This window comes from Alphaproteobacteria bacterium (assembly GCA_017308135.1).
GTDB lineage: Bacteria > Pseudomonadota > Alphaproteobacteria > CACIAM-22H2 > CACIAM-22H2 > Tagaea.
In genome coordinates, this window is the sequence record JAFKFM010000006.1 from 168731 (window position 1) to 224197 (window position 55467).

Consider the following 55467-nt stretch of genomic DNA (forward strand, 5'->3'; position numbering starts at 1 on the left):
CTTGCCGTCGAGATCGGGGCGGAAGGGATGCATGATGACGTTTGGCGCGCCATCCTGCACCCAGACATAGTCGTTGTCGCCGTAGCGCAACGCCTTCAGCGCGGCCAGCGCGCCCGCCTTCGCGGCGTCGACGGCCAAGCGGCCTTCCTTCGCGTCCGTCTCGAATTTCGCGACGATCGACACCGCCGCGTCGACGATCGCCTGGCTGCGGCGGCCCGCGTCGTCGCGCATCTGGCTGTTGAACACCGTCAGCGCCGTGCCCGCGACGATCGCCATGCCGATCAAAGCGAGTGCGGGGATGACGGCGAGTTTGGTCGAGATGCGCATTCGAGAGGAACTCCGATTGTATTTTCGAGATCGGCGAATGTGATGCCGTTACATGAGCCCAATCTGAAATGCTACGTCGGATGGCGCAGCATTTTTGCGTCGCGTCGTGACCTTATGTCGCAGCGCCGCCAGGGACGCCAATATCATCTGCGCCGCCACGGGGCGATCCATCGCCGCACGGTATCGCGCACCGCGCGGGCCGTTTCCCGCGCGACGCGCAACGCCGCCAGCGCGCCCGGCAGGGTCATCAACGCGGCATAGAGCTTCGCGCGCAACGCCAGTACCGCGTGATGCAGCCACGCATACCACGGGATCGACAGCAATTTCGGCGTTGCGATCGCGTGCAGGCGCAAGATCACCGCGAACTCGAACGCCTTGGCGGCGAGCAGCAGGGCGAGCCCCGGCCAGAACTTGCCCGTCGCCATCCACCACAGCGCGACCGCCTTGGGCGGCTCCAGCAACACGACGGGCACGGCCAGCACGAGCAAGGCGCCGTATGCCGGTAACGCGGCGATCGCCTGCTCCACGCGATGCCAGAAGGCGAGCTTCGCCAGCAGGTTGAGAATGGGCGCGATCGCCCACATGACCAGATCGGCGAGGAGGAAGTAGAGCACGGCCGGGATCGCGAATAACGCGCGCGCCAAACGCCCCAAGAAATGGCCGAGACCGGAAAACATGCGCCGCAAAACTACCATGCGAATTCGGCGAATAGGGGGCGCGATTTACCGAAGCGAAACATCTGCCATAGTATGTTCGGCGTTCCGCCGAAGACGGATGGAGACGCCTTTGCTCGCCCCCGCTTTGCCCCCCGACGACGACGAACGCCTGCGGCTTTTGGCCGATCTGGCGATCCTCGACTCGCCGCCCGAAGAGCAATTCGACCGCATCGTGCGGCTCGCCAAAAAGATGTTCGACGTGCCGATCGCGCTGGTGAGCTTGGTCGACGCGAACCGGCAATGGTTCAAGGCCTGTATCGGCCTGCCGGTGCGCGAAACCGGGCGCGACGTGTCGTTTTGCGGCCACGCGATTTTGGGCGACGAGATTTTCGTGGTCGAAGACACTTACGATGATCCGCGCTTCGCCGATAATCCGCTGGTGATCGGCGCGCCGTTCATCCGCTTCTATGCGGGCCAGCCGCTGCGCGTCGCGGGCGGCCTTAAGATCGGCACGCTTTGTATCATCGATACCGCACCGCGCGATTTCCCCGCCGAAGATCGCGCGGCGCTACGCGATCTTGCCGCCGTGCTGGAACGCGAACTGGCGGCGATGCATTTAGCGACGGTCGACGAGTTGACCGGCTTGACGAACCGGCGCGGCTTCGCGGCGCAAGGCCAAAAGGCGTTTAGCCTGGCGCGGCGCTTGAAGCTGCCGATGGCCGCAATCGCCTTCGACCTCGACAAGTTCAAAGCGATCAACGACACCTACGGTCACGCGACCGGCGATGCGGCGTTGCGCGTGTTCGCCGACGCGCTGCGCCGTTCGGTGCGCGATGCCGACGTAACGGCAAGGCTGGGCGGCGACGAGTTCGCGGCGTTGCTGATCGATTGTCCGGCCGACCGGATCGACGCGGTGATCGCGCGCATCCGGACGCTTATCGTCGCGCGCGTCACGGAAACGGGTTTCCCCGCCGCCATCGAATTCAGCGCGGGCTTCGCCGCGATCGACGCCGATGCCGCCGCGGATTTCGACGCGGCGATGGCGCAAGCCGATGCGGAAATGTACCGGCGGAAAAACGCGCGCAAAGCCGCGCGCGGCGCTTAGCCGCGCAGGCCCGGCGCTTCCTGGCCCGTGCGCGCGACGTATTCGACATAACCGCCGTCGTAGCGATGCACGCCGTCGGGCGTGATTTCGAGCACGCGGTTGGACAAAGCCGCCAGGAAATGCCGGTCGTGGGAGACGAACAGCATCGTCCCTTCGTAATCGGCCAAGGCCGCGATCAGCATTTCCTTGGTCGCGATGTCGAGATGGTTCGTCGGCTCGTCGAGCACCAGGAAATTCGGCGGATCGTAGAGCATCAACGCCATCACGAGGCGCGCCTTCTCGCCGCCCGACAACACGCGGCAGCGCTTCTCCACATCGTCGCCCGAGAAGCCGAAGCAACCGGCGAGCGTGCGCAAACTGCCTTGGCCCGCGCGCGGAAACGCGTTCGAGAGCTGTTCGAAAACCGTGTTGTCGCCGTCGAGCAATTCCATCGCGTGCTGGGCGAAATAGCCGAGCTTGACCGAACCGCCGAGCGTGACGATGCCCGCATCGGGCTCGGTCGAACCGGTGACGAGTTTCAATAGCGTCGACTTGCCGGCCCCGTTGACACCCATCACGCACCAACGCTCCTTGCGCCGGATCATCAGGTCGAAACCGTCGTAGATCTTCTTCGCGCCGTAGGCTTTGGCCACGCCCTTCAACGTCACGACATCGTCGCCCGAGCGCGGCGGGGCGGGAAAATCGAACGCGACGGTCTGGCGGCGGCGCGGCGGCTCGATCTTCTCGATCTTGTCGAGCTTCTTCACCCGGCTTTGCACCTGGGCGGCGTGGCTGGCGCGCGCCTTGAAACGCTCGATGAATTTGATTTCCTTGGCCAGCATCGCCTGCTGGCGCTCGAACTGCGCCTGCTGCTGCTTTTCGTTCTGCGCGCGCTGGGCTTCGTAGAATTCGTAGTCGCCGGAATAGGTGTTGAGAGTACCGCCGTCGATCTCGACGATCTTGCCGACGACGCGGTTCATGAAGGCGCGATCATGCGCGGTCATCATCAACGCGCCGTCATAATTCTTCAGGAACGCTTCCAGCCAGATGATGCTTTCGATGTCGAGATGGTTGCTGGGCTCGTCGAGCAGCATCACGTCGGGCCGCATCAGCAGAATGCGCGCGAGTGCCACGCGCATCTTCCAGCCACCCGACAGCATGCCCACATCGCCGTCCATCATCTCCTGGCTGAAGCCGAGCCCCGCCAGGGTTTCGCGCGCGCGCGCGTCGAGCGCGTAGCCGCCCAACTCCTCGAACCGCGCTTGGACCTCGCCGAAGCGTTCGACCAGCGTGTCGAGTTCGTCGGCGTGATCGGGATCGCCCATTTTGGCTTCGAGGCTGCGCAGCTCCGCCGCGACTTCCGACACGGGGCCCGCCCCATCCATCGTTTCGGCGACGGCGCTGCGCCCGGACATTTCGCCCACATCCTGGCTGAAATAACCGATCGTGGTGCCGCGCTCGACCATCACCTGGCCTTCGTCCGGCGGCTCTTGGCCCGCGATCAGGCGGAAGATCGTCGTCTTGCCCGCCCCGTTGGGGCCGACAAGGCCGATCTTCTCGCCGCGATTGAGGACGGCCGACGCCTCGATGAACAGAATTTGCGCGCCGTTGCGCTTGGAGATGTTGTCGAGGCGGATCATGTGTCGCGGGCGTTCCAAAAGAAACGCCGGGCGGGGCGCCCGGCGCGTCGAGGCCGCGCTTAAATCACGTTAGGGCGCTTGCGTCCAGACCGGCGGCGGGCGCCGCGACACGCGCGGATTCAATCGTTCGGCCGGCCGGTCAAGGCGAGCCGTGCGGCCAAGCCGATAAAGAACACGCCCGCGATCCCGTCGAGCCAGCTTCCGAAGCGCGTCCGGGCGAGCCAGCCCGACGCTTTGCCGGCGGCGAGCCCGACCGCGAGCAGGAACGTCAAGCCGATGGCGTTATGGATGCAGCCGAGCAGGAACACCTGAAGCCCGACATGCCCCAATTGCACGCTGACGAATTGGGGCAGCAGCGCCAAATAGAAGACGATGACTTTCGGGTTCAGAATATTCGTGAAGAACCCGCGCAAGAAAACCCGCCACACGGAGACGTCTTGGATTTTCTGCGCGAGTGCCGCCGATCGGTCGTTGCGCAAGAACGATCGGATCGCTTGAACGCCGAGCCAGGCGAGATACAAGGCGCCGGCGATTTTCATCGTCTCGAACGCGACGGGCGAAGCCGCGATCACCGCCGATACGCCGAGTGCCGCGAAGATCGCGTGAAAAAACGAACCGGCGCCGATGCCGAGCGCCGACGCGACGGCGCCCTTCGCCTTGTGCCGCATGCCGCTCGCGACGACGAACATCGTGTCCGGCCCCGGCGAAAACGCCAAAGCCGCCGCCAGGACGATGTAAGCGGCGGTCAGGCTAGGATCGAGCATCGCGCAATTTCCTTCGAGATTTACCAATGTCCTGGCTGAAATAACCCATGGCAGGGCAAGCTTCGGCCTTCGCCCGGCGCATCGAGGTCGCGCTTAAATCACGTTCGGGCGCGTGCGTCCACATCGACTGCGAATCAAACTCGTTCCAGTCCGAAACAGTCGCTGCGCGACAAATCGACGCTCTTTGGAATTACGGGACCGCCCCCTATGGTATCGCGGTTGTGGTCGAATAAATACGAAACGCAATGACCTTCTCGCGAACCACCACGAAATACGCATTTGCCGGTTTCATCGTGAGCGCGGTTCTTTCCACGTTCGCGAGCCTTATGGCGATGCGCGAATGGCAGAACGAAACCGCGAGGAACATCGATTCGTTCCACAGCATCGCGCAGACCGTGGCACGATCCGTCGGCAGCAAGGTCGCGTTGCGATTGCGCGGCTTGTCGGTGCTCCACGACGCGATACGCAACGGATCGGTTGCGATCGGCGGGAGTTTCGAAACCGCCGCAGCACTCGTCGACGGAAGTTCCGGGGGTTATTTGGCCGTCAACTGGATCGACGCGGAACGCCGGATCGTTCAAGTGTGGCCCGAAGCGCCCAATCGCAACGCCCTGGGCCGAATCGTCGGGCAAAGCCCCGCGGTTATGGCGCTGCTCGAAGACGCCGCGCGAAGCGACGCGCCGCGCGCCACGGGCGTCGTCGATTTGTTTCAGGGCGGACAAGGTGTGGCCGTCTATTACCCGATCCGGCGGGACGGCGCGTTCGACGGATATCTGAATGCTGTCTTCCGGCTCGGCGATCTCGACGCGGATCTGCTCGCGATCGTGCCCGACGGGCTGACGCTGCACTTCGCCGATCCGGGTCATCCGGCCGTCCATCCGCAAACGGTGATGCAGACCGCCGAAGGATATCTGCTGTCCTTCCACCAGCGCCTGTTGAATCAGACCTTTCACATCGACGTCGCGTTGGCCCGTAGCGAGGGACGGACGAGCGATCGCTACCTGTATCTCGGCTGGGAAATATTCCTTTGCGGTCTGATCGGCCTGACGTTGAGCGTCTATCTGATCTGGTCGCGCCGCGCCCGCGCGGAGGAAGCGCTGCTTGCGAGCATCCTGCGCTCGAGCCCGATCGCGTTCGTCTGCGTCGACCGAAGCGGCGCCATCGTGAAATTCAATCCGGCGGCCGAAGCGATGTTCGGATTGAAATCGTCGGAGATGATTTCGAGATCGATCGAAACGCTCGTCCCGAAGGAGGGCCGCGCGAAACACAAGGAGCTGGTCGCCGATTTCCTCCGCTCCGATGTCGAACATATGTTCATGGGCGATTGGCGGAAAATCGTCGCCGTGCGCGCGGACGGCTCGCAGTTCCCCGTTTCGATTCTGCTGACGAAAGCGGTGGTCGATGGCGATTCGATCACGACCGCGATGCTGACGGATATGACCGACGAGCAGAACCGTCAGCGCGATCTTATGCGGCTCGTCACCGACCGCGCCGACGCAGCCCAACGGGCCGAGACGGCCAACCGCGCGAAATCAATGTTTCTCGCCTCGATGAGCCACGAGCTCAGAACGCCGCTGAACGCCATTATCGGCTTTTCTGATCTGATAAACCGCGAGATTTTCGGGCGGATCGAACCGCCGAAATATCGCGCGTATCTCAAGGATATCCACGAAAGCGCGCAAGGGCTGCTGGCGCTCATCAACGACATTCTCGACTACTCGAAAATGGAGGATGGCGAGCGGAATCTCGTCCGGGATCCTTTCGAGATCGACGGCATCGTCGAACCGGCGATCCGGACCGTCGCGGGCATCGCGGGCGACCGGAACATCGCCATCCTCTTCGATCGCGGGGACGCGTCGCCGATCGCATTGGGCGACGCGCGCGCGACGCGGCAGGTGCTTCTCAATCTGTTATCGAACGCGATCAAGTTCTCGCCGAACGGCGCGACCGTAACCGTCAGAAGCGGAGTCGACGAAGCCCGGCGCGAGACTTTCGTCGAGGTCAAGGACAATGGCCCCGGGATTTCACAGAAGGATCTGGCCAATCTTGGCAAGCCCTTCTATCAGGCGCGCGACAACAGCTTCGTCGCCGTGCAAGGCACGGGGCTCGGTCTTGCGATCTGCTTCGGGTTGATGCGATCGATGGGCGGCCGGATCGACATCCAATCGGTCGTCGGCCACGGCACGACGGCGCGCGCCGTCTTCAAAGCGCCCGAAAAGGCCTGAGGCTCCGGCGATGCCTCGGCGCAGAAGCGGCACTTAAATAACGCTAAGGCGCTTGCGTCTAGATTGGCGGGACGGGCTCGATCCCGCCGAGGATCGGCACCTCGCCGAAGGGGCTATCCTTGATTATGGGCGCCATTTTTCATCCATAATCAACTTTAGCCGACAGAGTTGATTATGGAGGCGGCCGGAGGACGTATTCGCACTCGTGGCGCACGGATTGGCGGCGTATACTCATGGTGGCTTTCATAATTCCTTGCGAGGTTTTATGAGTATCCGCCTGCACAGTCGGAGAGCACATATACGACGCCACCCATCCGGTAAGGCCGTTCTCGTACGCGCGTGCGTCGTCACATGCGAAACCGGCTCGAACGAACCCGGCAAAAGGTGTGCAACGACCTGCCCACGCTGTGACGCCAAAATCGTGAGTTTGAGAATGCCCAATAAGGGCTGGGTACACTACGAACGTGATATGTCGCGCATCAAGCATGCGTGCTTCAATAGAGGCGAAGGACTAGGCAAGGGTCGAGACGGAGAGACGATCGATCTCTTCCTATCTAAGGGCTCTGACGCAACGAAGTCATAGCTGATCAAATACTGATCCCATGCGAGGGCTAAAAAGGCGATCGTATGTCTTGAGCAAATAGCCGTCTGTCATTCCTGCAACATAGTCACAAATCACACGCAAATCTTCGCCGCTCGCGACATATTCTTTATATGCGTCGCGCGGCAAGAAGGATCTTGGATCAGATTGCATCGCCTCGAACACCGAGACGACCATTTTTTGGCCTTTGAACTCAAGATGCTGGACGTTTGGACTCGTAATTACTTCCGCCACGATTAGATCTTGAAGTGCGCTGAGAAAATCACGATCGCTTTTTGGAACTCCGGCGCGAAAACTCAGAATGGGGTCTTCAAACCCATCGCTAGTGTCAATACGAGTGCTAACAATGAAGTAATGGACAAGGCGTCCGATCGACCTCTTTCGGCCTCCACCTTCTCCGAATAATCCATTCACAAACGATTCGAACGCGGAAGCCTCATCAATATTTTTCTCGGGGTATCGCTGCATCAAAGAATACAGAAAGGGGCCACACTTTTCTGGAGTAATTGCCTGACGGAAAGTACGCTCCGAAATCAGCCCTAATGCGATGGCATCCTCAAGGTCGTGGACACCATATGCAATGTCATCTGCAACATCCATGATGCTGCAATCGAAGGACTTGTGTGTTGGCTTCGAGTGTTTCCCTTCAATTGACTTGACCGCCTGGAAGCTATGTCTGTCTGAGTCGCTAAAAGGCGTCAAGATCCAGTCAACGACATCCCTTTCGCTATCCATAAAGCATTTCGGTGGCTTTGATTTATTTCGATCAAGCAATCGAATCGAAGTGGGCCGCTCATCCATTGCTGGATAGCATCGCGGGTTCTTTACGTCTGAGAACGGTGCTGGGTATTTCAACAAACCCAGCAATGTTCTCCGACAGAGATCAGCCCCATCTTTTTCTGAAAAACTTTCTAACTTAGATAATATTCGAAGGGTTTGGCCGTTGCCCTCAAAACCACCGTTCTTGCGCATGCAGTAGTTTAACGCGACTTCACCCCCATGCCCAAAGGGTGGATGTCCCAAATCATGCGCGAAGCCAATTGCCTGAACCAATTTTTCATCTGGCAGAAAATGCGCGCCCGGATGCGCCGATTGTGACATCCGAAGTTGTCGAACAATACCGCCAGCGATCTGGCCAACTTCTAATGAATGCGTAAGGCGCGTTCGATAGAAATCGCTATCGCCGAGATTTAGGATTTGCGTCTTGCCTTGAAGTCGACGAAATGATGATGAATGTACGATGCGTGAATAGTCAACGTCGTAAGGGCCACGTGAGTCATCGGGCTGTTGAGCCCATTTGCTACGACGCTCAGTCCACGCATCCGACATCGAAACCTCACATTCTCAATTTCTCCGATAGCTCGACCTAAACGTCCAAATTCGCGACCTTGAGCGCGTTTTCGACGATGAAGTCGCGGCGCGGCTCGACCACGTCGCCCATCAGCGTGGCGAACACGCCGTCGGCGTCGGCCGAATCCGCGACCTTCACCTGCAGGAAATGGCGCGCGGCCGGATCGAGCGTCGTCTGCCACAACTGTTCGGGGTTCATCTCGCCCAGGCCCTTGTAGCGCTGGAACGACAGGCCCTTCTTGCCCGCTTCGAGCACCGTATCGATCAGTTTGATCGGCCCGGCGATCTCGACCGTGCCCTTGTCCTTGGTCGAGAGCTTCGCGCGCTTGGCGTAAAGCGCCTGCAGATCGGGCGCCATCTCGACCAAGCGGCGTGCTTCGGCCGAATTGATCGCCACCTGATCGATCGTCGCGCGATCGGTTTCGCCGCGCAGCTTGCGCTCGAAATAAAGCCCCTGATCGGTGACGGCCCCGGTCCAGCCGCGATCGGTTTCGGCGGAAAGCACGTTGAGGCGCGTGGCGATGAATTTGGCGATCTGATCGGCGGTCGCGCGATCGGCGAGCAGATTGGGATCGAGCGCCCCCGCGATCGCCGCCTGTTCGACCACGTCGCGATTGCCCACGCGGCGCACCAGCGCCTGGATCATCGCCTTGGCGGCGCGCGCGCGCTCGACGGCACCGCGCAGATCTTCGCCCGCACGCTGGCTGCCGTCGGCACCCACCGTCAACACCGCGCCGTCGATACCGCCGGCGATGAGGTAATCCTCCATCGCGCGCTCGTCCTTCAAATAGACTTCGGACGAATTCTTCTTGACCTTATAGAGCGGCGGCTGGGCGATGTAGATATAGCCCGCCTCCAGCAACGCGCGCATTTGGCGATAGAAGAACGTGAGCAACAGCGTGCGGATATGGCTGCCGTCCACGTCGGCGTCGGTCATGATGACGATCTTGTGGTAGCGGCACTTGGTAACGTCGAATTCCTCGCTGCCGATGCCCGTGCCGATCGCCGTCACCAGCGTGCCGATTTCGGCCGAGGACAACATCTTGTCGAGGCGCGCGCGCTCCACATTCAGGATCTTGCCCTTGATCGGCAGGATCGCCTGATTGACGCGGTTGCGCCCCTGCTTGGCCGAGCCGCCGGCCGAGTCACCCTCGACGATGAAGAGTTCCGACTTGGCCGGATCGCGTTCCTGGCAATCGGCGAGCTTGCCGGGGAGCGAGGCCATATCGAGTGCCCCCTTGCGGCGCGTCAGTTCGCGCGCGCGGCGCGCCGCTTCGCGCGCGGTCGCGGCCTCGACGATCTTCTGCACGATGCGCTTGGCGCCGGCGGGATGTTCCTCGAACCATTGCTGGAACTTGTCGGTGCACACGGTTTCCACGACCGGGCGCACTTCCGAGGAGACCAGCTTGTCCTTGGTCTGCGACGAGAATTTGGGATCGGGCACTTTGACAGACAATACGCAAGTGAGGCCTTCGCGCGCGTCGTCGCCGGTCAGCGCCACCTTGTCCTTCTTGCCCGCCATGTCGGCGGCCATTTTCACGATCGTGCGCGTGAGCGCGGCGCGGAAACCGGCCAAGTGCGTGCCGCCATCCTTCTGCGGAATGTTGTTCGTGAAGCAGAGCACGGTCTCGTGATAGGCGTCTGTCCATTCCATCGAGACTTCGACGGAAATGCCGTCCTTCTCGCCCTTCACCGAAATCGGCGCGTGCAGCGCCTGTTTGGAACGGTCGAGATATTTGACGAAGGCTTCGATACCGCCTTCGTAGAACAGCTCGACGCGCTTGGGCTCGACATGGCGCTCGTCCGACAGGATGAGCTTCACGCCCGAATTCAGGAAGGCGAGTTCGCGCAAACGATGTTCGAGCGTTTCGAAATCGAACACGGTTTTGGTGAAGGTTTCCTTCGACGGCAGGAAGGTGACTTCCGTACCCCGCTTGTCGCCGGCGGGGCCCATTTCGGCGAGCGGGGCGACCGCTTCGCCATGCTTGAATTCCATCTGGTGGGCCTTGCCGCCGCGCCAGATTTTCAGCACCAGCTTTTCGGACAGCGCGTTGACGACCGAAACGCCGACGCCGTGCAAGCCCCCGGAGACCTTGTAGGAATTCTGGTCGAATTTCCCGCCGGCGTGCAGCTGCGTCATGATGACTTCGGCCGCGGACACGCCTTCCTCGGCGTGGATATCGGTCGGAATGCCGCGCCCGTTGTCGCGCACCGTGGCCGAACCGTCGGCGTTGAGCGTCACCTCGACCGCGTCGCACCAGCCCGCCAGCGCTTCGTCGATCGCGTTGTCGACGACTTCGTAGACCATGTGATGCAGGCCCGAGCCGTCGTCGGTGTCGCCGATATACATGCCCGGGCGCTTGCGCACGGCGTCGAGCCCGCGCAGCACCTTGATGGAATCGGCGCCATAGGCGGCCGTGGCGTCGTCGATATTTTGGGGAACGGCGGTCATGGTGTGCCTCGATGCGGATCGCAAACGCCGTCCTGGACGGCGAAGAAAACGGCGCGTTCGCGCAACAGCGCGAAAGCGTCGGGGTCGGCCCCGGTCGCCCAATACTGGGCGCCCAAAGCGTCGAGTTCGTCGAACAACGCCGCCCTTCGGACGGGGTCGAGATGCGCGCAGATTTCGTCGAGCAGCAGGATCGGCGGATGGCCGCGCTCGGCCGAAAGCTCGCGCGCATAGGCGAGTACCAGCGAGATCAGAAGCGCCTTCTGCTCGCCGGTCGAAAGATATTCGGCGGCGGTGTCCTTCGCCGCCCAATGGGCGCGCAGATCGCCGCGATGGGGCCCGAACGCGGTCGACCCGCTGTCGGCGTCGGCCTGTCGGTTCGCCGCCAGAATTTCGCGCGCGCGATCCTCGGCGGCCAAAGCCGGCATTTCGGCGACCAGCGTTTCGATCGCACCGGTCAGCGTCAGGTCCGGTGCGGGGAATGCGCCGATATTCGCCTTCACCGCGCGGGCGAGGCGCGCGACCGTTTGGCCGCGCGCGATGGCGATGGCGATGCCGTGCCGGGCGAGCGAATCCTCCAGCGCCGCGAACCACGCATCGTCGCGATTGCCGTCGGCGAGCAGCCGCGCGCGTTCGCGCATCGAATACTCGTAGGCCGACACGCGGCCCGCATGCTCGGGATCGAAACCGTAGACGAGCCGGTCGAGGAAGCGGCGGCGCGCGCCCGGCCCCTCGGCGAACAGGCGATCCATTTCCGGCAGCAGCCAGATCACGGAGAGGTGCTCGGCGAATTCCTGCTGGCCGCGCACCGGCCGGCCATCGACGCGTAAGATTCGTTTGTCGCCCTCGCCGCGCCCTGTACCCAGGCGGATTTCATCTTCGCCCTTGAACACTTGCGCGGCGACCGCCCAGGCGGCGGTCGCACCCCGGCGCTCGGGCTCCGTCACCCGGGCACGGCGCAAGCCCTTGCCGGGGGCGAGGAACGAGATCGCTTCCAGGATATTCGTCTTACCCGCCCCGTTGGGGCCGACCAGCGCCACCGGATGCGCGCCCGGTTCGAGGCGCAATTCGGCGTAGGAGCGGAATTGCGCGAGATCGAGACGCGCGACCGCCGCGGCCGCCTTCGCGGGGCCGGGCGACGGGTTGGCGTGGGCGAGACGGACGCTCAATCCCCTCACACGCGCATCGGCATGAGGACGTAGAGCGCGCTTTGATCGGCGGAATCGGTCACCACGGTCGGCGAGGCGGCGTCGGCCATTTTGAACGTCGCGTTCTCGCCTTCGATCTGCTCGGCGATGTCGAGCAGATAGCGCGCGTTAAACCCGATTTCGATCGCCGCACCCTGATAGCCGACTTCGATCTCCTCGTTCGCCGAACCCGCTTCGGCCGAATTGGCCGACAGCGCCAGCGTGCCCTTGGTCAGCGCCATTTTCACGGCGCGCGACTTTTCGGTCGAAATCGTCGCGACGCGATCGACGGCGGCGGCGAACTCGTTGCAGTTCACCTCCATCGTCTTGTCGTTGCCCGACGGGATGACGCGCTCGTAATCCGGGAAGGCGCCGTCGATCAGCTTGGAGGTCAGCACCGCGTCGCCGAAGGCGAAGCGCACGCGCGTGTCGGACAGCGACACTTCGACCGCCCCGTCGACCTCGTCGATCAGCTTGCGCACTTCCATCACCGTCTTGCGCGGCAGGATGACGCCGGGAATGTTTTCGGCCCCCGCCGGCAGCGGCATTTGGATGCGGGCCAAGCGATGCCCGTCGGTCGCGACGGCGCGCAGCACCTTCACGCCGTCGGCGGCGGTCGAGTGCAGGAAAATGCCGTTGAGGTAGTAGCGCGTTTCCTCGGTCGAGATCGCGAAGCGCGTCTTGTCGATCAGCTGCTTCAACTCGGGCGCGCCGAGTTCGAATTTATGCGGGAGGTCCCCCGACGCCATTTTCGGGAAATCGTCGGCCGGCAATGCGGCCAGCGCAAAGGTCGAACGGCCCGCGCGCAACGAAACCTGGCCCTTGCCCGCATCCCATTCGAGGCCGACCTGGCTGCCTTCGGGCAGCTTGCGCACGATTTCGTAGAACGTATGCGCCTGAACGGTCGTCGTGCCGGGCTTGGCGACTTCCGCCGAGACGGTTTCGACGAAGGCCACGTCCATGTCGGTCGCGGTCAGCGCGAGGGCGCCTTTGGCCGACGCGTCGAGCAGCACGTTCGACAGAATGGGGATCGTGTTGCGCCGTTCGACGACGCTTTGGATATGGCCAAGGGCCTTGAGCAGGGCCGCGCGCTCGATCGTGATTTTCATAGGGGCGTGGGCTTTGCGATATGGGGTTTGGCGAATCGAAATTTCGGGTTTCGAGTATACCAAACCGCGCGCGAAGCAAAAGCTCCGCGAACGCCGAAAAAACCTTGGAAAACCGCGTTATTTCAGCGCTTTGCGCGCCGTCTCCACGACCGCGAGGCGGATCGCCGCCAATTGCGCGCGCAAGCCCATCGACGCGAGCTGGGCGGGGTCCGATTCCGGGTCTTTCTTCAGCAATCCCGCAACCATTTCGGGTGTGCGCGGCAGATGGACGAAGCCGCAGGGCACGCCCTTCCCCAGGCGCGCGAGCAGCCCGTAAAGGGCGGCATTGCACAGGAAACGGCCGGGATCGTCCGACACGCGCGCCGGGATGCCGGCGGCGAGCAACGCCTTACGGATCGCCGGGATCGGGAAGGTCGAGGCGCGTGTCGCCGGGCCCGCCTTGTCGATCTTGCCTTTGCGCTTCTTGCCGTCGTTGTCGGGGATCCGGAAATCGAGCTCGTTATAGGCCGTGCTCTCGAGCCGGATCACGCTCTCGCGCTCGGCCAAGCCCAAAGCCACGACGGCGATCGGCTTCACCTCGGCCAAGGCCGTGTCGAGCGCTTCGTCGATCTTGGCGAGCGACACGGGCAGGATGCGCGCTTCGATGCGCGCATCGCCCGCCCATTCGCCGTCCAGCCGCGTCGCGATGGCTTGCGACGGGTTGAAGCGATGGCCGCCGAAGACCTCGAACCCCGTCAGCAGAATGCGCGGGTGGCGCGCCATGCGGGATTACGCTTCCAGCATCCGGCGCAGCAACTCGATATCCTCGCTGAACGCGATATCGGAGCCGCGCAGTTCCTCGATCTTGCGCACCGCGTGCATCACCGTGGTGTGGTCGCGCCCGCCGAATTTGCGGCCGATTTCCGGCAGCGAACGGCTTGTGAGCTGCTTGGCGAGATACATCGCGACCTGCCGGGGCCGCGCCACCGCGCGCGCGCGGCGGGGCGAATGCATGTCGGCCAGGCGGATCGCGAAATGCTCGGCGACCTTCTTCTGGATTTCCTCGATCGTCACGCGGCGATCGGAGGCGCGCAGAATATCGTGCAGCACTTCCTGCGCGCCCTCGAGGCTGATCGGCCGGCCGATCAACGTGGCATGCGCCACGATGCGGTTCAGCGAGCCTTCGAGTTCGCGCACATTCGCCACGATCTTGTGGGCGAGGAATTCGAGCACCTTCGGCGGCACGATCGTGCCGAGCTTCTCGGCCTTCGTTTCCAGAATGCCGAGGCGCAATTCATAGGTCGTCGGGTGGATGTCGGCGACGAGGCCCCAGCCCAGGCGCGAACGCACGCGGTCTTCGAGGCCTTCGAGATCGGCCGGCGATTTATCCGCCGACAGCACGATCTGCTTGTTCTGATCGACCAGCGCGTTGAACGTGTGGAAGAACTCTTCCTGCGTCGCGTCCTTGCCGGAGATGAACTGGACGTCGTCGACCAGCAGCACGTCGACCGAGCGGAATTGCTCCTTGAAGGACATCGTGTCCTTGAAGCGCATCGCGCGGATGAACTGGTACATGAACTTCTCGGCCGAGAGATAGACGACCCGGCGCGAGGGATGCTTCTTGCGGATATGCCACGCGATCGCGTGCATCAGATGGGTCTTGCCCAGACCCACGCCGCCGTAAAGGAACAGCGGGTTGAACGGCACCTTGGCTTCTTCGGCCACACGCTTGGCGGCGGCGGCGGCGAATTCGTTCGACTTGCCGGTGACGAAGCTTTGGAAGGTGAAGCGCGGATCCAGCGGTGCGCCGAAATCCTCGACGTCGTCCTGACCCGCGCGCGCGACCGCCGGGGCGGGCGGGGCCATGCCGACACGCGAGGACGGCGACGACGCCTGGGTGCGCGCACCCTGGGTGGTGACGAACAGCGACGAGCCGGGGCCCGGCTGCGCGGTCGACGAGGACTGCATCGGCGGGGCGGCCATCTGGACGATGACCTCGATCAGACGGATGGCCTTGTTCTCGGCCCGCCATAGCGACTTGATGCGGTCGGCGTAATGCTGGCGCACCCAGTCCTGCATAAAGCGGGTAGGTACGGCGATACGCACCACGCCGTCTTCCTGGCTCACCAGGGTCAAGGGCTTCAGCCACGAACGATAGGCCGCTTCGCCGAATTCCACCTTCAGACGGGCGCGCACGCGCACCCATTGGGCTTCCAGGCTGGGACCGTTATCGGAAGGACGCATCATCGTTACTCCTGCGTCCAGGGGAGACCGGCGACTTTCCAGCCGCCGAGGCGGCCGCGATGGCCGTCCGGATCTTTATCGCCTTCGAAACCGCCGGCGAGATTATAGGCGCGCGCATAGCCAAGCCCGGTTGCCGCGATGGCGGCGGCCCGGCTGCGCCCGCCCGAGCGGCACAGGAACACCACCGGCGAGGCCTTGGGCACGGCCGCCACGACGGCGGGGCCGAATTCGCCATTGGGAATCATCTGCGCGCGGCCATCCGCCGCGGTCGCGTAGTTCTGCCACGCCACGAACAACGGCGCCTTGCCGAGCTTGCCGAGGGCCGGCACGCCCACGAAGGTCCATTCGGCGCGGCTGCGCACGTCGACCAGCACCGCGTCTTTTTCGGATTCCAAAAGAGCCCACGCATCGCGCGGCGACAAATCGCCCGCGTAGCCGAGATTGCCATTCGCCCGACCGTCTTGCGCCGCTTCGCTCATCGCCGTCCAACCACTCACTTTTTTCCGCCGCCGACTTTACCGTCGACACATGACCACCCCGACGTTCCGGCCGGTCGCGCGACTTGGCGCCCGGCGGACCCGTGGGAACTTCCGTTCCGCGCGCTTGCGTTCGATCAGCTCTTGGCCGATCGGCGCGCGGAACGTCCGCCGCCGCCCGGCCATCGGGGCGGCGCGAACAATGCCAACCGGGGGTTGTCGGCGTATGAAACGCGACGGCCGAAGCACGGCGCCGCTTGATTGCGCGAAAAAATCATCCGGGAGGAAATCGAACTCACAATGCCCATCCCCTGCGATAGAGTCTGTGTTGCTCCAGACTTCCGATCGCCCGCCCCTTCCTTGATCGCCTTCGCGTCGTTCGACGCATCGGCGGTCGATCGGGTGCGGGTGTTCGGCGCGGCGTCCTGTGCGGACTTGTCTTGCGCCAAATTGTCTTGCGCCGTCACGATTACTTTCCAGTCCGAGGGACGGCGCCGCATTCTTGTCTCCTCATTCGGTCGTACCGAAGATAGCGAACCGGACGGTTCGTTTATCGCATCGGGCCGACGATAGCCAAATCAGTGGGCCGCCCCTTGTCGTCGTTGCGCGCCGCCGGTTTCATCCGACGTCATCGTTCCGACGACGATCCGACTTAATCACGCTCGCGCGAGACTCGCAACTGGAGTCGTGCGGAATACGAGTCCGATTTTTGAATCGCGCGAAGCGTTGCGCGATTGCATCGCGAAACATTTGAAGCGTCGCGAAAAAAAACTGCGCGCGCATGCGCAGCACTTCCGATTCAACGACTTGCGCGGCGTTCCTTCGCGCGCAAAAGAAACGCCGCCCGCGTGGGAAACGCGAGCGGCGTAAAAATCAAGCGCGGAATCGCTTTCGCGATACCGCGTGCGCTTAAAATTAAGCGCCGATTTTTTTGATGCGCTGGGCGAGGCGCGACACTTTGCGCGACGCCGTGTTCTTGTGCAGCGTGCCCGTCTTCGCACCACGCGCGATGATCGGTTGCGCGTCGCGCAACGCTTCGGCCGCGACCTTCTTGTCGCCGGTCTTGATCGCGTCTTCGACCTTCTTGATCGCGGTGCGGATACGGGTCACGCGCGTACGGTTGACTTCGGTGCGGCGCAGCGTCTGACGCGCGGCCTTTTTCGCGGAGGAGGTGTTCGCCATTTTATCTCTCGATATGGGATTCCGGATCGCGTCGAAGCCGGACGGCCCCTTCGCGAAGGTCGCGGGTTATAGCCCCCGTTCGCGCACCCCGTCAACCGGCCGGAAAATGGCGGTGAATCAACGGTTTTTCCACTGCGGCGGACGCTTCTCGGCGAACGCGGCCATCCCTTCCTTCTGATCTTCGGTCGCGAAGGTGGCGTGGAAGGTCCGCCGTTCGAAGCGGATCCCTTCGGAAAGCGTCGTCTCGTAGGCGCGATTGACCGCTTCTTTGGCCATCATCACGATCGGCCGCGACAGGCCGGCGATCTTCGCCGCGACCTTGATCGCTTCGTCGACCAACTCGGCGGCCGGGACGACGCGGCTGACCAACCCCGCGCGTTCGGCTTCCGCCGCATCCATCATGCGCCCGGTCAGGCACATTTCCATCGCCTTGGATTTGCCCACGAACCGCGTCAGGCGCTGCGTACCGCCCGCCCCAGGGATCGTGCCGATGGTGATTTCCGGCTGGCCGAATTTCGCGGTGTCGGCGGCGAGGATAAAATCGCACATCATCGCGACCTCGCACCCGCCGCCCAGCGCGAAGCCCGATACCGCCGCGATAATCGGCTTGCGGCAGACGGTGATGCGCTCCCAACCCTTTGTGATGAAGTCGGTCAGATAGACGTCCATATAGGTCTTGGACGCCATCTCCTTGATATCCGCACCGGCGGCGAAGGCTTTCTCCGATCCGGTCAGCACGATCGCACCGATCGCATCGTCGGCCTCGAACGCGTCGAGCGCCTGGCCCAGCTCCGTGATCAACGCCGCGCAGAGCGCGTTCAACGCCTTCGGGCGGTTCAGGCGGATGATGCCGACGGCGCCGTTGGTTTCGACCAAAATGTTTTCGTAAGCCATTTGTCCCTCACTCGGGCCGCAGGAAAAACCGGACGCGCGTGACGCCGCCGGAAGCCGCGGGAAATTCGATGGTCAATTTCTCGCCTTCGCGCGCGAACTTCCCCTCGCCTTCGCCGCGCCAGCCGAGTTCGGCGAGCGTGCGCGTGTAGAAGGCGAGAATATCCGCGCGCGACACACGGCCTTGCGCGGTCGCATCGACGACGCGGCCCGAGGGCGCGTCGAACACGGTCGCGTCGCCATCGGCGGAAAGGCCGGGCATCAACGGCAGGTCGTCGACGCCGCCGACATAGGCGTCTTGGGCCATCGCCGGGGCGAACAGGCCGAGAAGGAGGATCGCAGCAGCGAGAAATGCGCGCATGACGCAGAATTTCTACGTCAGCGCTGGCAGATCGGACAATAGAAAGTGGAGCGGCCCGATTGCACGATGCGCTTGACTTTGGTCGCGCATGAAACGCATTCGACGCCTTCGCGGTCGTAGACGCGCCAGCGATGCTGGAACCAGCCAAGTTCGCCAGAGGCTTGCACGTAATCGCGCGCCGACGAGCCGCCCGCCTTGATCGCGTCCGACAGCGTTTCCTTGATCGACGCGCACAGCGCTTCCATCTTGTCGCGCTTGACCGTGCCGGCCTTGCGCTTGGGCGACAGGCCGCAGCGGAACAAAGCCTCGCACACGTAAATATTGCCGAGGCCCGCGACATTGCGCTGATCGAGCAGCGCGGCCTTCAACGGCGCCTTCGATCCCGCCAAGGCCGCCGCCAGCACGCCAGCATCGAACGAATCGTCGAGCGGTTCGGGCCCCAAATCCTTGAATCGCCGGTCTTGGCCAAGTTCGCCGGCGCGCAGCAGATCGATCACGCCGAAGCGGCGCGGATCGGTGAAGCGGATCGTCGGCCCGTCCTTCAGCGTGAAATCGACGTGATCATGCGGCCCGGCATTGGGGATGTGCTGGGGCAACAGGACCAAGCGCCCCGACATGCCCAGATGCACGATCACCACGTCACCGCTTTCCAGCCGGATCCACACATATTTGGCCCGTCTTTCGACGGACAGGATGCGCTTTCCGGCCACCCGCTTGGCGAAATCGCGCGGAATGGGCGAACGGATCGCATCGCGACGAACGGTCGCGCCGGCGAGTACGCGGCCTTCCAGATGCGGCTTCAAGCCGCGGACGACGGTTTCGACTTCGGGCAATTCGGGCATGGGCGGGCCAGAAGGTGCCCGATGCGCTTTTGCTTTTCCAGCGCAGTCCGCTAAGTTCCCGCCGTGACGAACGAAACGACCCATTTCGGCTTCCAGGAAGTGCCGGTCGCGGACAAGGCCAAGCGCGTGCGCGCGGTCTTCGATTCCGTGGCGAGCCGCTACGACCTGATGAACGATCTGATGAGCGGCGGCGTGCATCGGCTGTGGAAGCGCGCCTATGTCCACGAAGCCGCCCCGCGCGCAGGCGAGCATTTCCTGGATCTCGCCGGCGGGACGGGCGACATCGCCTTCGCGTTGCAGGATGCGGGCGCCGAAGTCTCGGTCTGCGACATCAACGAGGCGATGCTGCGCCAGGGCCGCGCGCGGGCGCTGACCCGCAAGCTCGACTGGATCACCGGCGACGCGATGGCGCTGCCTTTCGCGTCGATGAGCTTCGATGCCGCGACCATCGCCTTCGGCCTGCGCAACGTGACCGATCCGGACGCGGCGTTGCGCGAAATCCGCCGCGTGCTGAAACCGGGCGGGCGTTTCCTGTGCCTGGAATTCAGCCGCGTCGCGATGCCGGTGCTCGACAAAATCTACGACACCTATTCCTTCTCTGTGTTGCCGCAGCTCGGCCAATGGGTCGCGGGCGATGCGCAATCCTATCGCTATCTCGCCGAGAGCATTCGTCGTTTCCCCCCGCAAGAAGAACTTGTGCGCCGCATGGGCGAAGCGGGCTTCAGCCGCGCGCGCTACCGAAATCTTTCGGGCGGGATCGTCGCGATCCATGCGGGCTGGCGGACCTGATGGCGTTCCGCCTGCCCGGCCGGCTGTTCCGGCTCGCCAAGATCGCACGCACGCTGCTCGCCTATGACGCGTTCGAAGCGTTCGGCATCGAAACCTTGTCGCCGCTCGCCGCGCGCATCGGACGGCGCTTGCGCCGCTCAGGCTTGCCGCCGCGCGCCGGCCAGCGCTTGGCGCTGGCGCTGGGCGAACTCGGCCCCGGCTTCATCAAACTGGGCCAGGTGCTGTCGACGCGCGCGGATATCGTGGGCGAAGCGGTCGCGAGCGATTTGTCCGAATTGCAGGACCGTCTCGCGCCGTTCCCCTTCGCGCAAGCGCGCGCGACGATCGAGCGCGAGCTGGGCCTGAAGCTCGAGGAAATCTACGCCGAATTCGACGAAACGCCGGTTGCGGCGGCGTCGATCGCGCAAGTCCATTTCGCGAAAACGCCGGAAGGTGCCGATGTCGCCGTCAAGGTGCTGCGCCCCGGCGTCGAGACCGCCTTCGCGCGCGACGTCGATCTGCTGGCCTGGATCGCGCGTCTGGTCGAGCGTTTCATGCCGTCCTTGCGCCGCTTGAAGCCGCAAGCGGTCGTCGAAACGCTGGCCGAGACCGTGCGGCTCGAAATGGATCTGCGGCTGGAAGCCGCCGCGGCGGCCGAGCTTGCCGAGAATTTCAAAGGCGACGACGAGTTCCGCGTGCCGAGCGTCGATTGGACGCGCACCGCCAAGCGCACCTTGTGCACGCAACGCATCTACGGCATTCCGATCGACGAACGCGACCGCTTGATCGAAGCGGGGCACGATCCGCAGGAGATCGTGGCGCGCGCCGCGCGCACCTTCTTCCGCCAAGTGTTCCGCGACGGCTTCTTCCACGCGGATATGCATCCCGGGAACATCTTCATCGCCGAGGACGGCGCGCTGGTCGCGGTCGATTTCGGCATCATGGGCCGGATCGACGCGCCCACGCGCATCCTGCTCGCCGATATGCTCGCCGGATTCCTGACCCAGGATTATCAGAAAGTCGCGGAAGTGCATTTCCGCGCGGGCTTCGTGCCCGAAAGCCAGAACCAAGGCGCCTTCGCCCAGGCCGCGCGCGCGATCGCCGAACCGATCTTGGGCCTGCCGCTCGAAAAAATCTCGCTCGCGCGGTTGCTGGCACAACTCTTCGAAGTGACCGAGCAGTTCCAGATGGAAACGCAGCCGCAATTGCTGCTGCTGCAAAAATCCATGCTGGTCTGCGAAGGTGTCGGCCGGACCCTCGACCCGTCGATCAATATGTGGGCGCTGGCGCGGCCGTTGATCGAGGATTGGATGACCGCGCATCGCGGGCCCCTCGCCCGTGGCCTCACCGGCGCCAATACGCTGCTGGCGCGCCTTGAAGAACTGCCGGCGCTGATCGGCAATCTCGATCGCGCGGCGGCGTTGATCGCCGATGGCGGTGTGCGCCTGCACCCCGATACGCTGGCCGCATTCGGTGCCGGCCGCCGCCCGTCGCCCTGGCCTTGGATCGCCGTGGGCGCCGCGGCAATGGCCATTATCATTTTGATTTTCAAATAAGATTAGCGCGTTCTGTTGCGGCGCGGCGCATCCCGGGGTAGAATTCACGCGTTTTCGAGAGGTGAATTCCCCCCATGAAACCGCCACCGCGAACCCTGTCGGGCAAGCGCATCCTGCTGATCGTGGCGGGCGGTATCGCCGCGTATAAAAGCCTGGATCTGATCCGGCGCTTGCGCGAGCGAGGGAGCAGCGTGCGCTGCGTGCTGACGGCGGCGGCCAAGGAATTCGTGACACCGCTTAGCGTCGCAACGCTGTCGCGCGACAAGGTCTATTCCGATCTGTTCGACCTGACGGCCGAGAACGAGATCGGCCATATCCGCTTGGCGCGCGATTGCGATTTGGTCGTCGTCGCCCCGGCGACCGCCGACCTGATCGCCAAAATGGCGACGGGGCTTGCCGGCGACCTCGCCACAACCATATTGCTCGCGACCGATAAACCGATCCTGCTGGCCCCTGCGATGAACCATGTCATGTGGGCGCACGACGCGACGCGCAAGAATATGGCGACGCTCGCCGCGCGCAAAGTTTCGTCGATCGGGCCGGAAAGCGGCGAACTCGCCGAGGGCGAGATCGGGTCGGGCCGCATGAGCGAGCCGCTCGACATCGTCGCGGCGATCGAACGGCACTTCAGCGCGAATGCGCCGCTCGCGGGCAAACGCGCCCTCGTCACCTCGGGCCCGACGCACGAGGCGATCGACCCCGTGCGCTATATCGCCAATCGTTCCTCCGGCAAGCAGGGCCATGCGATCGCGGCGGCCCTCGCCGCGTTGGGGGCCGACACGATTCTGGTCAGCGGCCCCACCAATCTTTCCGCCCCCGCCGGCGTGAAGCTGCGCGAAATCGAAAGCGCGCAACAAATGCTGGCGGCTTGCGTCGACGCGTTGCCCGCCGACATCGCGGTGTGCGCCGCCGCCGTCGCCGATTGGCGGCCCGCGACACTCGGCAATTCCAAACTGAAGAAAGACGGCGGGGCCGCACCCACGCTGGCACTGACCGAGAATCCCGACATTCTGGCGACGTTGTCCAAACACGCGCAGCGCCCCGGTCTGGTCGTCGGCTTCGCGGCCGAGACCGACGATCTGATCCGCCACGCGACGGAAAAGCGCCTGCGCAAAGGCTGCGACTGGATCGTCGCCAACGACGTGTCGCTAGGCACGAACGTGTTCGGCGGCGACGCCAACACCGTGCATGTCATCGACAAGGCCGGTGTGGAATCCTGGGAACGGCAAAGCAAGGACGACGTCGCGCGCCGCTTGGCGCTGCGCATCGCCGCCCATTTCGCCAAAGCCGCGTGAATATGACCGATAGCATCACCGTCGATATCATCCGCCTGCCGCACGCCGAAGGACTCGATCTTCCCGCCTACGCGACCGAAGGCTCGGCCGGGCTCGATCTGCTCGCCGCGATCGACGTCCCCGTCGAAGTGAAGCCGGGCGAACGCGCGCTGATCCCGACCGGTCTTGCGATGGCGCTGCCCGAAGGCTGCGAGGCGCAAGTGCGTCCGCGCTCGGGCCTCGCGCTCAAACACGGGCTGACCGTGCTCAACAGCCCCGGCACGATCGACGCCGATTATCGCGGCGAAGTGAAGGTCATCCTCGTCAATCTCGGGCAGGAATCCGTGCGCCTGGAACGCGGCATGCGGATCGCCCAAATGGTTCTGGCGCGTTACGTGCGCGCCACCCTCGCCGAACGCCCGTCCTTGCCGCCGACCGGGCGCTCGGGCGGCGGCTTCGGCTCCACCGGCAGATAGGTCCCCCCGCCATGCTGCGCCTTACCAAGAAATTGCTTTTCGGCATCGAGGCCGTTCTCGACGTCGCCTACAACGCGAAATCGCGGCCGGTTCAGGCCTCCGCGATCACCAAGCGCCAGGGCATTCCCAAGCGCTATCTCGAACAAGTGCTGCAAGCCTTAGTGCGCGCGGGCGTGCTGACCGGCCAGCGCGGCCCCAAAGGCGGCTATCGCCTGGCGCGCGACCCGGAATCCATCACGATCGCCGAGATCGTCAATATTGTGCGCACGATCGAAGTGGCGCCCGATCCGCTGACGGGCGCGCCCGCTTCGGCGTTGGGCCATCGCATCGTGCGGCCGATCTGGATGGATTTGCAGACCGAATTGCTCGAGCGTCTGGGCAAGACGACCTTGGCCGAGCTGGTCGCGCGCGCGCGCGAAGCGGGCGTGGAAAGCGAAACGTGACATGCCGGACGCGCTGGACGACCGCGCGTTCCGGCGCTACGCGCGCCATCTGATCCTCGACGAGGTCGGCGAAGACGGCCAGGCGAAATTGCTGGCGAGCCGCGTGCTCGTCATCGGGGCGGGCGGGCTCGGCTCGCCGGTCGCCCTCTATCTCGCGGCGGCCGGCGTGGGGCATCTCACCCTCGTCGACGACGATGTGGTCGACGACACCAATCTCCAGCGCCAGATCATCCACACCGAGGCTTCGATCGGCCGCGCGAAGGTGGAGAGTGCCGCCGAAACGCTCGCGCGCCTCGACCCGCATATAAAGGTCGACGCCAAAAAGCTGCGCGTCGACGCGGGCAATATCGACGGCCTGATCGCGGGCCATGATCTGGTGATCGACGGATCCGACAATTTCGATACGCGCTATACGGTCCATGACGCGTGCTATCGCGCGCGCGTGACCTTGGTGTCGGCGTCGCTGCTGCGCTTCGAAGCGCAGCTCTCGACGTATAAAGCCTATGACGGCAAAACCGCCTGTCTGCGCTGCCTGCATCCCGAGAAGCCGCCGCCCGACCTTATTCCGCGTTGCGAGGAGGCGGGGATTCTCGGCGCCGTCGCGGGCGTCGCGGGCAGTTTGCAAGCGACGGAAGCCCTGAAGGAATTGCTGGGCCTGGGCAAAAGCCTTGCCGGCAACGTGCTTATTTACGACGCGCTCGACACCAATTTTCGCCGGATCGCCGTGCCCAAAGACCCGCATTGCAAGCTGTGCGGACCGACACCATAATCCCGCGCGTTTCGGGCAGACCGGAGAGACGAGTGATGCGCCTAATTCGAATTTTCGCCGCGGCGATTCTGTTCGCCTTCGCCGCCGTAACGGCGCAAGCCCAAGCCCCGGCCGATCGCGAGAACCTGCTTTATATCGAGCTCGATTACGGCCGCGTCGTGATCCAGCTGCGCCCGGATATCGCGCCCCGCCACGTGACGCGCATCAAGGAATTGGCGCGCGAAGGTTTCTACGACGGCGTCGTGTTCCATCGCGTGATCGAAGGCTTCATGGCGCAGACCGGCGACCCCACCGGCACGGGACGCGGCGGTTCGCAGAAGCCCGATCTTCCCGCCGAGTTCAGCCGCCTGCCCTTCGAGCGCGGCACCGTGGGGGCCGCGCGCGCGCAAAGCCCCAATTCGGCGAACAGCCAGTTCTTCATCATGTTCCGGCGCGGCGCCAGCCTGGACGGGCAATACACCGTCTGGGGCCAAGTGCTGTCGGGCATGGAATACGTGGACCGCATCCGCCGCGGCGAACCGCCGCGCAACCCCGACCGCATGCGCAGCGTGCGTGTCGCCGCCGACGTGAAGGAATAAGGAAAACCAAATGGCCGACGATCTCGAAAATACGCTCCATCTCGATCTCGACTGGGGCCGCGTGACGATCAAGCTGCGCCCGGATCTGGCGCCCAAGCATGTCGAGCGCGTGAAGGAACTCGCCCGCGAAGGTTTCTATGACGGGCTCAAATTCCATCGCGTGATCGACGGCTTCATGGCCCAGACCGGCTGCCCCGACGGCACGGGCATGGGCGGGTCGGACAAGCCCGATCTGAAAGCCGAATTCTCGAAGGCGCCGTTCGATCGCGGCGTGGTCGGGGCGGCACGTTCGCAGAACCCGCATTCGGCGAACAGCCAGTTCTTCATCATGTTCGACGAAGGCCATTTCCTGAACGGCCAGTACACGGTGTGGGGCGAAGTGATCGACGGCATGGAGCATGTCGACCGCATCGCCAAGGGCGAGCCGCCGCGCAAGCCCGACACGATCAAGAAGTTCAGCGTCGCGGCCGACGCCAAGTAAGTCCGCGCTATTTCGGATCCGGCCAGCGGCGGTGCAACCACAGCCACTGGCCGGGCCGCTTGCGGATCCATTCCTCCATCCGCGCGTTGACTAACGTCATCAACGCCATCATTCGCGCGTCCTTGTCGGCCCCTTGCGGGACGGGCAAAGGCGGCTCCACGGTCACGCGGAATTTCGCCGCCGAGCCCAAGCGTTCGACGCGCGCGGGCAGGATCACGCAATCGAAGCGCAACGCCAGCGCGCCCAAGGCGGGTGCCGTCATCGCATCGACGCCGAAGAACGGCACGGAAATGCCGTCGTTCATTTTCTGGTCGAGCAGCATGCCCAGATGCTTGCCTTCCTTCAGGGCCTGCATGGCGAGCCTTGCACCCGACGAACCCTTCGGGATCAAACCGGCGGCGAAGGCGCTGCGCCCGCGCTTGAACAAAGTTTCGACGTGGCGGTTGTTCGCCTCGCGATACACGAGATGGATCGGCGTGCCGCAGCGCGCGGCGGTCAAGCCCGCGAGTTCCCAATTGGCGAGATGGGCCGCGAAGAAGATGATCGGCTTGCCCGCCGCCTTCGCCGCGTCGATATGCTCGTGGCCGAGCAACTCGATATCCGCCCCCGGCGTGAAGGTCGTGAATTTGGTCAGATGCGGATACTCCGCCGCCGTGCGGCCGAGATTGTCCCACATCTCCACGATCGTGCGCGCGATGCCGTCCTCGCCCAATTCGGGCATGAACCGGCGCAGATTGCGCCACGCGCGTTTGTTGACGCCGAGCTTCGGCCCGACGAAGCGCGCGAACGCGCCGCCCAGATCCGAAGCGACGTTCCGGGGCAGCAGGCCCAGCAAACGATACATGCCGAGCACAAAGGCGGCCTCGACGAAATGCTGCAGTTTTCTCATCGCGCGGCCTCGCGCAACAAAACGGCGAAGGCGGCGCCGTCGGCCGGCACGAGGCGGACATTCAACGTCGCGATGGCGGCGCGCAGATCGGGGGGAATGCGCACGAGATCCTTTTCGGTCGTCACGGGCTTCGCCCCCGCGGCGGCGGCGTCGCGCAACAGGGCTTCGATCTCCCCGCGCGTATAAGGATGGTGATCGGCGAATTCGCGCGTTTGCGCAAGCGTGCAGCCCAAATCGCGCAAACTCGCAAAGAATTTTTCCGGCCTTCCGATCCCGGCGAAGGCGAAAACCTTGGCGCCCGCCAAGTCGCGCGACACGGGTTCGAGCGTGGCGTGCAGCATTTTCTTGCCGCCCGCATGGCGCGCGGCGAAGCCGGTCGTATCGGCGCCGATCATCACAATGGCATCCGCGCGCGCGATCCCCCATGCCGGCGGCTCGCGCAAGGGTCCGGCGGGAAAGACGCGCCCGTTGCCGAGCCCCGCCCCGCCATCGACGACGACGATCGAAAAGGTCTTCTTCAGCGCCGGGCTTTGGAAGCCGTCGTCGAGCAACAGGCAATCGGCGCCGTCGGCCAAGGCCGCACACGCGGCCGATGCGCGATCTTTGGCGACATAGACGGGGGCGGCCGACGCCAACAGCAACGGCTCGTCGCCCACGCTCGCGGCGTCATGCGTCGCGGGATCGACGCGGAGCGGGCCTTGCGCCGAACCGCCATGGCCGCGCGACAAGATCGCCACGCGCTTGCCGCTGGCGGCCAGGATCGACGCGATCTCGCGCACCACCGGCGTTTTGCCGGCCCCGCCGAGCGTCAGATTGCCCACACAGATCGTCGGCACGTTCGCGTCGAACGCCGTGCCGTATTTCAGCCGCGCGGCCCCGCCCAGCGCGTAAAGACAGCCGAGCGGCGCCAGCAGCGTCGCCGCAGCACCACCCGTACGCCAGAAGCTAGGCGGTTTCATGCGTCACCGCTTTGGGGCCGAGGCCCGCGAGGATCGGTTCCAATGCCGCCAGCATGCGCGTGACCGTCCCCTCGCCCTTCGCGGCGAAGTCGCGCGCGGCCGCCCCTTCGCGCGCGGCCAAGGCCGGATCGGCGGCGCGTTCCAGTACCCAGCGCGCGAGTTCGCCCGCATCGGCCACGCGCGTCGCGGCCTTCGCGTCGATCAGATCGCGCGCCAGCTCGGCGAAATTCTCCATCGACGGGCCGAAGGCGAGCGACGCGCCCAGCCGTGCCGGTTCCAGCGGGTTTTGGCCGCCATGCGGCTCCAGCGAGCCGCCGACGAACGCGATCGGCACAGCGCGGTAGAGCACGCCCAACTCGCCCATCGTGTCGGCGATGTAGACGGCTTCCGCCGCGCCGGGATTTTGAGCGAGCGAACGCCGCGCCGCCGGCAATTCCGCCGCTTCGCACGCAGCGGCGATATCGGCCCCGCGCGTCGCATGGCGGGGTGCCAATACAAGCAGCGCATCGCCGCGCGCATGGCGGATTTGGCGATGCGCTTCGAGGATCGCGGCTTCTTCGCGCGGATGGGTCGAGGCGGTGAGCCACGCGAAACGCCCGTCGAGCATGTCGCGCAACGCGTCGACCGCCTGCGGATCGGCGGCGAGCGGCGGCGCTTCGTGTTTGAGATTGCCGATCGCGCGCACATCGGCCAGGCCCAAGCGCCGCAACCGTGCGGCGTCGCCTTCGCTTTGCGCCAGCGCCAAGCGAAACGCCTCGAAGGGCGGGGCGAAGAATTTGAGCGTGCGTTCCCAGCGCTGCGCCGAACGTTCGGCGAGGCGCGCGTTGATCAATGCGGCGGGGATGCGGCGCTTGGCCAGCGCCCCGAGCAGATTGGGCCACAACTCGCTTTCGAGCCACAGCGCCGCATCCGGGCGCCAATGGTCGAGGAAGCGATCGACCCAAGCGGGCACGTCGAGCGGCACGTATTGGTGGAAGGCACCCGTGCCATCCAGCTCGCGCGCCAGCATTTCGGCCGAGGTGCGCGAGCCGGTGGTGAACAACACCGACAGATCGGGCCGTGTCGCGCGCAACGCGGCAACCAGCGGCAAGGCCGAACGCGCCTCGCCCATCGAAGCACCGTGAATCCACAGAACCTTGCCCGCCGGGCGCGGACGATCCGTATAGCCTTTGCGCTCGCGCCAGCGCAGCGGATCTTCCTTGCCGCGCGCCAGGCGCCGCTTCAAGAACAGCTCGAGCGCCGGCGACACGGCGGACGCGAAGGCGCGATAGAGAAGCCGGCTCATTTCGCGCGCCGCACGGGTGCGACGATGCCGACGAAACGGTCGGCGGCCGCGCAATCTTCGTCGAGACGCTTTTCCAGCAGCGCCGTGAATTCGTCCATTGCGTCGCGCGTGGCGGGCGGCGGAATCGGGTCGCCCCACATCACCACGCCCTTGCCGAAGGGCAGCGGGATCATCAGCCGGTCCCAGCTGTTCAGGAACTTGGCGCGCGAGATCGAATAGCTTTGCGTGACCGCCGGCGCCTGGGCGAGGAAAGCGGCTGCCGCGACACCTTGCGCCGCTTTGCGCGCGGGGCCGCGCGGCCCATCGGGTGTGACGCCCACCAACTGGCCCTTTTTCAGAAAGCCGACCATGTTGCGCAACGCGTCGGCGGCACCCCGGCTGGTCGAGCCGACGATGGTGGTAACGCCGAAATGCGCGACCGCGCGGCTGATCAGCACGCCGTCGCGATGGGCGGAAATCAGCATATTGTAGGGGCGCAAGCGATGCGTCAGCGGCGCCATCATCATCAAGCGCTGGTGCCAGAAACAGGCGATCACCGGCTTGCCCGCGCGCAACAGCGCCTCGGGCAATTCGTTGCCGATCACCGTCCAGCGCGTGGTGCGATAGACGAAGGCGATATACCCCGCCGCCAAACGGGCGATAAGGGCTTGGCCCGTTTCGGATTTGAGAAATTTTTTCAGCATTCCGACCGTAATGGGCGGGAAAGTGCCGTCCGGGCGCCGCGAAAGCAAGGCCGGGATTGTGCGGCCCGGCATCGGGGCGCCATAATCCCGCCCGATTCGCCTGGGCAGACGGGGTGTTCGTGGCCGAACGGCCGGTATTTCACGAAAAACGGCTCGATGCGCTGCTCGCCTTCTGGGAGGCGCGCCGCAAAGGCGGATCCGTGCCCGATCGCGCCGATTTCGACCCGATCGAAATGCGGACCTGGCTTGGCCATCTGATGCTGGTCGATTGGGCCGAGGGGCGCTGGGTCTACCGGCTTTACGGCACGGCTTTCGTCGACGCGTTCCGGCGCGAGATGACCGGGAAGTCGATCGACGAACTGCCGGCCGAACAAGCCGCCTTATTGCGCGTCGAGTACGAAAAAGTGCGCGTCGAGGCGGCGCCCGCGTGGCGCACCTATTCCGCGCAATTCGCCCACGGCACGCTGGACGGCCGCCAGCAATGGCAGCTCGGCCAAACCTGGGAGCGGTTGATCCTGCCGCTGTCCGACGGCGGCAGCGACGTGACGCTGGTTATGGTCGCCGCCTATCAGATCGGCGGGCAGACCGCGTAGACCGTCATCCCGGCCGAGCGAAGCGAGAGCCGGGATCTAGTTCCCGGGTCGCAGCGGCGCATTCGCACCGCCTTGCCCGGGATGACGAAATAAATGTTAGGCGAAATCGGCCGAAAGGGCGTTGCGCGTCGCTTCCGCCATCACGGCGATATGGCCGTAATTGACGTGGTCGATGCCCAGCAGCACGCGCGTGCCCGGCTTGCGGAATTCCGCGATCTGCGCCGGCGTCAATTTGAAGCGGATGAAATGCACCGACGAGGTTTTGCCTTCGTCGGTCGTGCGCTCGACATCCGTTTCGCTGATCGCGTTGATCCGCGTGCCCGCGACTTCGAGATACATGTGGTCTTCGATATGGCCGAGACCCGACAGCACGCGCGCGCGCCGAATGGGATCTTCGATTTCCAGCATCACCGTCGCGACCAATTCGTCGCCCTGCGGGATCAGCGGATTATAGGCGGCGAGCTCGTCGGCGATCTGGCCTTCGCCGCCTTTTTCGATGAACAGCATCTCGTGAACCTGATGCCACATCGTCTGGTAATTCTCGAAATAGAAGGTCGCCACCGGACCGACTTCGACGCGGCGGTTCTTCTTCACCGCGACCATGTCGACGCGCAGCGCCTTGCGCTCGCGGCCATAGTCGGCCATCGGAATGATATCGGCGCGGGTGATTTCACGCTTCATGGCGGCGATCATCGGGATTCTCCTCAAGCGAGGCCGTAGGCCTTGGCGAACAGCTCGATCGGATGCAGCGGCGGTTCCATATTCGCGGGCCGGTCTTCCGCCGGCAGGCGTTCCACGCCTTGCGCGATATGTTCGCCCGCCAGCGGGCATTCCGACGCGAGATAGGTTTTCGCGTTCTTGGCGACAGTCTTGGCGACCGGCTTGCCGACCTTCAACGCGAGTTCGAAATTGCGCTTCATCACGCCCCACGAGCCGCCGTGGCCCGAGCACCGCTCGATCACGGCGACCGAAATCTCGGGCACCAAGCGCAGCATTTCGGCCGCTTTCGGACCCATATTCTGCGCGCGCGCGTGGCAGGCGAAGTGCATCGACACGCCGCCGTCGAGTTTTTCGAGACCCGGCGCCAAGCCTTCGCGCTTGGCGATATCGACCACGTATTCCGACGCGTCGTAGGTCGCTTGCGCGAGCTTCTTGACCAGCGGATCGTCCGGCACGATCAACGGCCATTCGAATTTCAGCATCAGCGCGCAGGACGGGATCAGCGCCACGATGTCGTAGCCTTCGTCGATCAGCGGCGACATTTCCGCGGCGACCTGCTTGGCGGTCGCGGCGACCTTCTCGATCTCGCCGTGTTCGAGCTGCGGCATGCCGCAGCATTTCGGATAGACGACTTTGCTGTCGATCCCGTTCTTGGCCAGGATCGCGCGCATCGCCATGCCGATATTCGGATTGTTGTAGTTGACGAAGCAGGTCGCGTAGAGCGCGGCCTTGCGTTTGCCGTGGGCCGGGGCGGCCGTGTTGATCTCGATCGCTTCGCGCTTGGCGCGCACGGCGAACGTGGCGCCGTGGAATTTCGGCAACGCGGCTTCGGGATGCACGTCCGCGACCTTGTCGAGCAGGCCGCGCGTGAACTTGTTCGACGTGTCCGACGCCCAATTCGCGATCCCCGGCGCGATCGAAGCGAGCTTGCCGTTGCGATCGGTCTTGGTGAGCTGCGCTTCGGCGAAGGGAACGCCCTTCTTCTTCGCCTCGATCGCGCGCGCACGGACCATCAGATGGGGGAAATCCAAGTTCCATTCGTGCGGCGGCACGTAGGGGCACTTGGTCATGAAGCAAAGGTCGCAGAGCGTGCAGGAATCGACCACGCCCTTGAATTCGCTCGACGGCACTTCCTCGAGCGTTTCGCCCTTCGTGTTGTCGATCAGATCGAACAGACGCGGGAAGGAATCGCACAGATTGAAGCAGCGCCGGCAGCCGTGACAGATGTCGAAGACGCGGCGCAATTCGGCGTCGAGCTTGGCTTCGTCCCAAAAATCCGGGTTCTGCCAATCGATCGGATGCCGGGTCGGTGCGTCGAGACTGCCTTCGCGCATCGGTACGTTTCCCTATTCCGCGATCATCGAGAGAAGACGGAGCGGTCGGCGGGCCCTTTCGAGCGGGGCCCGCCGCCGTTCCGGGGGGTATTTAGTGCGCCGGGATTACTTGCCCAGCGAGTCGAGCGTCTTCTGGAACTTGCCGGCGTGCGACTTCTCGGCCTTCGCCAGCGTTTCGAACCAGTCGGCGATCTCGTCGAAGCCTTCTTCGCGCGCCGAACGCGCCATGCCCGGGTACATATCGGTGTACTCGTGCGTTTCGCCGGCGATCGACGCCTTGAGGTTCAGATCGGTCGAGCCGATCGGCTGGCCCGTCGCCGGGTCGCCCGTCTCTTCCAGATATTCGAGATGGCCGTGCGCGTGGCCCGTTTCGCCTTCCGCCGTCGAGCGGAACACGGCCGCGACGTCGTTGAAGCCTTCGACGTCCGCCTTTTGGGCGAAGTACAGATAGCGGCGGTTCGCCTGGCTTTCGCCCGCGAACGCATCCTTCAGATTCTGCTCGGTCTTGGTTCCCTTGAGCTTGGGCATGGAACACTCCCTGGAATTGGCGCGCCGGAACAGCGGCGCAAGGCAGCCGGCGGAATGCCGGGCGCGCAGATATTGAGCCGTGGGAGCGTTAAGTCAATAGTTTTGGAACGGTTCCAATTTAGATGAGAACCGTTTGCAACTCTTGTGTAAAAAGACCCTATATCTGACCCAAAAGGGTCAGGAATCGGTCAAGCGGACGACCACGTCGACCGATGCCACACGCTTGCCCGGCGGCGGGGCCGGCAAGGCGGCCACCGAGATTTGATCGGCGGGAATGTCGATCAACATCCCGGCCGATTCGTCGAAGAAATGATGATGCGGGCCGAGATTGGTGTCGAAATAGGACCGCCCCGGCTCGACCACCACTTCGCGCAGCAAACCGGCCTGCGTGAACTGGTTGAGCGTGTTGTAGATCGTGGCGAGCGCCACGTTCAGCCCCGCCGCCCGCGCCTCGGCCGACAATTGTTCGGCGGTCAGATGGCGGTGCCCGCCCTCGCCCAGCACGCGCAGCAATTGCAGGCGCTGGCGGGTCGGGCGCAAACCCGCCGCCTTCAAACGGTCCACCAGGGGGGCAAAGGGACGCATCGAGGTCATGGAAGACAGATAGCCGAATTCGGCCGAGATTTAAAGACCTAGGCGGCAAGCCTGGAATATCTCTAGTCTTCCGCCGAGACCAAGCCCGACATCCGGCGCAATTCGGCCAGCACCGCTTCCCAATGCGCGATCGCGGGCTTGGCGTTGCGGCTGCGCGCGATATCGAGATTGTGATTCGCAAACGGCCGCGCGCGGGCACCCATCCGCGTTTCGATCAATTGCGCGGCTTCGGCGGGCGGCAGCCAGCGCGCATCGTATTCGAACGCGTCGAACATCGGCGCATGCGGGCGGATCGGCGCCCCGCGCGCGCGCAAGTTAAGCACCAGATATTCGAAGGGCACGGGCAGATGCATCGCCTCGGTCGCGTGCAGCACGACGCCGCCGCGCAACTCCTCCGCCTTCGCCCAGTCGAACAGACCGGCCTTGCGCTTGGCGGGAACAAGCCGCGCGACGATATAAGCAGCACTGGGCGCGACCCAGAGCCCGCCGGGCGGGCGTTCGATCACGTCGAGGCTTTCGATATCCGACCAGCGCAGTGGCTCGCGACCGGTCGTCGTGTCGTAGAAGCCGATACGATCGAAATACAGTTCGCGCGGGCCGATGCGCTTGCGCCAAATGCCGGTCAGCGCCCAGGCGATGATCGCGGCGGGCGGCAGCGCCGCCAGAAATCCGACGGGCCCGGCCGATGCCGTGGCGACCGCGATCGTCGACAGCGTCGTGCCGCCGATGACGGCGAGCCACGACAGCGACCAGATCATGCCGCGCGCCCCGATCCGGATGCGCACCCAATCGTCGGGCTGGCCGAACTCGACGGCCTGCACCGGCATTGGGGTTTGCGTTCGGGTGTCGATGCGCTCGGTCATCCAGCTCTCAATCGATGGCGGTCTCGTATTTCTCCAGAACCCATTTCTCAGCCGCCGCGGCGGCGAGCCATTCCTTCATATAGGGATGATTCCACACCGCATCGACATAGGCAGCCGAATCTTTCGTCAATTCCGGCGCCCAGGTGACGAACCTTGCCACGACCGGCGCGTACATCGCGTCCGCCATGCCGAATTGCGCGCCGAACAGATAGGGCCCGCCGGCCCCGAATTTCCGGCGCGTTTCGGCCCAAAGCCCTTGAATCCGCGCGATATCGTTGAGGGCCCCCGGCGTGCGGCCCTTGCCCGGGAAACGCGCGCGGACATTCATCCACATCGCCTTGCGCAATTCCACGAAGCCCGCATGCATTTCGGCAGCGATCGAGCGCGCCTGGGCGCGCGCGGCGTTGTCCTGCGGCCAGAACTTCGCCGGTGCCGCATCGGCCAAGTAATCGCCGATGGCCAGCGATTCCCACACGCTCGCCCCATCGATCAGCAGGCAGGGCACTTTGCCGGTCGGCGAGCGCGCCGCGATCCAGGTTTTCCAATCCGGGGCGCCCATGTCGTAGATCTCCTCGCGGAACTCGAGGCCCGCGATCTTGCACGCGAGCCAGCCGCGCAGCGACCACGACGAATAGGCCTTGTTGCCGAGATAGAGCGTCGCTTGGGTCATGGGCATTTTCCCCTGGGTTGTTCGCACCCAAGTTCTTTCCAGAGCGGCGCCGTTGGGGCAAGGTCCGAGTTGTCGCCGTACAAATCGGAGTCGTCATGCCCGCCCGCCTGTCCCTTCGCACGAAGCCCGTTGCCGCGACCGTCAAGCTGACGGCGCTGACCAAAACCGCGTTGCCCGCCTGGCTCAAAAAAGCCAAAGCGGCGCAAAAGCGCTACGCGGAATCGGTCGGGTTCAAGGCGGCGACGGGCGAAATCCTGGCGCTGCCCGCCAGCGACGGCAAGATCGAGCGCGTGCTGGTCGGCGTGCCCGAGCGCGAAACGCCCGACGGGTCGGGCCATAAATTCTGGAGCTGGGGCGCCCTGCCCCTGAAGCTGCCCGCCGGTTCCTATCGCCTCGACCCCGAGCCCACGGACGCCGGCGAAGCCACCGAAATCGCGTTGGCCTGGGCGCTCGGCAGCTACGCGTTCGACCGCTACAAGAAGGCGGCCAAGGCGCCGGCCGAGCTCGTCTGGCCCGCCAAGGCCGACCGCAAGCGCGTGCAAGCGATCGTCGCGGCCGACGGTCTCGCGCGCGACCTCATCAACACGCCCGCCGAAGATATGGGCCCCGACGCGCTGGCCGCAGCGGCGATCGACACCGCGCACGAACTCGATTTCGCGTCGTCGGACGTGATCGTCGGCGACAAGCTGCTGAAGGAAGGCTTCCCGCTTGTCCATGCCGTGGGGCGTGCGGCCGAGAAAGCGCCGCGCCTGATCGACATGCGCTGGGGCGATCCCAAACATCCGCGCATCGCGGTGATCGGCAAGGGCGTGTGCTTCGACACCGGCGGGCTCGACATCAAGCCCGACACCGGCATGAAAATGATGAAGAAGGATATGGGCGGGGCGGCGCATGCGCTGGCGCTGGCGCGCCTCATCGTCGAAGCGAAACTGCCGGTGCGCTTGCGCGTGCTGATCCCGGCGGTCGAGAACTCGGTTTCCGGAAATTCGATCCGCCCGCTCGACATCGTCAAATCGCGCAAAGGCATCACGGTCGAGATCGGCAATACGGATGCCGAGGGCCGCTTGATCCTGGCCGACGCGATGGCGGCGGCGGGCGAGGACGAACCCGAATTGATGATCGACTTCGCCACGCTGACCGGGGCGGCGCGCGTGGCGCTGGGCCCCGATTTGCCCGCGTTCTTCGCCAACGACGACGATCTGGCGCGCACGTTCCTCCAATCGGGGATCGCGGCGCATGATCCGTTCTGGCTGATGCCGCTGTGGCAAGGCTATCGCGCGCGCATGGAAAGCAAGATCGCGGACACGTCGAACATCTCCGACGGGCCGTTCGCGGGGGCGGTCACGGCCGCGTTGTTCTTGCAGAATTTCGTACCGGCAAAATGCCGCTGGGCGCATTTCGACGTGTTCGCCTGGAACCCCTGGACGCGCGCGGGCCGCGCCGAAGGGGCGCATCTGCAAACCGTGCGCGGCGTGTTCGCGGCACTCGAAAAGCTCTATCCCAAAGCCTGAAACGAAAACGGGCGGCACCGCGAGGTGCCGCCCGTCGTCGTTAGAGCGTCGAAGAGAGGGCGATTACTCGCCTTCCTTCTCCTGCTTGCGCTTGAGAGCGGCACCCAGGATATCGCCGAGCGAAGCGCCGGAATCCGACGAGCCGAACTGAGCCATCGCTTCCTTGTCTTCCTCGATCTCGCGCGCCTTGATCGACAGCTGGATCTTGCGGCTGGTGCGATCCAGCGTGGTGATCTTCGCGTCGACCTTCTCGCCGATGGCGTAGCGGTCCGGGCGCTGTTCGGCGCGGTCGCGGCTCAGATCCGACTTGCGGATGAAGCCGGTGACGCCGTCGGCCAGCGTGAGTTCCACGCCGTTGTCCTGCACGGCCGAGACCGTGCCGGTGACCACGTCGCCCTTCTTGAAGCCCGAGATCGCGGACTCGAACGGGTCGTTGGTGAGCTGCTTGATGCCGAGCGAGATGCGTTCCTTCTCGACGTCGGTATCCAGCACCTTGACCTTGACCTTGTCGCCCTTCTTGTAGGCCTTGATCGCTTCTTCGCCGGCCTTCTCCCAGTCGATGTCCGAGAGATGGACCATGCCGTCGATATCGCCGGGCAGACCCACGAACAGGCCGAACTCGGTGATGTTCTTGACTTCGCCTTCCAGCTCCGTGCCCGGCGTGAAGCGGTCCTTGAAGACCTCCCACGGATTGTCGAGGCACTGCTTGAGACCCAGCGAGATGCGGCGCTTGGACGCGTCGACGTCGAGCACCATCACTTCGACTTCCTGCGAGGTCGAAACGATCTTGCCCGGATGGACGTTCTTCTTCGTCCAGCTCATTTCCGAGACGTGGACGAGGCCTTCGATGCCCGGCTCCAGCTCCACGAAGGCGCCGTAGTCGGTGATGTTGGTCACGCGGCCCTTGAACTTGGCGTTCGCGGGATACTTGGCGGCCACACCTTCCCACGGATCGGCTTCAAGCTGCTTCATGCCCAGCGAGATGCGCTGGGTTTCGGCGTTGAAGCGGACGACCTGCACCTTGACGTGCTGGCCGATCGTGAGCGCTTCCGACGGATGGTTGATGCGCTTCCAGGCGATGTCGGTGACGTGCAGCAAGCCGTCGACGCCGCCCAAATCCACGAACGCGCCGTAATCGGTGATGTTCTTGACCACGCCTTCGAGGATCTGACCTTCCTTGAGCGAAGCGACCAGTTCCGAACGCTGCTCGGCGCGCGTCTCTTCGAGAACCGCACGGCGCGAGACGACGATGTTGCCGCGGCTGCGGTCCATCTTCAGGATCTGGAAGGGCTGCGGCGTGCCCATCAGCGGGGTGATGTCGCGCACGGGGCGGATATCGACCTGGCTGCCGGGCAGGAACGCGACCGCACCGCCGAGATCGACCGTGAAGCCGCCCTTGACGCGGCCGAAGATCACGCCGTTGACGCGGGCGTTTTCCTTGAACTGCTTGTCGAGCGCACCCCACGCTTCTTCGCGACGCGCCTTGTCGCGCGACAGCGAGGCTTCGCCGTTGCGGTCTTCCATACGCTCGACGAACACGTCGACCGTGTCGCCGGCCTTGATTTCGGCGGGCTGACCCGCGGCGCCGAATTCCTTCAGCGCGACGCGGCCTTCGGCCTTAAGGCCCACATCGACGATCGCGAAATCGCCTTCGACCGACACGACGCGGCCCTTGACGACGCGGCCTTCGAACGAATTGCCCGAGCCGAGCGACTCTTCGAGCAGAGCCGAGAAATCTTCCGCACCCGACGGCACGGACGTGCGCGTGCGGGCGAGACTGGACGCTTTAGCCATTTTTGAAAAAGCCTCTCGTTTCAAACGCCGGTCGTCCGTAAGGCCCTGTGCCTTCCGCCGACGCCGGGGTTCGAGTTGCGCCGACGGACCATCCGTTCAGCGCGTTTTCCCCTGGATGGCGGCGAGAGCCGCTTGGAACACGTCGTCGGCGGATAGATCGGACGTATCCAAAAGGATCGCGTCATCCGCCGGTTTGAGGGGCGCCGCACTACGCTGGCTGTCCCGCTTGTCGCGTTCCGCCATCTCGGCGAAAACGGACGCATACATAGGGGATTCACCGCGCGCGCGCAATTCGTCATATCGGCGCTGGGCGCGCGCCTCCAGCGACGCGGTCACGAAGAATTTAAGCGTGTCCGGCCAAGGACATACGACCGTGCCGACGTCGCGCCCGTCGAGCACGGCGCCGTTGCCGCCCGGCGGTTTGCGGGCGAAATCCTGCTGAAACGCCAAAAGTGCGGCCCGGACGGCGGGTACAGCCGCGACGACCGAGGCCTGCTGCGCCACCGTCTCGCTGCGCAAATCGCTGGCGTTGAGGTCGTCCACCGTGAAGCTTTGCGCCGCGTCTTCGGGGCTCAAGCCTAAGCGCAGCGTCTTCGACGCGACGGCGCGATAAAGCGATCCGGTGTCGAGATGGTCGTAGCCCAGATGCGCCGCGATACGCTTCGCAAGCGTGCCCTTGCCCGCCGCGGCCGGCCCGTCGATAGCGATGATCTTGGGCGTGCTCACGCGACGATTTCGCCGCCCAGGCGGCGGATCAGCGGCAGGAAGTCCGGGAAGCTCGTGGCGATGGTCGCGCAATCGTCGACGCGCGTCCCCTTCTTCGCCGCGAGGCCCATCACCAGGAAGCTCATCGCGATGCGATGATCGAGATGCGTGGCGATGGCGGGCGTCGAGGCGTCCATGCCCGGCGGCGGGCCGTCATTGCCTTCGACGATCAGATCGTCGCCCTCGATCGCGATCTTCACGCCGCACGCCTCAAGCCCCTTGGCGATGGCGGCCAGGCGATCGCTTTCCTTGACGCGCAGCTCGTGCAAGCCCCGCATGATCGTGCGGCCCTTGGCGAACGACGCCGCGACCGCGAGGATCGGGTATTCGTCGATCATCGAGGGCGCACGCTCCGGCGGCACCTCGACGCCCTTCAACGCGGTGAAGCGCGCGTTCAAATCGCCCACTTCCTCGCCCGCCTGATCGCGCTTATTGGCGATGTCGAGTGTCGCCCCCATTTCGCGCAACGTGGTGAACAGCCCGGTGCGCAAGGGATTGAGGCCCACGCCGCGCACCGTGACGTCCGATCCCGGCACGATCAAACCGGCGACCAGCGGGAACGCGGCCGAGGACGGATCGCCGGGGACGATCACGTCGCTGGCTTTGAGTTCCGGTCGGCCGGTGACGGTCGCGCGCATCAAACCGTTCGCGGTCTCGATCGTCACCTCGGCGCCGAAATGGCGCAGCATGCGTTCGGTATGGTCGCGGGTGCGCGCCTTCTCGACCGTCGTTGTCTTGCCCGGGGTGTTGAGGCCGGCGAGCAGCACCGCCGATTTCACCTGGGCGGAGGCCACCGGCAATTCGTATTCGATGGGCATCGGGTTCTTCGCGCCGATGACGGCGAGCGGCAGCAGCACCTTGCCCTCGCTCGTTCCGCGATGCTCGAACTTCGCCCCCATGCGCAGCAAGGGTGCTGTCACGCGGCCCATCGGGCGGCGGCGCAAACTGGCGTCGCCCGTGAACACCGCGAAGATCGGATGGGCGGCGACAAGGCCCATCAGCAGACGCGCGCCCGTGCCGGCATTGCCCAGGTCCAGCACGTCGGCGGGTTCGGCGAGCGCGCCGATGCCCCGGCCGCGCGTGCGCCAGGTGCCGTCGGCCTCTTTCACGATCTCGGCGCCCATCGCGCGCATCGCGGCGGCGGTGCGCAGCACATCCTCGCCTTCCAGCAGGCCGGTGATGCGCGTTTGGCCCACCGCCAGGCCGCCGAACATCAGCGCACGATGCGAAATCGACTTGTCGCCCGGCACGCCGGTTTCGCCCTTCAATGCGTTGCCGGGCTTGGCGGCGGCGGGGCGGGTCTGTTCATGGGCCATGGCGGCGTTTCGCTTCCGGGTCGGGAAAGGGCAAAAATGCCAGGGGCTTGTACCAATCCCGCCCCCCCGGGGACAAGGCCGAGGGATGGCAAGTTGACAGGGCCCCCGGGACATGGCATTTCCCGCGCCCGTTTTCCGGGTTTCACGTTTTATAGGGTTTCGCGATGGCCAAAGCCGAATGGGGTCTGAAGCGCACGTGCCAATCTTGCGGCGCGCGATTCTACGACCTGCAGCGTAGCCCGATCGTCTGCCCGAAATGCGAGGCCGAGTACGATCCCGAAGTGCTGCTGAAGAGCCGCCGGGGCAAGCCGGCCGCCGTCGCCGCCGTGGTGCCCAAGCCCGTGGTCGACCCCGTCGAGGCCGATGAGGTCGTGGCGGAGGACGAAGAGGAAGAGGAAGAAGACGATACGGTCATGGAAGACACGTCCGAGCTTGGCGAAGACGCCGAGGACGTGGCCGAAGTGGTCGAAAAGGCGGACGACGAGGAGCGCTAAACGGCGTTCGCGTCCCGCGCAAATTATCGCTTGCGCGGCGGGCCGAGGCGCCCGATATAGAGGCGGTTTCGGCGGGGGCCCAACCCCGCCGATCGAGAGTTTCGGGGCCATAGCTCAGCTGGGAGAGCGCCGCAATGGCATTGCGGAGGTCAGCGGTTCGATCCCGCTTGGCTCCACCATATCGAAACCCCGGTCCAGCGATGGGCCGGGGTTTTTGATTCGCACGTAGGCAAAAACAGTGACGGCCGGACGCGAAGTCCGGCCGTCAAATTCAATCCATAGCTGTTTCGCGATAGCGTTGCGAAACGCCTTACGCCAAATGCTTCTTGAACCACGCCAGCGTGCGCGCCCAGGCGGCGTTGGCTTGCGCTTCCACGTAGCGCGGCGTCGAGTTGTTGTGGAAGCCGTGCATCGTGCCCGGATAGAAGGTCGCTTCGTAGGTGATACCCGCCGCCTTCAGCGCGGTTTCGTAGGCGGGCCACATCGCGTTGATGTTCTGGTCGGTCTCGGCATAGATGATCGACAGCGGCGCCTTGATGTTGGCGACCGTATCGGCCGCCGGGGCCGGGCCGTAATAGGGCACACCCGCGTTGAGATCGGCGCCCAGCGTCGCGGCCAGGAAATTCGTCGTGCCGCCGCCCCAGCAGAAGCCCGTGGCGCCGAGCTTGCCGTTCGACGCTTCGTGCGTTTTGAGGAAACGCGCCGAGTTGACGAAATCGACGCGCAGCTTGCCCTGATCGAGCCCCGCTTGCAGCGTGCGCCCGTCGTCGTCGTTGCCGGGATAGCCGCCGACCGGGAACAACCCGTCCGGCGCCAACGCGACGAAGCCTTCGGCCGCCAAGCGGCGCGCCACATCCTCGATATAGGGATTGAGGCCGCGGTTTTCGTGGATCACCAGCACCGCCGGATGCTTGCCGGCGGCGGCGGGGCGCACGAGATAGCCGCGCATCTGGCCCGAATTGCCGCCGGGCGAGGGATAGTTCACGTAGGTCGCGCGGATGCGCGTATCGGTGAACGAGATCGTCTGCGCGTCGGCATAGCGCGGCAGCAGCGCTTGCGCCATCGCCAGGCCCCCGGCGGTGACGGCCGCCGCACGGATCATGAATTCGCGGCGATCGATCTTGCCGTGGCAATACTCGTCGTAGAGCGAGAACACGCGCGCGTCGATCTGGTCTTGCGTCAGCAGCGGCGCGGTCGTCGGGGTCGTTGAATCCAACGGAGTCATGGCGGGGGGTCTCCTCCGGTTAAGGTTTTGGCGGTCACGGTTGTGGCCAGCGATGAACTAGCCCGGTGATCATACAAAACAAGCGAGGATCGACGAAACATGCCCGTCGTCGCCGAATGGTAACAGCAAGCGGCGGTAATCGAGCAGGAACAGCGTTTCGATCACCCGCACATGGCGGTAATGGGGCGAGCGGTCGTGCAACACCTTGTCGTAGGCGGGCTGGGCGTGGCGGCGATAAAGGAAGGGCTGCTCGTCCAGGCATTTGCCGGTTGGATCGCGGCCCAGGCGCTTGACCAAGAGTCCGCCGACATGGCGATAGCGCAAGCGCGGGCCCGGGCGCTCCACCTCGACCAACGCCAGCGCGTCGGCGAAGCCGCCCTGGTTGTCGAGCCGCCATTCGGCCAGCGCCGCGCGGCCGGGAATCGGCGCGATGCCCCGCGCGCGATCCCACGCCTCGAACAACGCCTGCATTTCGGCGGGCGCGTCGTGTTTGAAATCGATCCCTTCGCGCGTGCGCAGCCACGGGCTCGGCCCGATATGCGGGGCGGCGAGCAACGCGGCCTCCACCTTCTCGCGCAATTGCTTGGGCGAAATCGGCTTGACGAGATAGGCGGAGATTTCATGCGCGCGCGCCGCGACGATCGCCGCTTCGCGCGAATCGCCGGTGACCATCACGAAGGGCATGGCGGGGGCGAGTGCCCGCAACCGGCGGCGCGTTTCGAACCCGTCGATCCCCGGCATATGCAGATCGCACAGCACGATATCGATGCGCGCCGATTTGCTCGCGACCAGGCCGATCGCGTCGGCGCCGGTCTCGGCCGTCAACACGGTGGCGATGCCGATACTCTCCAGCAGCTTGCGGCCGAGATTGCGCGCAAACGCATCGTCGTCGACCACCAAGGCGACAAGATCGTTTGGCAATGCGTCCGAAAGTTTTTCCATCCGCCGCAAGAATAACCGTCCGAAAAGCCGCGAAAAGGTCTTATTTGCGTCTGATCCGCGCTTGCATGGCGGACGTAAACCGGCCATGGAGGAAACATGATCAAAGCCGCTTTGATGACCGCAAGTCTTCTCGCCGCCGCCGCATTGCCGGCCGCCGCGTTCGACCTCGTCGCCCTCACCGAGCGCAACGAGCTGATCCGTTTTTCCGACGCCAAACCGGCCGAAACCGCGATGGTCGCCATCACCGGCACCGAAGGCCGCGTGCTGGGCATCGACGTGCGCCCCGTCGACAAGAAGCTCTACGCGCTTGACGACAAAGGTATTCTTTACACGCTCGATCCGCGCACCGGTTTCGCAACCAAGGGTGCGACGTTGAGCGCGCCGTTGGAGGACACGGGTTCCGCGATCGTCGATTTCAATCCGCAAGCCGACCGTATGCGCGTGATCGGCCCGCGCGGGCAATCACTGCGCGTCAATGTGGAATCGGGCCAGACGATCGTCGACGGCCGCCTGCGCTATTCCGACGGCGACGCCAACGTGGGCAAGCTGCCGCGCGTCATGGCCGGCGCCTATCTCAACTCGATCCCCAACGCGCCGCAGACGCAGCTGTTCGAATTCGATTCCGCGACCGGCGCCTATATCATCCAGGACCCGCCGAACGATGGCTTGTTGCAAACGATCGGCGCCAGCGGCTTGCCCGCCGGCACGGCGATCGACGCGATGGACATCCACACCACGCCCGATATGCGCGACTACACGGGCTTCGCGGTGGCGGCGAATAATCTCTATCGCTTCGGGATTTCCAGCGGGCGCTTCACGCCGGTCGGCCCGATCGGCGCGGGATCGCGCAAAATCGTCGATATCGCGGTTCTGCCCTAACGCTTAACGCGGTGGCGGCCTTCCACCGGGACCGCCCGGCGGTGGGCTGCCCCGCCCGCCGCCCGGCGGGCCTTTGATGTTGAAGCTCGCATCCGGCGCCCCCATGAAGCAGCGCGGGATGAACGGAAAGCTTTCCGTCAGCACGTAGTGATAGGTGCCTTCGGGATATTCGGGTGTGGGCCCTTCGCGGCCGTTGCATTCGTCGAGATCGCCTAGACCGGCCGCATATTCGAAATCGCGCGTGTAATGGCCGTTGTAATTGCCCGGCGGCTCGCCCGCCGCACGCGCGCCGGCGCGCAGTCGCCAGCTCGGTGCGAGTTTCTTCATTCCGCTGGCAGGATCGTTCGCGCGCGCATAGCCGAACGGCCCGTAGATCGGAAACCCGTCGGCGGCGAAGCCCAGCAGCGTGGGCGCGTCGCGCTTGGCCAGGCGCGCCATCAACCCCGCAGGAATGCCGTGATAGTGATACGTGCCATCGGGCTGCACATGCGCGTTGCTCTGGTCGAGGCCGAGATTGCGCGGGCCCCCGATCGCTTCCATCACCCAGCCCGAACGCGGATCGTTGTTCCAGAACTCCGCCGTGCCCGGATCGAACAACACGCCGTTAAGGGCGATGCCCCAGGGCTGGATGCGCGACGGGTGCGGGCCGGTTTTGCGGGGGCTCAGCGTCACGCGCAGCGTGTAGTTCTGGCGCGCGATGGCGTTGGGATTGCCGGGGCCTGGAAACGCGCCGGTCGCATGATCGGGCATGCCGTCGGCGCGGATATAGCGATAGCCGGCGGCGCGATCGATCTCGATCCGCGCGGCGGCTTGGGCTTGCGACAGGATGGACAGCGACGACGGGCGTTTGGCGCCTTGCGGGCGGCCGGTCGGATGATCGCCATGCGCCCAAGCCGGGGCGGCGAAAAAGACGAGCGACGCCGCGAGGGAAATCCCGGCGGCCGCGCGCATCACGCGTTGCCGGACCCTGCGTCGAGGAACGCGGCGAGGATTTCCTCGACGAATTGCTCGGCCGGTTTGCGCAATTCCCACGTGCCCGCGACCGTTCCGTCGCTTTGGCGCACGATGGCGCCGCGCCCGCGCACTTCGACCGTGCCGGCGGTATCGCGAATGCCCAGCACGAATTCGAAAGGCTGCGCTTCGACCGCGAAGCCGCTCTCGGCGCGGATCTGGAAGCCGTTGCGGCTCCAATCGACGACCGGATAGGCGGCATCGGCCACCAGCATCGTGCCGGTCGCGACTTGCTTGCGCGGCTGGCTGCGCCGCTCGGAGGATTGGTTGCTCATCGGCCGGAAAATTAGCGGAGTTCGCTTGGCTGTGCCAGTGCGCGAACGAAACGAATTTCGCCGGCATAGACGAATCCGCCGATTTCCCGCGCCCGGTTGCCGAGTTCCGGGAACAGGCGCGCCACGCGGACCGATATCCCGTCCGACGGCCGGCCTTCGGCGGCCTCGGTCATCGTCGCGACATAGCGCCCCGGCCCGGCCGGAAATTCCAGCACGCGCTGGCGCCATTGGCGCGCGCGCTCCTGAAAACCGGGCGCCGTCCAGTCGTGATCGTGAAAGAACGCGCCCGCGAGATCGGGCAGCACGCGCTCCAGCTCCGCCATGGGGATACGCAGCGCCTGGGCGGCGGCGGCGTCCGGCGTGTCGGTCGATGCGACGCGGCCTTCGACCCGCGCTTCGATCGTCACGCGGCAATGAACCGGTTTTTGCAAGCCGCCGCGCGTGATCCGGCGCAGCGCGAAGTCGAGCGTGCTTGCGTCGATCTCGGCCAGATAAGCGCGCCGGTCGATCCCCATCGGGCGCGCGACATTGGGCCAGCAATGCGCGGTTTCGTCGAAATCGCCGTTGCTGGCCACGCGCAACACGCCGTCGACCACCCGATAGAATTCGTAGGCTTGGCAGCGCAAGCTGCCTTCGCGCATCTCGGCGAAACGCAAACCCGTGACATGCGGTACGGCGCGCGACACGCCGCCATTCGTCCGATCGAAGGTCACGTTGCCGATGCGCAGATTCGCGGGCTCGGCGCGCGGCAGCACGATACCGGGATAGGCGCTGCGCGTTTCCAGCAGCGCCTTGGCGACCGCCGCGATCGGTTTGCCGGCTTCCTGCGATTTGTTGATCGCATCGGCCAGCGTGTCGCACGGGCTTTGCGTTTGTGCGGCGGCGTTGGCGGCGAAGACGACGCTAAGTACGGCGGAAAGAATACGTCGCATCGAGGCGCTCTTTGAGATACGCGGCCCCGGTCGTGTCGGGATAGCGCGCGGGGTCCCCCGGCAAACAGACGACCGGCGCATCGGCGTTGGGGTCGAGGAAATAGGCGACCGACCAGCGCTCGCGCCCCGAGCGGTTGACCACGCGATGCGGCGTGGAGACGTAAACGTCGTTCGACCAGCGCATCAGGCAATCGCCGATATTGCACACGAAGCTGTCGGCGACCGGCGTGGCCGCGATCCATTCGCCCGAGCGCGCGCGCACTTCCAACCCGCCGACTTGGTCCTGCCACAGGATCGTGACATTGCCGTAATCGGTGTGCGGGGCGGCCCCGTATTGGCGCCCGTCGAAGGCGCCCGGATGCGGTGGGTAATGCAGCAGGCGCAACGTCGCCAGCGGCTTGTCGATTTTGTCGGCGAAGAAATCCTCGTCCAACCCCAGATCGCGCGCGAAGGCGCGATGCAGGTCTTGGCCGAGATCGAGCATCGCGTCGAAATAATTCAGCAGCGCCGGGCGGAAATCATGCGGCGTCGCGGGCCATTGATTGGGCCCGTGGAACGGCTTGCCCGCCAACAGGTCCGGATCGTCCGGCGCCAATTCGCGGCCCATATTGAAGGCTTCCTTGGCGTCGCCGGGCCGGTCGGGATCGAGCGCTTCGCTTTCGAACGGCACATAGCCGCGATTATGCCGCGAATGGGTAATCGAGGTTTTGGCCTTCTCCTCGGCCGGTAATTTGAAGAATTCGCGCCCCGCACCCAGCATCGCGTCGCGGATCAGTGCTGGCACGCCATGATTGACGACGTAGAAGAAGCCGGTCCCCCGGCACGCCGCCCCGATTTCGGCGGCGACGCGCGCAGGGTCGCTGCCGTCGCGCAAGGGGCCCAAATCAATGATCGGAATTTCACCCGGTTTGGGCGCACGCGCGGCTTCGGTCATGCGGACATGACTTGCATTATCTAGGCCGCAAACCGCCGGTCAGCGCGTGCATGAAGATCGCGGCGGTCGCGGCGACGTTGAGCGATTGCACACGGCCGGAGCCGGGCAGCATCGCCACCTTCTCGCACGCCGCGAGCGTTTCGGCGCTCAAGCCCCGCTCCTCGTTGCCGAGCACCAAGCAGACGGGCTTGGGCGCCTTGGCGAGTTCGGCGACCGGCAAGGGCGATGCGCCGTCCAGCGCCGTGCCGACGACCACATAAAAATCGCGCAGGCGGCGCAGCACGTCGGGCAAACGATGGATGCGATAGAGATCGACCCAGACGAGCCCGCCTTCGGAGACGCGATAGGCCGCTTCCGACGGGCCCGCTTGGTCCTGGCGATCGGAAATCGCCAGATGCGGCAGGCCGAAAAACGCCGCCGTGCGCGCGATGGCGCCGAGATTATGCGGATTGCCGATCCCGTCGAGGATGATCAGCGGATGCCATTTGCGCGCCCAGGCCTGGGCTTGGCCCAAATCGAAGGACTTGGCCGGGCGCGGCGCGGTCTCCGCGACGATGCCGCCATTGAGCGCGGTGCCCGCCATCTTGTCGAGCGCACCCTGCGGCACGATGCGATGGGGAATGTCGCGCGCGTTGGCCTCGCGCAGCATGTCGCTGGCCGCTTGCGCCATTTCGGGCGCCACGATCAGGCGCTTCACCGCTTGCGGATCGCGCAGGAACAAGGCTTCGACCGCCGGCAGACCGGCGATGCGCAGGATATCGCGCCGATGCGGTGCGCCCTTGTCGCTCGAAGCGTTCGGCCGGCCGCCGTCGCGGCCTTGCGGCGCGCCGTGCGATTTGGGGCCGCGGAACGGCGGGCGTCGTTTGGGGTGAGGTTTTCCGGTCACGGCGCCCGGCATAGCGCATCCGCCCCCCTCCCCGCCAGCCCCGAACGTTGCACGAAACGCCGCACGGGCCTATTTTGCTCGGCTTTCCGCGTAGTCGAAGGAATTCAGGGCAATGGACGGGTCGAAGGGTAAGCCGGAGGTGGATTTGGAACGTATGCGCCATTCGTGCGCGCATGTGCTGGCCGCCGCCGTCACGAAGCTTTATCCGCAAGCGAAGCTGGGCGTCGGCCCGGCGATCGCCGATGGGTTCTATTACGACATCCACACGCCCACGCCGCTGACCAGCGAAGACCTGCCGGCCATCGAAGCCGAAATGCGCCGCATCCGCGAGCGCAAGCTGCCTTTCGTGCGCGAGGAAGTGGCGATCGACGACGCGATCGGGTTCATGAAGTCGACGAACCAGGACTACAAGGTCGAGTTGCTCGACCTTCTGAAGTCGCGCGGTTCGACGGCCGCCAAGGGTCTCGACGATCCCAATCTGTTCGAGAATCCGGCCGCGGGCGTGTCGAGCGTGTCGCTCTACAAGCTCGGCGAGTTCGTCGATCTGTGCCGGGGCCCGCATGTCGAGCATTCGGGCCAAGTGGGTGCCTTCCGCTTGATGCGCGTGGCCGGCGCCTATTGGCGCGGCGACAACCGCAATCCGCAGCTGACGCGCGTTTACGGCACGACCTGGGCGAACGAGGCCGATCTCAAGGCCTATCTGTTCCGCTTGGAGGAAGCCGAGAAGCGCGACCATCGCAAGCTGGGCGTGTCGATGGGCTTGTTCCACATTCAGGAAGAAGCGCCCGGCACGGTGTTCTGGCATCCCAAAGGCTGGACGCTGTTCCGCACGATCGAGCGTTACATGCGCACGAAGCTCGAAGACGACGGCTATGTCGAGGTGAAGACGCCGCAGCTCGTCGACCGCGTGTTCTGGGAAAAATCCGGCCACTGGGAGAATTATCGCGACGCGATGTTCGTGGCCAAGCCCGGCAAAGAAGGCGAAGAGGAAGACCGCCTCTACGCCATCAAGCCGATGAGCTGCCCCGGTGCCGTGCAGATTTTCCGCCACGGCCAGCGTTCCTATAAGGACCTGCCGCTGCGCATGGCGGAATTCGGCGCCTGCCATCGCTACGAGCCGTCGGGCGCGTTGCATGGCATCATGCGCGTGCGCGCCTTCACGCAGGACGACGCGCATATCTTCTGCACCGAGGATCAGATCCCGGCAGAGTCGCAAAAGTTCTGCGACCTGCTGCGCGACATCTACAAGGATTTCGGCTTCTCGGATCTGCTCGTCAAATTCTCCGACCGGCCCGAGCAGCGCGCGGGGTCGGACGAGATTTGGGACAAGGCGGAAAGCGCCCTCGAAAAAGGTTCGACCGCCGCCGGTCTCGCCACGACGCGCAATCCGGGCGAAGGCGCGTTCTACGGGCCGAAGCTCGAATTCGTGCTGCGCGACGCGATCGGCCGCGATTGGCAATGCGGCACGTTGCAGGTCGATTTCGTGCTGCCCGAACGCCTCGACGCTTCGTATATCGGCGAGGACGGTGCGAAACATCGCCCGGTGATGCTCCACCGCGCGATCCTGGGCTCGTTCGAACGCTTCATCGGCATCCTGATCGAGAACTACGCCGGCCGCTTGCCGACCTGGCTGTCGCCGATCCAGGCGCGGATGATTCCGATCGCCGATCGCCATGTCGATTTCGCCAAGGACGTCGCGCGCCGTTTGGCGCATATGCAGCTGCCCAACGGCGAAGGCGGCGTGCGCATCGATATCGACGCATCGACCGAGCGCATGCAGAAGAAGATCCGCAACGCGCAGATCGATCAGATCCCCTACATGCTGGTGATCGGCGACAAGGAAGCCGAAGCGGGCAAGGTCGCGCTGCGCTTGCGTTCCGGCAAGGATCTGGGCGCGGTCACGGTCGAGGAAGCGTTCGAGCGCATCGCCGCCGAAGTCGGCACGCGCGCGGATATTCCGGTCGCCTGACCTAGCAGACGCCGAACCACGCGAACGCGCCGTAGCATGCCCCGGACAGCTTGTTCAGGGCGAGGAAGACGATCGCGTCGAGCAGCGTGAGTGCGGCGAGCAGCGGCACGGCGTAGCGCCACAGCGGCACGGCGAGCGCACGCCAGGTGCGCTTGGCGGCGGGAATCGTTTTGCCGTAGACGCTCATAGATACGTGCCCGCGAGTTCGAAGGGCGTGGCGCCCGTGCCGAGCTTGAAGCGCGCGAGGCCGGCACTGCGTTCGGTTTCGACGACGCCGAGATCGAGCGTGCGCACGCCCGATTCTTTCAACGCCAGCGCCGCGCGCCACAACACGAGATTGGCGGCGTTGCGCTTGCGCCCGGCATCGGACGACGACGCGACGTAATAGGTCGCATCGCGCCCGTGGCGCAGGAACAACGCCCCCGCCACCGGCTCGCGCTTGTCCAGCGCCACCGCGACCAAGCATTCGCGCGCGGCTTTGAGTTCAGCAAGCCGCGACACGAACGAAGCGGGCGGCGCTTCGAAGCCCTTTTTCGCGCGCAACGCATCGGCCTGTTCGATCACCCAATCGACCCATTTGCCGCGCGGCGCCAATTCGATCCGCAGATTGGAACGCTCCGCCACGGCCAAGCGATTGCGCCATTTTTGTTTCATGCGCGCGCGCAAGCCGGCTTCGTCAGCGTCGTCGAGCCGCCACAGCGCCATCGTCGGACCGGTATGCACGCGCGCATGACCCAACCAGCGCGCGGCGTTGGCGGGCTCGGCCGCGATTTCCGGGCCCAACAACCTTGCCGCGAAGGGCCATCCGGGTAGCGTCTTGGTGAAAATTTCGGCGGCACGCCCATCGCCGACCGGCCCGCGCAGCCCCAACCAAAGATCGAAAAATCCCAACCACCGCCGGCCGATCGCCTGCAAACAGGCGACGGGCGCGCCGTCGTCGGCCATCGCCACAAAGCGCCGCACGTCGCGCCCCTGCCAACGCGCCGCGAGGCCGTATTCCCAATCCTGCTGCAGCGGGAAAAAGGACATACGCGCGGCAGTGTCGAACCAGGTTTGCCGGTCGGGATCGGCGATAATTTTCATGACAGCGGAAATTTTTCCGGAATGACAATGGCAACCGTAACACGCAGCGGCATAGAGTGTCGTGTCGCCGCAATATTTGCGTCGATTTTTGCATTCCTCCGGACGCGATGCACGACCTCACGCCAACCGCCGTACCGGACACCGCCGCGCAGCTTCCCGACACCCCGCGCAAACCGGACGACAATCGCCATTTCGTTTTCGTCCATCGCGTGTTCGCAGCACCCGGCGCCGTATTCAAGCTCGACGCGAATACGGGCGAGCCCGTGCTGGCGCTCGATTTAGGCAATGTCAAAGCCTGCCTGCCCTTTCCGGCGTTGATCAAGGCGTTCGAGATCGCGCCCGATTCGCCCGATTCGCGCCAGCTCGACGCGGTGGCCAAAGGCTTGCGCCATGTGCGCCGGATCGCGCCCGGCGATTCGATTCCCGCCGAATTGCTCGACGGCTCGGCGTCGTGGAAAGTCGAGGCGCATCACGCCGCCGCCGCGCGCGGCAAATTATTCGCGGGCTTGCTCGCGGCCCTGGGCAAGCGCCCGAACGCGAAAACGCCGCGCGACTACGCGGTCTTGGCCGAAAACGCGTCGCTGCTGCCCGAACTGGCCGACGGCTACAAACTGCTGGCGGGAAAAATGGGCCTCGACGCCAAACTCGCGGGCGACGCGGAGGCGATCGTCGAAGCGCTGGCGGAGGAATTCGCCTATATCGAGGCCTTACGCGAGCGCGTGGGTTCGACGCGCGCACTCGTCGATACGCTGCGCAACCTGCGCGACGCCTATCGCCGCGACCGATCGACGCTGGATCAAATCGCGCGCATCGTGCAATTGCTCGAACGGCCGATCGCCGCCTATGAGCGCCGGTTGCATCGGCTCGACCTCAAAATCGCCGATACGATCGACGCCGTGCTGAACATGACCCAGCGCATCGCCCTGGCGCGCGAGGTCCGCGACCGGCTGCATGCCGAAACGATGCGCTGGGACGATCTGCTGGCGCTGTGGAATGGCGGGGTATCGGCGCGCGGCCAGCGCGCCCGAATCGACGAAACCTATCGCTTCGCGGCCCGACATTTCCCCATCGCGTCCGATTGGAACGCCGCCTGATGCGGATTCTTTAAGACGAGATTCATTTTCAAGGCGCAAATTCCGGCTCGTCCTCAGGAGCCAGAAATGCCGGCCGTTTCGATCGCCGAAGAAACCGGTGCGCCGACGCCCGAAGCGGCGTTGAACCGCGCGCCCAAAACCGCCGCGGCGCCGCGCCGTTTCGAGTTCGAGCACAAAGTATTCGCCGCCCCCAAGGCGGCGTTCGAACGCGACGATTCGACGCAAGAACCGGTGTTCAGCGTCGATCTGGGCGATCTGCGCGCGGCGATGAGCATCGACGCCGTGCGCGAGTACTTCAAAATCCCGGCCGATTCCGCCGACGGTAAGTTGCTGGCGGAAATTCCCAACGCGCTGAAATACGTGCCGGCGATCCATCCCGGCGACGCGATCCCGTCGGAACTGATCGACGGCACGGCGTCGTGGAAGGTGGAGAAGCATCACCTCGAAACCGCGCATGGCCGTATCGCCGCCGGCTTGCTCGCCTGGATCGGCGAAGGCACGAAAGCGGAAAGCGCCGTCGAGTTCGCGGCGATGGCGAGCGACCCGGCCGTCAAAACGAAAGTGCAGGCGGCGTTCTCCAAACTCGCGCAGCGCATGGGCCTGCCGGAGGAACGCAAAAGCGAGGTCGTCGACTCGGTCGAGCGGCTGGCCACCGAGCTTTCGTATATCGAGGCGTTGCGCGAGAAGGTCGGCCAGATGCGCCGCCTGATCGATTTGTTCCGCCGCCTGCAGACCGGTTACAAGCGCGAGCGCGGCATCGCCGACAGCCTCGCGCGGGTCGTGCAATTGCTCGACAAGCCGGTGCGCCGCTACGAGCAACGTCTGGACGAGGTCGACGCGCAGACCGGCGAGACGGCGAACACGATCCTCAATCTCGGCCGCCAGATTATCTTTGTCCGCCAGGCGCGCGACTGGCTGCATGGCGAAACCATGCGCTGGGATTCGCTGCTCGGCGCCTGGTCGGGCGAAACGATCGAACGCAATCCCGCACAGCAGCGCAAAGTCGGCGACACCTATCGCTTCGCCGCGCGTTATTTCCCCGTCGACGAGGCGTGGGCGAGCGGTTGAGGCGGCGCGTACGCCAAGGCATAGTCCCGGGCGGAACAGCCGCTTCATGCAAACGCCCTCGACGCCCCGCATAAAACCCGTCACCGCCAAAGCGCGAAGCTGGCTCGCCATGGCCGCCGCATGCGCGTGCCTGTCGGTCGCCGTGGGCCTGGCGGCCATTCAACGCGGCAACGACACGCTGGAGGAGTTCGACGGCGCGGGTTTGGCGTCGATCTTCGGTTTGCAAACCGTCGCACGCGCCTATTCGCTGGAGGCGCTGGAAGCGTTGAACGGTGCCGCGACAAGCCGGATGGGTTTCGATTCCGCCGGCTATTCGTTACAGGCCGCGCGCGCGCGCGCCGCGTCGGCGTGGTCCGCGTATCGATCGGCGCTGACCCGGGTTTCCGGCCCCGAACGCGCCCTGGCGGGCGAGATCGACGTGCTGATCTTGCGGATGGAAGGGGCACTCGACCAAGCGGTGCTGATTCTGGGCACCGGCGATCGCGACGCGATCAGCGATTTCCTGCGCCGGGATGTGCGCTTGCGGGCCGTGCCGCTGGCCGTGGCGCTGGATCGCGCGGTCGAGTTGCGCCGTGCCCAGCTCGACGCGACGCTGGCCGACGCGCGGGCGATGCGCTTGGAATTCAGCGCGGCGCTGGCGCTGCTTTTGCTCGCGACCGGATTCGCGGGCTGGATGGCGCGCCGCGCGATGATCGAAGACGTCGAGAAGCCGCTGGGCGCGCTGGCCGCGAAAGCGGGCGAATTGCTGTTGTTGCCCCCGCCCGGGCGCGACGACGATGCGCGCACCCGCCTGGCGGCGGCCTACGCCGCGATGGGCGACGACGCCGCCGCGCGCGCGCGCGACGAACAGGCCGCCGCCGCCGCGCGGCGCGCGAAATCGTCCTACCTCGCCGCGATGCGCCAGCGCGTGCGCACGCCGCTGCATGCGCTGCTGGGCTTGGTCGAGATCGACGCGGCGACGCGCGCGCGCGGCGGTTCGCCCGCGGGTTTGCGCGATTTGCGCCGCACGGCGGAAAACCTGATGGCGGTCGTCGACGATCTGATCGATTTCGCGCGCATCGACGCGGCGTCGATGTCGGTCGATCTGCGCGCGACCGACGCCGGCGATTTGCTGGAGCGTGTGGCGCTCAATCTCGCCGGCCATGCCGACGCGAAAGGATTGACGCTGTCGTGCTTCGTCGATCCGGAGATCGTCGAGCGCTACAAGATCGATCCGCTGCGCGTGCGCCAGATCCTGTTCAATTTGATCGGCGACGCGATCGGGCGCGCGACGCAAGGCGGGGTGCATGCGCGCCTGTCGCTGGGCGATGGCGCGCTGATTTTCGCCGTCGCCGATTCCGGCCCGGCTTTGCCGCACGCGGCGATCGCGGCGTTGCTGGATTTGAGCGGCACGCAGAACAGGGATTTCGCCGCGCCGCCGGGCAGTCCCGGCCTGCCGGTTTGCCGGTTGTTGGCCGCGCGCATTGGCGGGCGATTGCGCGCGACCGCGCATGCCGACGGCACCACGAGTTTCGTGCTGGAATTGCCGGCCGAACCCGCGGGCGGCGCGTTGCGGCCCTTGCCGCCGGGCAACGCGCTGGCCGGGTATCGCGTCGCGGTGCTGGGCGAGAGCGGGCCGATGCATGCGGCGGTCGCCGCTTATCTGATCGCGGCGGGTGCGACGCTCGTCACCGACCGGCGCGACGCCGATCTATGCGTCGCCTTGCCCGGCACCCATGATTTCGGCGGCGGGGCGGGCAAGCGCTTGCGGCTGCACATCGCCGCCCCGCTGATCGCCGACGACGACGCGGATGCGGGCGCCACGATTCTGCGCCGGGCCGCGATCGTCGCGGGCGCGATGCGCGCGCTCGGGCTCGCCAGCGCGCCGCAGGACGACGAAGACCCGGTGTTCCAAACGCCGCCCGCAGCACCATCGCGCGAGGAAGCGCTGGCGCAAGGAAGGCTTATTCTGGCGATCGACGACGATCCGGTGACGCGCGACGTGCTGGTGCGCCGGCTGGAACTTTCGGGCTATCGCGTCGATGCCGCGTCGTGCGGCGAAGAAGCCTGGACGATGTGGCGCGCGGCCCCCTATGGGCTGATCGTCGCGGAATTGCATTTGTCCGATCTCGACGCGCGCGCGCTGGCGGCGCGCATTCGCGCGGCCGAAGTCGAAACCGCGCGGCCGCGCACGCCGATCGTCGCCTTGTCGGCGACCGCCGATACCGACGAGATCGAGACCTGCCATGCGGCGGGTATGGACGCGCTGCTGGACAAGCCGCTCGCCTGGCGCGGCTTGGTCGAAGCCGCACGGCGCCATTTGCGCGAAAAAGCGTGACGCGGGTTTAGACGCGGCGCGTGGGCGGGCCCAAGCGGCGCTTTTCGACCACGAAGCTGCGCGGCGCCGATGCGGCCGGACGCGGGGCACGCGGCGCCGAAGCGTAAAGCGGGCGCGGCGGCGCTTCCAATTCCGAGGTGTC

General features: G+C 65.1%; 57 protein-coding genes and 1 tRNA gene (2 of these 58 only partly in view). 19 read left to right on the forward strand and 39 right to left on the reverse strand.

Translation table 11 applies throughout. The features are described from left to right. A protein-coding gene (locus J0H39_01060; protein MBN9495315.1) for a cache domain-containing protein crosses the window boundary here: on the reverse strand, positions 1-327 show its beginning. Its footprint begins 1632 nt before the window's first position; the window shows 327 of its 1959 coding nt (coding positions 1-327); the start codon lies at positions 325-327; the stop codon falls past the left edge of the window. A 143-nt stretch (positions 328-470) separates the two neighbouring features. Beyond that, on the reverse strand, positions 471-1004 hold the full coding sequence (locus tag J0H39_01065; protein MBN9495316.1) for a hypothetical protein: 534 nt from the start codon (positions 1002-1004) through the stop codon (positions 471-473). 109 nt (positions 1005-1113) lie between these two features. On the opposite strand from J0H39_01065, the gene J0H39_01070 reads away from it, so the two are divergent. Further along, complete coding sequence (locus tag J0H39_01070; GenBank protein ID MBN9495317.1) at positions 1114-2088, forward strand: sensor domain-containing diguanylate cyclase; 975 nt, start codon at positions 1114-1116, stop codon at positions 2086-2088. Here the strand turns inward: J0H39_01070 and J0H39_01075 are convergent. Together J0H39_01075 and J0H39_01080 are read right to left on the reverse strand one after the other, a co-directional pair. Next, positions 2085-3707, reverse strand: a complete 1623-nt coding sequence (locus tag J0H39_01075; GenBank protein MBN9495318.1) for an ABC-F family ATP-binding cassette domain-containing protein — start codon at positions 3705-3707, stop codon at positions 2085-2087. The two genes, J0H39_01070 and J0H39_01075, sit on opposite strands and share 4 nt — an antisense overlap. Positions 3708-3826: 119 nt before the next feature. After that, complete coding sequence (locus tag J0H39_01080) at positions 3827-4471, reverse strand: LysE family translocator (GenBank protein MBN9495319.1); 645 nt, start codon at positions 4469-4471, stop codon at positions 3827-3829. A gap of 245 nt (positions 4472-4716) precedes the next feature. Here J0H39_01080 and J0H39_01085 point away from each other — a divergent pair, with 245 nt between their 5' ends. Next, complete coding sequence (locus J0H39_01085) at positions 4717-6696, forward strand: PAS domain S-box protein (GenBank protein ID MBN9495320.1); 1980 nt, start codon at positions 4717-4719, stop codon at positions 6694-6696. 577 nt (positions 6697-7273) lie between these two features. Here J0H39_01085 and J0H39_01090 read toward each other — a convergent pair. The 12 genes from J0H39_01090 to mutM all read right to left on the reverse strand — a co-directional run bounded on the left by J0H39_01090 (position 7274) and on the right by mutM (position 19367). Continuing rightward, positions 7274-8626, reverse strand: coding sequence for a dGTPase (locus tag J0H39_01090; GenBank protein ID MBN9495321.1), 1353 nt, complete (start codon positions 8624-8626; stop codon positions 7274-7276). Positions 8627-8663: 37 nt separating this feature from the next. After that, positions 8664-11099, reverse strand: coding sequence for a DNA topoisomerase (ATP-hydrolyzing) subunit B (gyrB, locus tag J0H39_01095; GenBank protein MBN9495322.1), 2436 nt, complete (start codon positions 11097-11099; stop codon positions 8664-8666). Next, complete coding sequence (recF, locus tag J0H39_01100) at positions 11096-12265, reverse strand: DNA replication/repair protein RecF (protein MBN9495323.1); 1170 nt, start codon at positions 12263-12265, stop codon at positions 11096-11098. Before recF ends, gyrB begins: the two co-directional genes overlap by 4 nt. Positions 12266-12270: 5 nt before the next feature. Further along, positions 12271-13392 carry a DNA polymerase III subunit beta gene (locus tag J0H39_01105; GenBank protein ID MBN9495324.1) on the reverse strand — a complete coding sequence of 374 codons (1122 nt, stop codon included), beginning with the start codon at positions 13390-13392 and terminating at the stop codon, positions 12271-12273. 117 nt (positions 13393-13509) lie between these two features. Then, the gene (locus J0H39_01110) at positions 13510-14154 is read right to left on the reverse strand and encodes a pyroglutamyl-peptidase I (protein MBN9495325.1); all 645 of its coding nucleotides are present in this window, start codon (positions 14152-14154) and stop codon (positions 13510-13512) included. A gap of 6 nt (positions 14155-14160) precedes the next feature. Continuing rightward, entirely contained in the window at positions 14161-15615 is a 1455-nt protein-coding gene (dnaA, locus tag J0H39_01115) for a chromosomal replication initiator protein DnaA (protein MBN9495326.1), read from the reverse strand. Positions 15616-15620: 5 nt separating this feature from the next. After that, the gene (locus J0H39_01120) at positions 15621-16094 is read right to left on the reverse strand and encodes a rhodanese-like domain-containing protein (protein ID MBN9495327.1); all 474 of its coding nucleotides are present in this window, start codon (positions 16092-16094) and stop codon (positions 15621-15623) included. 134 nt (positions 16095-16228) lie between these two features. After that, positions 16229-16591 (reverse strand): hypothetical protein, encoded by a 363-nt coding sequence (locus J0H39_01125; protein ID MBN9495328.1) that lies wholly within the window; start codon positions 16589-16591, stop codon positions 16229-16231. A gap of 415 nt (positions 16592-17006) precedes the next feature. Continuing rightward, entirely contained in the window at positions 17007-17273 is a 267-nt protein-coding gene (gene rpsT / locus J0H39_01130) for a 30S ribosomal protein S20 (protein ID MBN9495329.1), read from the reverse strand. A gap of 117 nt (positions 17274-17390) precedes the next feature. Then, the gene (locus tag J0H39_01135; protein MBN9495330.1) at positions 17391-18167 is read right to left on the reverse strand and encodes an enoyl-CoA hydratase; all 777 of its coding nucleotides are present in this window, start codon (positions 18165-18167) and stop codon (positions 17391-17393) included. Positions 18168-18174: 7 nt separating this feature from the next. Then, the gene (locus J0H39_01140; protein MBN9495331.1) at positions 18175-18525 is read right to left on the reverse strand and encodes a hypothetical protein; all 351 of its coding nucleotides are present in this window, start codon (positions 18523-18525) and stop codon (positions 18175-18177) included. A gap of 17 nt (positions 18526-18542) precedes the next feature. After that, complete coding sequence (mutM, locus tag J0H39_01145) at positions 18543-19367, reverse strand: bifunctional DNA-formamidopyrimidine glycosylase/DNA-(apurinic or apyrimidinic site) lyase (protein ID MBN9495332.1); 825 nt, start codon at positions 19365-19367, stop codon at positions 18543-18545. A 63-nt stretch (positions 19368-19430) separates the two neighbouring features. Between mutM and ubiE the strand changes: the two genes are divergently transcribed. The 8 genes from ubiE (at position 19431) to J0H39_01185 (ending at position 25712) form a co-directional block, all read left to right on the forward strand. Continuing rightward, positions 19431-20156 carry a bifunctional demethylmenaquinone methyltransferase/2-methoxy-6-polyprenyl-1,4-benzoquinol methylase UbiE gene (ubiE, locus tag J0H39_01150; protein ID MBN9495333.1) on the forward strand — a complete coding sequence of 242 codons (726 nt, stop codon included), beginning with the start codon at positions 19431-19433 and terminating at the stop codon, positions 20154-20156. Further along, entirely contained in the window at positions 20156-21691 is a 1536-nt protein-coding gene (gene ubiB, locus J0H39_01155) for a 2-polyprenylphenol 6-hydroxylase (protein ID MBN9495334.1), read from the forward strand. The genes ubiE and ubiB overlap by 1 nt, the downstream gene beginning before the upstream one ends. A 74-nt stretch (positions 21692-21765) precedes the next feature. Beyond that, the gene (gene coaBC / locus J0H39_01160) at positions 21766-22986 is read left to right on the forward strand and encodes a bifunctional phosphopantothenoylcysteine decarboxylase/phosphopantothenate--cysteine ligase CoaBC (GenBank protein MBN9495335.1); all 1221 of its coding nucleotides are present in this window, start codon (positions 21766-21768) and stop codon (positions 22984-22986) included. 2 nt (positions 22987-22988) lie between these two features. After that, positions 22989-23441, forward strand: coding sequence for a dUTP diphosphatase (gene dut, locus J0H39_01165; protein ID MBN9495336.1), 453 nt, complete (start codon positions 22989-22991; stop codon positions 23439-23441). An 11-nt stretch (positions 23442-23452) separates the two neighbouring features. Further along, entirely contained in the window at positions 23453-23884 is a 432-nt protein-coding gene (locus J0H39_01170; GenBank protein MBN9495337.1) for an Rrf2 family transcriptional regulator, read from the forward strand. A gap of 1 nt (position 23885) precedes the next feature. Further along, the gene (moeB, locus tag J0H39_01175; GenBank protein ID MBN9495338.1) at positions 23886-24653 is read left to right on the forward strand and encodes a molybdopterin-synthase adenylyltransferase MoeB; all 768 of its coding nucleotides are present in this window, start codon (positions 23886-23888) and stop codon (positions 24651-24653) included. 35 nt (positions 24654-24688) lie between these two features. Further along, entirely contained in the window at positions 24689-25231 is a 543-nt protein-coding gene (locus J0H39_01180; GenBank protein ID MBN9495339.1) for a peptidylprolyl isomerase, read from the forward strand. A 10-nt stretch (positions 25232-25241) separates the two neighbouring features. Beyond that, entirely contained in the window at positions 25242-25712 is a 471-nt protein-coding gene (locus J0H39_01185; GenBank protein MBN9495340.1) for a peptidylprolyl isomerase, read from the forward strand. A gap of 7 nt (positions 25713-25719) precedes the next feature. Here the strand turns inward: J0H39_01185 and J0H39_01190 are convergent, their stop codons facing one another. The 4 genes from J0H39_01190 to J0H39_01205 are packed head-to-tail and all read right to left on the reverse strand — an operon-like array spanning position 25720 to position 29528. Further along, entirely contained in the window at positions 25720-26601 is an 882-nt protein-coding gene (locus tag J0H39_01190; GenBank protein MBN9495341.1) for a lauroyl acyltransferase, read from the reverse strand. After that, a complete protein-coding gene (locus J0H39_01195) occupies positions 26598-27560 on the reverse strand; it encodes a tetraacyldisaccharide 4'-kinase (GenBank protein ID MBN9495342.1) in 963 nt (320 codons plus the stop codon). Before J0H39_01195 ends, J0H39_01190 begins: the two co-directional genes overlap by 4 nt. Then, a complete protein-coding gene (locus J0H39_01200) occupies positions 27547-28845 on the reverse strand; it encodes a 3-deoxy-D-manno-octulosonic acid transferase (GenBank protein MBN9495343.1) in 1299 nt (432 codons plus the stop codon). Before J0H39_01200 ends, J0H39_01195 begins: the two co-directional genes overlap by 14 nt. Further along, positions 28842-29528: a lysophospholipid acyltransferase family protein gene (locus J0H39_01205; GenBank protein ID MBN9495344.1), complete on the reverse strand. Its 687-nt coding sequence runs from the start codon at positions 29526-29528 to the stop codon at positions 28842-28844. The genes J0H39_01200 and J0H39_01205 overlap by 4 nt, the downstream gene beginning before the upstream one ends. A gap of 119 nt (positions 29529-29647) precedes the next feature. On the opposite strand from J0H39_01205, the gene J0H39_01210 reads away from it, so the two are divergent. Continuing rightward, positions 29648-30121 carry a PAS domain-containing protein gene (locus J0H39_01210; GenBank protein ID MBN9495345.1) on the forward strand — a complete coding sequence of 158 codons (474 nt, stop codon included), beginning with the start codon at positions 29648-29650 and terminating at the stop codon, positions 30119-30121. Positions 30122-30217: 96 nt separating this feature from the next. On the opposite strand, the gene J0H39_01215 is transcribed toward J0H39_01210, so the two are convergent. From J0H39_01215 to J0H39_01240, 6 genes are all read right to left on the reverse strand, one after another. Then, positions 30218-30814 carry a DUF3501 family protein gene (locus tag J0H39_01215; GenBank protein MBN9495346.1) on the reverse strand — a complete coding sequence of 199 codons (597 nt, stop codon included), beginning with the start codon at positions 30812-30814 and terminating at the stop codon, positions 30218-30220. 11 nt (positions 30815-30825) lie between these two features. After that, positions 30826-32175, reverse strand: coding sequence for a glycerol-3-phosphate dehydrogenase (locus tag J0H39_01220; GenBank protein MBN9495347.1), 1350 nt, complete (start codon positions 32173-32175; stop codon positions 30826-30828). Between the two features lie 105 nt (positions 32176-32280). Then, positions 32281-32703 (reverse strand): rubrerythrin family protein, encoded by a 423-nt coding sequence (locus J0H39_01225; protein ID MBN9495348.1) that lies wholly within the window; start codon positions 32701-32703, stop codon positions 32281-32283. A 177-nt stretch (positions 32704-32880) separates the two neighbouring features. After that, the gene (locus J0H39_01230; protein ID MBN9495349.1) at positions 32881-33297 is read right to left on the reverse strand and encodes a transcriptional repressor; all 417 of its coding nucleotides are present in this window, start codon (positions 33295-33297) and stop codon (positions 32881-32883) included. A 62-nt stretch (positions 33298-33359) separates the two neighbouring features. Continuing rightward, a complete protein-coding gene (locus J0H39_01235) occupies positions 33360-34160 on the reverse strand; it encodes a hypothetical protein (GenBank protein ID MBN9495350.1) in 801 nt (266 codons plus the stop codon). A 7-nt stretch (positions 34161-34167) separates the two neighbouring features. Continuing rightward, positions 34168-34830 carry a glutathione S-transferase family protein gene (locus J0H39_01240; protein ID MBN9495351.1) on the reverse strand — a complete coding sequence of 221 codons (663 nt, stop codon included), beginning with the start codon at positions 34828-34830 and terminating at the stop codon, positions 34168-34170. 95 nt (positions 34831-34925) lie between these two features. Here J0H39_01240 and J0H39_01245 point away from each other — a divergent pair, with 95 nt between their 5' ends. After that, on the forward strand, positions 34926-36341 hold the full coding sequence (locus J0H39_01245) for a leucyl aminopeptidase family protein (protein ID MBN9495352.1): 1416 nt from the start codon (positions 34926-34928) through the stop codon (positions 36339-36341). A 63-nt stretch (positions 36342-36404) separates the two neighbouring features. On the opposite strand, the gene rpsA is transcribed toward J0H39_01245, so the two are convergent. From rpsA to aroA, 3 genes are all read right to left on the reverse strand, one after another. Further along, positions 36405-38135 (reverse strand): 30S ribosomal protein S1, encoded by a 1731-nt coding sequence (rpsA, locus tag J0H39_01250; GenBank protein MBN9495353.1) that lies wholly within the window; start codon positions 38133-38135, stop codon positions 36405-36407. Between the two features lie 96 nt (positions 38136-38231). After that, positions 38232-38861, reverse strand: a complete 630-nt coding sequence (locus tag J0H39_01255) for a (d)CMP kinase (GenBank protein MBN9495354.1) — start codon at positions 38859-38861, stop codon at positions 38232-38234. Beyond that, positions 38858-40216 carry a 3-phosphoshikimate 1-carboxyvinyltransferase gene (gene aroA / locus J0H39_01260; GenBank protein MBN9495355.1) on the reverse strand — a complete coding sequence of 453 codons (1359 nt, stop codon included), beginning with the start codon at positions 40214-40216 and terminating at the stop codon, positions 38858-38860. Before aroA ends, J0H39_01255 begins: the two co-directional genes overlap by 4 nt. Positions 40217-40380: 164 nt before the next feature. On the opposite strand from aroA, the gene J0H39_01265 reads away from it, so the two are divergent. Both J0H39_01265 and J0H39_01270 read left to right on the forward strand, forming a co-directional pair. After that, positions 40381-40710 (forward strand): TIGR02300 family protein, encoded by a 330-nt coding sequence (locus J0H39_01265; GenBank protein MBN9495356.1) that lies wholly within the window; start codon positions 40381-40383, stop codon positions 40708-40710. A gap of 103 nt (positions 40711-40813) precedes the next feature. Next, a tRNA-Ala gene (locus J0H39_01270) sits at positions 40814-40889 on the forward strand. A 131-nt stretch (positions 40890-41020) separates the two neighbouring features. Here the strand turns inward: J0H39_01270 and J0H39_01275 are convergent. Then, positions 41021-41935, reverse strand: coding sequence for a dienelactone hydrolase family protein (locus tag J0H39_01275; GenBank protein MBN9495357.1), 915 nt, complete (start codon positions 41933-41935; stop codon positions 41021-41023). A 69-nt stretch (positions 41936-42004) separates the two neighbouring features. After that, positions 42005-42877, reverse strand: a complete 873-nt coding sequence (locus J0H39_01280; GenBank protein ID MBN9495358.1) for a response regulator — start codon at positions 42875-42877, stop codon at positions 42005-42007. Between the two features lie 96 nt (positions 42878-42973). Between J0H39_01280 and J0H39_01285 the strand changes: the two genes are divergently transcribed. After that, positions 42974-43756 carry a DUF4394 domain-containing protein gene (locus tag J0H39_01285; protein ID MBN9495359.1) on the forward strand — a complete coding sequence of 261 codons (783 nt, stop codon included), beginning with the start codon at positions 42974-42976 and terminating at the stop codon, positions 43754-43756. Positions 43757-43759: 3 nt separating this feature from the next. Here J0H39_01285 and J0H39_01290 read toward each other — a convergent pair whose 3' ends face one another. The 5 genes from J0H39_01290 to J0H39_01310 are packed head-to-tail and all read right to left on the reverse strand — an operon-like array spanning position 43760 to position 47665. Next, complete coding sequence (locus J0H39_01290) at positions 43760-44707, reverse strand: YHYH protein (protein MBN9495360.1); 948 nt, start codon at positions 44705-44707, stop codon at positions 43760-43762. Further along, positions 44707-45042: a hypothetical protein gene (locus J0H39_01295; GenBank protein ID MBN9495361.1), complete on the reverse strand. Its 336-nt coding sequence runs from the start codon at positions 45040-45042 to the stop codon at positions 44707-44709. Before J0H39_01295 ends, J0H39_01290 begins: the two co-directional genes overlap by 1 nt. 11 nt (positions 45043-45053) lie before the next feature. Continuing rightward, positions 45054-45974 carry a hypothetical protein gene (locus J0H39_01300; GenBank protein MBN9495362.1) on the reverse strand — a complete coding sequence of 307 codons (921 nt, stop codon included), beginning with the start codon at positions 45972-45974 and terminating at the stop codon, positions 45054-45056. Beyond that, entirely contained in the window at positions 45946-46908 is a 963-nt protein-coding gene (locus tag J0H39_01305; GenBank protein MBN9495363.1) for an isopenicillin N synthase family oxygenase, read from the reverse strand. Before J0H39_01305 ends, J0H39_01300 begins: the two co-directional genes overlap by 29 nt. Positions 46909-46924: 16 nt before the next feature. After that, the gene (locus tag J0H39_01310) at positions 46925-47665 is read right to left on the reverse strand and encodes an RNA methyltransferase (protein MBN9495364.1); all 741 of its coding nucleotides are present in this window, start codon (positions 47663-47665) and stop codon (positions 46925-46927) included. A 241-nt stretch (positions 47666-47906) separates the two neighbouring features. Here J0H39_01310 and thrS point away from each other — a divergent pair, with 241 nt between their 5' ends. Continuing rightward, complete coding sequence (thrS, locus tag J0H39_01315; protein MBN9495365.1) at positions 47907-49763, forward strand: threonine--tRNA ligase; 1857 nt, start codon at positions 47907-47909, stop codon at positions 49761-49763. A gap of 1 nt (position 49764) precedes the next feature. Here the strand turns inward: thrS and J0H39_01320 are convergent, their stop codons facing one another. Beyond that, positions 49765-49950: a hypothetical protein gene (locus J0H39_01320; GenBank protein ID MBN9495366.1), complete on the reverse strand. Its 186-nt coding sequence runs from the start codon at positions 49948-49950 to the stop codon at positions 49765-49767. Then, positions 49947-50846, reverse strand: coding sequence for a GNAT family N-acetyltransferase (locus J0H39_01325; GenBank protein ID MBN9495367.1), 900 nt, complete (start codon positions 50844-50846; stop codon positions 49947-49949). Before J0H39_01325 ends, J0H39_01320 begins: the two co-directional genes overlap by 4 nt. Positions 50847-50953: 107 nt before the next feature. Between J0H39_01325 and J0H39_01330 the strand changes: the two genes are divergently transcribed. The 3 genes from J0H39_01330 to J0H39_01340 all read left to right on the forward strand — a co-directional run bounded on the left by J0H39_01330 (position 50954) and on the right by J0H39_01340 (position 55325). Beyond that, positions 50954-51940 (forward strand): hypothetical protein, encoded by a 987-nt coding sequence (locus J0H39_01330; GenBank protein ID MBN9495368.1) that lies wholly within the window; start codon positions 50954-50956, stop codon positions 51938-51940. Between the two features lie 66 nt (positions 51941-52006). Further along, entirely contained in the window at positions 52007-53008 is a 1002-nt protein-coding gene (locus J0H39_01335; GenBank protein MBN9495369.1) for a hypothetical protein, read from the forward strand. A gap of 46 nt (positions 53009-53054) precedes the next feature. Beyond that, positions 53055-55325: a response regulator gene (locus tag J0H39_01340; protein ID MBN9495370.1), complete on the forward strand. Its 2271-nt coding sequence runs from the start codon at positions 53055-53057 to the stop codon at positions 55323-55325. A 7-nt stretch (positions 55326-55332) separates the two neighbouring features. Here J0H39_01340 and J0H39_01345 read toward each other — a convergent pair whose 3' ends face one another. Continuing rightward, on the reverse strand, positions 55333-55467 hold the final stretch of the coding sequence (locus J0H39_01345) for an RNA-binding protein (GenBank protein MBN9495371.1). 429 nt of this gene lie beyond the right edge of the window; only the last 135 of its 564 coding nucleotides appear in the window; its start codon lies off the right edge, out of view; it ends in the stop codon at positions 55333-55335.

Excerpts from the sequence above, each read along its gene's own strand:
- J0H39_01265 (MBN9495356.1), top strand. The coding sequence starts at position 40,381 with ATGGCCAAAGCCGAATGGGGTCTGAAGCGCACGTGCCAATCTTGCGGC.
- J0H39_01075 (MBN9495318.1), bottom strand. The coding sequence starts at position 3,707 with ATGATCCGCCTCGACAACATCTCCAAGCGCAACGGCGCGCAAATTCTG.
- J0H39_01135 (MBN9495330.1), bottom strand. The coding sequence starts at position 18,167 with ATGGCTTACGAAAACATTTTGGTCGAAACCAACGGCGCCGTCGGCATC.
- J0H39_01080 (MBN9495319.1), bottom strand. The coding sequence starts at position 4,471 with ATGCTCGATCCTAGCCTGACCGCCGCTTACATCGTCCTGGCGGCGGCT.
- J0H39_01065 (MBN9495316.1), bottom strand. The coding sequence starts at position 1,004 with ATGTTTTCCGGTCTCGGCCATTTCTTGGGGCGTTTGGCGCGCGCGTTA.
- moeB (MBN9495338.1), top strand. The coding sequence starts at position 23,886 with ATGCCGGACGCGCTGGACGACCGCGCGTTCCGGCGCTACGCGCGCCAT.
- rpsA (MBN9495353.1), bottom strand. The coding sequence starts at position 38,135 with ATGGCTAAAGCGTCCAGTCTCGCCCGCACGCGCACGTCCGTGCCGTCG.
- rpsT (MBN9495329.1), bottom strand. The coding sequence starts at position 17,273 with ATGGCGAACACCTCCTCCGCGAAAAAGGCCGCGCGTCAGACGCTGCGC.
- J0H39_01195 (MBN9495342.1), bottom strand. The coding sequence starts at position 27,560 with ATGAAACCGCCTAGCTTCTGGCGTACGGGTGGTGCTGCGGCGACGCTG.
- J0H39_01320 (MBN9495366.1), bottom strand. The coding sequence starts at position 49,950 with ATGAGCGTCTACGGCAAAACGATTCCCGCCGCCAAGCGCACCTGGCGT.
- J0H39_01180 (MBN9495339.1), top strand. The coding sequence starts at position 24,689 with ATGCGCCTAATTCGAATTTTCGCCGCGGCGATTCTGTTCGCCTTCGCC.
- ubiB (MBN9495334.1), top strand. The coding sequence starts at position 20,156 with ATGGCGTTCCGCCTGCCCGGCCGGCTGTTCCGGCTCGCCAAGATCGCA.
- J0H39_01170 (MBN9495337.1), top strand. The coding sequence starts at position 23,453 with ATGCTGCGCCTTACCAAGAAATTGCTTTTCGGCATCGAGGCCGTTCTC.
- J0H39_01120 (MBN9495327.1), bottom strand. The coding sequence starts at position 16,094 with ATGAGCGAAGCGGCGCAAGACGGTCGGGCGAATGGCAATCTCGGCTAC.
- coaBC (MBN9495335.1), top strand. The coding sequence starts at position 21,766 with ATGAAACCGCCACCGCGAACCCTGTCGGGCAAGCGCATCCTGCTGATC.
- J0H39_01330 (MBN9495368.1), top strand. The coding sequence starts at position 50,954 with ATGCACGACCTCACGCCAACCGCCGTACCGGACACCGCCGCGCAGCTT.
- J0H39_01235 (MBN9495350.1), bottom strand. The coding sequence starts at position 34,160 with ATGACCGAGCGCATCGACACCCGAACGCAAACCCCAATGCCGGTGCAG.
- J0H39_01275 (MBN9495357.1), bottom strand. The coding sequence starts at position 41,935 with ATGACTCCGTTGGATTCAACGACCCCGACGACCGCGCCGCTGCTGACG.
- J0H39_01340 (MBN9495370.1), top strand. The coding sequence starts at position 53,055 with ATGCAAACGCCCTCGACGCCCCGCATAAAACCCGTCACCGCCAAAGCG.
- mutM (MBN9495332.1), bottom strand. The coding sequence starts at position 19,367 with ATGCCCGAATTGCCCGAAGTCGAAACCGTCGTCCGCGGCTTGAAGCCG.
- J0H39_01290 (MBN9495360.1), bottom strand. The coding sequence starts at position 44,707 with ATGCGCGCGGCCGCCGGGATTTCCCTCGCGGCGTCGCTCGTCTTTTTC.
- J0H39_01225 (MBN9495348.1), bottom strand. The coding sequence starts at position 32,703 with ATGCCCAAGCTCAAGGGAACCAAGACCGAGCAGAATCTGAAGGATGCG.
- J0H39_01285 (MBN9495359.1), top strand. The coding sequence starts at position 42,974 with ATGATCAAAGCCGCTTTGATGACCGCAAGTCTTCTCGCCGCCGCCGCA.
- thrS (MBN9495365.1), top strand. The coding sequence starts at position 47,907 with ATGGACGGGTCGAAGGGTAAGCCGGAGGTGGATTTGGAACGTATGCGC.
- J0H39_01085 (MBN9495320.1), top strand. The coding sequence starts at position 4,717 with ATGACCTTCTCGCGAACCACCACGAAATACGCATTTGCCGGTTTCATC.
- J0H39_01325 (MBN9495367.1), bottom strand. The coding sequence starts at position 50,846 with ATGAAAATTATCGCCGATCCCGACCGGCAAACCTGGTTCGACACTGCC.
- J0H39_01200 (MBN9495343.1), bottom strand. The coding sequence starts at position 28,845 with ATGAGCCGGCTTCTCTATCGCGCCTTCGCGTCCGCCGTGTCGCCGGCG.
- J0H39_01280 (MBN9495358.1), bottom strand. The coding sequence starts at position 42,877 with ATGGAAAAACTTTCGGACGCATTGCCAAACGATCTTGTCGCCTTGGTG.
- J0H39_01090 (MBN9495321.1), bottom strand. The coding sequence starts at position 8,626 with ATGTCGGATGCGTGGACTGAGCGTCGTAGCAAATGGGCTCAACAGCCC.
- J0H39_01305 (MBN9495363.1), bottom strand. The coding sequence starts at position 46,908 with ATGACCGAAGCCGCGCGTGCGCCCAAACCGGGTGAAATTCCGATCATT.
- J0H39_01105 (MBN9495324.1), bottom strand. The coding sequence starts at position 13,392 with ATGAAAATCACGATCGAGCGCGCGGCCCTGCTCAAGGCCCTTGGCCAT.
- J0H39_01215 (MBN9495346.1), bottom strand. The coding sequence starts at position 30,814 with ATGATCGCCGCCATGAAGCGTGAAATCACCCGCGCCGATATCATTCCG.
- J0H39_01140 (MBN9495331.1), bottom strand. The coding sequence starts at position 18,525 with ATGCGCGCATTTCTCGCTGCTGCGATCCTCCTTCTCGGCCTGTTCGCC.
- J0H39_01240 (MBN9495351.1), bottom strand. The coding sequence starts at position 34,830 with ATGACCCAAGCGACGCTCTATCTCGGCAACAAGGCCTATTCGTCGTGG.
- dut (MBN9495336.1), top strand. The coding sequence starts at position 22,989 with ATGACCGATAGCATCACCGTCGATATCATCCGCCTGCCGCACGCCGAA.
- J0H39_01300 (MBN9495362.1), bottom strand. The coding sequence starts at position 45,974 with ATGCGACGTATTCTTTCCGCCGTACTTAGCGTCGTCTTCGCCGCCAAC.
- J0H39_01230 (MBN9495349.1), bottom strand. The coding sequence starts at position 33,297 with ATGACCTCGATGCGTCCCTTTGCCCCCCTGGTGGACCGTTTGAAGGCG.
- J0H39_01125 (MBN9495328.1), bottom strand. The coding sequence starts at position 16,591 with ATGCGGCGCCGTCCCTCGGACTGGAAAGTAATCGTGACGGCGCAAGAC.
- J0H39_01220 (MBN9495347.1), bottom strand. The coding sequence starts at position 32,175 with ATGCGCGAAGGCAGTCTCGACGCACCGACCCGGCATCCGATCGATTGG.
- J0H39_01205 (MBN9495344.1), bottom strand. The coding sequence starts at position 29,528 with ATGCTGAAAAAATTTCTCAAATCCGAAACGGGCCAAGCCCTTATCGCC.
- gyrB (MBN9495322.1), bottom strand. The coding sequence starts at position 11,099 with ATGACCGCCGTTCCCCAAAATATCGACGACGCCACGGCCGCCTATGGC.
- J0H39_01295 (MBN9495361.1), bottom strand. The coding sequence starts at position 45,042 with ATGAGCAACCAATCCTCCGAGCGGCGCAGCCAGCCGCGCAAGCAAGTC.
- J0H39_01110 (MBN9495325.1), bottom strand. The coding sequence starts at position 14,154 with ATGGCGCGCCACCCGCGCATTCTGCTGACGGGGTTCGAGGTCTTCGGC.
- dnaA (MBN9495326.1), bottom strand. The coding sequence starts at position 15,615 with ATGCGTCCTTCCGATAACGGTCCCAGCCTGGAAGCCCAATGGGTGCGC.
- aroA (MBN9495355.1), bottom strand. The coding sequence starts at position 40,216 with ATGGCCCATGAACAGACCCGCCCCGCCGCCGCCAAGCCCGGCAACGCA.
- J0H39_01245 (MBN9495352.1), top strand. The coding sequence starts at position 34,926 with ATGCCCGCCCGCCTGTCCCTTCGCACGAAGCCCGTTGCCGCGACCGTC.
- J0H39_01185 (MBN9495340.1), top strand. The coding sequence starts at position 25,242 with ATGGCCGACGATCTCGAAAATACGCTCCATCTCGATCTCGACTGGGGC.
- J0H39_01190 (MBN9495341.1), bottom strand. The coding sequence starts at position 26,601 with ATGAGAAAACTGCAGCATTTCGTCGAGGCCGCCTTTGTGCTCGGCATG.
- J0H39_01335 (MBN9495369.1), top strand. The coding sequence starts at position 52,007 with ATGCCGGCCGTTTCGATCGCCGAAGAAACCGGTGCGCCGACGCCCGAA.